Genomic DNA, 57,671 nt, shown 5'->3' with positions numbered 1-57,671 from the left:
GACCAGGCTGACGGTCGGTCGCCTGGTGCAACAGCGTCGAGGTGTATCCCATTTCGCGCGTTCCCTCGATCAGAGTGATGTCAGCATTCCCGGGATTGTCCGAACGTTCGAACCAGTCGACAGGATGCTGCAGAAAATTCATCTCGAAGGCTCGGTTGGTGACACCATGGCCGACGATCACCACGTTGTCGTGGCCGTGTCGGGCCTCGTGCATGATCGTCTGCAGGAACAACCGCATGCGCTGTGCAACATCGGCGCGGCTTTCACCATCTGGCGGCCGGGCGTAGAATTTACCGCTGTTGCTACGCAGTCTCGCCCACTTCTCGAATTCGTCGGGAAACTTTTGCTTCCGCTCGGCGTGGTCATAGATTTCAGTAAAGAGGCCGAAATCCTGCTCCCGCAACAGATAGTCCTCGCGCACCTTGCCAATGCGTTCGACAGGCAAGGCTTCAAGGAGCGCGTCCTTGCTTTGCCGTGTCCGCAGGAACGGTGAGTACCATACGCGCAGCGTTTGCACCCCCCGCCCGGTCAGGCCGGACATATAGGCCGCGATCACAGCCCCGGCTTCGGCGGCCTGGCGATGTCCCCACTGCGTCAGCGGTACGTTGTGATCTCCAAACTGGCTGTAAGCCCGTTCGTCGAGGTTACCGAGGGATTCGCCGTGGCGAACAAGAAAAACGCGCATCAGCCATCCCGCTGCATAGGTTTAGATCCGACGGCTACCATGGGCGCGCGCCTGACGATCAGCAACCCAGTCGGCAATAGCAAAGCTTGCCTGTTATCCCTTGATGTCAGATCGGTCGCGACAACAAGTCGACTGAGCGAACAAGCATACGCCATATATTACATCTCGATCTGCGAAACGTGGTTGAGGGCGATCAGCCACCTTCCTTCGCGCTTGCGCATCAGCCGCGTATTAACTCCCGTCTGATTTCCCGCTGGGCGGATCAGCTGGTAGTTGCTGATGAGCTGGGCTGCGTCGTCGCACAGGATTTCGATGCGGATATTGGATAAGGTCAGCTGACCTTGCGAGCCCTCGGACCCGCCATAATCGCTGATGTAATGGTCGAGCGTCGCCTGCCAATCCTTCTGGACGCGGCCGCGGGAAACAAAGACGACATCCGGGTTGGCAAAGCCAGCCATGTAGCCATGAAAGTTGCCGGTATTCCACGCTTGCTGCATGACGCCAATGACGTCGCGGATGGCCTGTTTTTCATCATCCTGCGTCATCATGAGCCTCCTTATTATCCAGCGGATCATTGTCCTGGATGGTCTTTACCTTCTGCTGCTGACGCCTGACCAAAACCTCTTGCGCGGCCGAGACCAGATGCCGCCTCAGCGCGTTTTCGGCGGCTTTCGCATCCTGCTCGAGAACCGCGTCAACGATTTGCTGATGCTCGTCACACGATCGTTTCAGACGCCCCACGTCCTTCAGCTGATATTTCCGGAAGGGAGCAAGCTTCAACCGCAGCGTTTGCGCTGCACTGATCAGATCCCTGTTGTGGCAACCCTGAAACAGCAGGCTGTGAAACTCCGTGTTAACGGCGTTGTAGCCAACGTGGTCTCCATCCTGTGCGAGGCCGTTCATCTCACGATGCATGGCTTCCAACTCAGCCCGTTCGCGCATCGTCATGCGCTGGGACGACAGCCTGCCGCATGTCGCTTCCAGTTCCGCCATGGCCTCGAACATTTCGTCGATGCGCTCCGTGGAAATCTGGGTGACAATGACGCCCTTGAATGCTTCCCGCTCGGCCAGTCCCCGGCCGCACAGGATGCGAAGAGCCTCACGGACGGGCGTGCGAGACACCTGGAACTGGACCGCGAGAGAGTTCTCGTCGAGCCGCGATCCAGCAGCAATTTCCCCTGTGATCACAGCTTCTTCCAGCTGGTCGGCGATAACATCGCTACGAGCTTTTTTCAGTGGCGTCCGTCCATCCAGCATAGGTTTCCTTCCCCACAAGGTCACACACCATCCTATCGCGACGAAAGTAAATTACACAACTGACTTGCCATGTGCCCGAATAATATACAATGTGTCCACAGAGGACGGGATTGTATCCCAAAGGGACGTTGGAGGCAATTTGCGTGGAGATAGACAATGGTCCTGTCTCCGCTGCCGCCTTCCCACGAGGAGTGAGTGAAGCAAATGACATTTACCACCCGACCGGAACTGCGCGGCACCTTTGGGGCAGTTTCGTCGACGCACTGGCTGGCTTCGACCGTTGGTATGTCTATTCTCGAAAAAGGGCACACGGCGTTCGATGCGGCCGTGGCAGCTGGTTTCGTACTGCAGGTGGTGGAGCCGCACCTGAACGGCCCCGGCGGCGAAGTTCCCATTATCGTCACCCCAGCGGGCGCCGATGCTCCTGTTGTCATTTCCGGTCAGGGCCCATCTCCTGCGAAGGCGACCATTCAGTATTTCAAGGAACTTGGTCTGGACATCATTCCCGGGACAGGGCTTCTCGCAGCCTGTATCCCGGGCGCTTTTGGCGCATGGCTCACGCTTTTGCGAGACTACGGACAGGCTGAACTCGAGGAAGTTCTTGCCCCGGCGATCTACTATGCAAGGACTGGTCACCCGCTGGTGCCGCGCATCGCAAACACGATCGCATCGATGCAGGAGCTGTTTCAGACGCACTGGCCAACATCGGCCGCCGTCTATCTGCCAGGCGGTGCCCTGCCCCAGTCGGGCAAGCTCTTTCGCAACCCGCACATTGCCGACATGTACCAACTGATCCTCGATCAGACGAAATCGGCCGGCAGCCGCGAGGCGCGGATCAATGCCGCCCTGGATTTCTGGTATCGCGGACCGATTGCCGAGCAGATCGAGCAGTTCTGCGAAACGCAGGACGTATGGGATGTCTCAGGCCGACGACACAAGGGCCTGATCACAGCGCAGGACATGGCAGACTATACGCCATCGATCGAGAAGCCGGTGTCGGTAACTTACGGCGATTGTGAAGTGTTCAAATGCGGACCTTGGTCTCAAGGGCCGGTCCTCTTGCAGATGTTGCAGATCCTCAAGGGAACCGACATCGCGGACCTTGACCCGATGGGCGCAGAGTTCGTGCATCTCGTTGTTGAAACCGCAAAGCTTGCCATGGCTGATCGCGAGGCCTGGTACGGCGATAGCGTCGACGTGCCGATGGCGACACTCCTGTCTGCAGATTACGCCGACATCCGTCGCGCTCTGATTGGTCGCTCTGCTTCCCTCGAAGTACGCCCGGGCGCACCGGACGGGCGCAACCCCAACCTGCCCCCCCTGCGCGCTGTGGGTACAATTATGCAGCCGGGGCTTGGCGGCGGCGAGCCGACGGTCGCGCGCGAGCAGCCGTTGCCCAACGACCGGCAGGGCGAACCGGCGCTGACCCGCGAGGGTGCTCAGCGCGGCGATACCGTGCAAGTCAGCACGATCGACCGATGGGGCAACATGGTTTCTGCCACGCCGTCCGGCGGGTGGTTCCAATCGAGCCCCGTCATTCCAGGTCTCGGCTTCAGCCTCACGACCCGCGGCCAGATGTTCTGGTTGGAGGAGGGTCTCAACTCGTCGCTGATGCCATCGACAAGACCCCGCACGACCTTAACGCCCACCACCGTCTTCCGCGATGGCAAGCCCTACATGGCGTTGGGAACTCCGGGCGGAGATCAGCAGGACCAGTGGCAGTTGATCATGCTGCTGCGCCACTTGCACAAGGGAATGAACCTGCAGGAGGCGATCGACGCTCCGTCATTCCATACCGATCACCTGCCGAGCTCCTTCTGGCCGCGAGAAATCAGCCTCGGTGCGGTGACGCTTGAATCGCGCTTCTCCAAAACGGTCTGCGAGGATCTGGCAGCCCGCGGACACAAGATCACAGTGGGCGACGCATGGTCGGAAGGGCGTCTGTCGGCAGTTGCCCGCGAAATGGACGGTGACGTGCAACTCGTAAAGGCCGGCGCCAATCCGCGGGGCGTACAGGGCTACGCCGTTGCACGATGAATGAGACTTTTCGAATAAGAGAGGGAATAGCGATGAAACCACACTATCTCGCACTGGCCGCCACACTGGCGCTTGCAGGCATTCAGGCAACGGCCGCCCCGGCGGCTGCTCAATCGACGCTCAATATCGGCCTGCAGGACGATCCGGATACGCTTGATCCCGCAACCAACTGGAGCTTCGTTGGCCGCCACGTTCTTCAGTCGCTGTGTGACAAGATCGTCGATATCGATGAGAAGGGTGAGATCATCCCGATGCTGGCTGCCAGCTGGAAATGGGGTGACGACAGCAAGACACTGACGCTGAAACTGCGCGACGATGCCGTCTTTCACGACGGAACCAAGGTCGACGCCGCCGCAATCAAGTACAATCTCGAGCGGGCTCTCAATGCCAAGTTCTCGCGCCGCAAACCCGAAATCAGCTCCATCAGCACCGTCGACGTAGTCGATCCGACAACCGTCCAGATCAACCTGAAACAGCCATCGGTACCACTGCTGGCAGCGCTCAGCGACCGCGCGGGCATGATCGTTAGCCCGACTGCAGCTGAAAAGCTCGGTGAGAAGTTCACCGATGCTCCGGTCTGTTCAGGCCCCTACACCTTCGCCGAACGCGTCATCCAGGACCGCATTGTCCTTGCGAAATTCCCAAAATACTACAACGCCGACAAATACCACTTCGATCGGCTCGTTTATCGCGGCATGCCCGACTCGAACGTGCGGCTGCTCAACCTTCGTTCCGGCCAGCTCGATCTGATCGAACGGCTCGCTGCCACCGAAGTCGAAGCCGTGAAGGCGGATTCATCGTTGGCCGTGGAGCCAGTCGTCGGACTTGGATATTACGGCGTGACATTCAGCATCGGCGGCGAGGGGGCTAACCTCGATGCCGGCAAAAAGGCAGCAATCCGCGAGGCATTCAGCCTTGCAATTGACCGTCAGGCCATCAGCGATGTCGTATTCGACGGTCAGGCGAGCATCGGCAACCAGCCGTTCCCGCCTTCCAATCAGTACTACGATAAGAACTTCCCAATTCCGCAGCGGGATCTGGACGCTGCCAAAAAGAAGATGCAGGAAGCCGGCGTCGAATCCGTCGATCTTGAACTTCTGGTGCCCACTGACGCCGAACGTCAGCAGGTTGCCCAGCTTATCCAGGCGATGGTTGCCGAAGTCGGAATTAACGTCTCGATCAAGCCGACAGAGCTGATGACCCTGCTCGACGTTGCTCGCCAGGGCAAGTTCCAATCGCATCTCGTCGGCTGGAGCGGACGCGTCGATCCAGACCTCAACATCACGCCGATGCTGTCTTGCGGTGCTCCGACCAATGACGCGCATTACTGCAACGAGGAACTCGACGCGATCCTGGCGAAAGCCCGCGCATCGGGAGACGTCGAGACCCGCAAGGCAGAATACAGCAAGGCAATCGCGATCCTCCAGAAGGACCTTCCGATCGTCTACATGTATCATTCGCAGTGGATCTTCGCGCACAATTCCAACATCACCGGCCTTGCGCCCGCTCCGGATGGCATCATCCGCCTGAGTGGTGTGAGCCGGAAGAATTGATGGCTTAAGGCTGTAATGAGCACCTCATCTGATCTCATCCAAGACAAGTCAGCCCGATCGGATCGGGCTGACGACCACGCGGCCTTGGTGCTGCGGGTCGATGATCTGCGTGTCGTCTTTGAAGACGACACGCGTACCGTCACTGCCGTCGACGGCGTTAGTTTTGACGTTCGAAAAGGGCGCACGCTCGCGATCGTGGGCGAGTCCGGCAGCGGCAAGAGCGTGACCTCCCTGGCCGTCATGCGCCTCCTCCCCGAACACACAGCACGCGTGTCTGGCAGCATCAATTTCGCCGGTCGCGAGTTGCTCGAGGAAACGACGAGCGGTATGCGCAGCCTGCGCGGCAACCGGATGGGAATGATCTTCCAGGAGCCGATGACCTCTCTCAATCCCTCCTATACGGTCGGCGAGCAAATCAACGAAGTCATCCTGCGTCACCGACAGATTTCGAAGAAAGAGGCGACAGAGCGCGGCATCGCCATGCTGAAGCTGGTTCGTATTCCGTCACCGGAAACGCGTTACCGCCAGTATCCGCACAATCTCTCCGGTGGCATGCGCCAGCGCGTGATGATTGCCATGGCGCTTGCCTGCGAGCCGGAACTGTTGATCGCGGACGAGCCGACGACGGCGCTGGACGTGACAATCCAGGCCCAGGTCCTCGAACTGATGGGGGAACTGCGGCAGAAGACCGGAACTGCCATCGTTCTCATCACCCATGATCTTGGCGTTGTCGCGGAATCCTGCGATGACGTGATCGTCATGTACGCGGGTCAGGTTGTCGAGCAATGCTCGGTCGAAGACCTCTTCACCTTTCCCCAGCATCCTTACACCGTTGGTCTTCTCGGTTCGTTGCCGCGCCTGGACGAGAAGCGAGAACAGCTTGTCGCCATCACCGGCACGGTCCCGGACATGGCCAACCCACCGTCCGGCTGCCGGTTTCGGGCGCGATGTCCGTTCAGCATCGACAAATGCGCCGAGATGCCCACCCTGATGGAAATATCCCCAGGTCACCTCAGCCGCTGCTGGCGTGCGCCATTGCAGGACCTCGTCCCATGAGTGAAGCCCTCTTGAAAGCCAAGACGCCGATCATCGAGGCGCGTCACCTTGGCAAGAATTTCGTCGTCAAACGCAGCGTCTTCGGCCGGCCCTTGGCGTCCGTCGGCGCTGTCGACGACGTGTCATTGTCACTGATGCCCGGCGAGACGCTGGCAATCGTCGGCGAATCCGGTTGCGGGAAGTCGACGCTCGGCCGGTTGTTGATGCGCCTCATCCAGCCGACCGGCGGTCAGGTCCTGATCGATGGTCAGGATATCACCAACATCAGCCATGCGGCGATGCGCCGTCAGCGCCGGCATGTGCAGTTGATCTTCCAGGACCCTTACGCTTCGCTCAATCCGCGCATGACGATTGCCCAGACAATCGGCGAACCGCTGATGCTGCACAATATCGTGCCGCCAAACGAGCGCGCTCGACGCGTTGCGGAACTGCTCGAAATGGTCGGCCTTCGTCCAGAGCAGGCCAGCCGATATCCGCATGAATTCTCCGGCGGCCAGCGTCAGCGCGTGGTGATTGCGCGTGCGCTTGCATCCGAACCGAAGGCAATCATCTGCGACGAGGCCGTGTCTGCCCTCGACGTGTCGATCCAGGCGCAGGTCCTGAACCTTCTGAAGAGCCTGCAGAACCGATTGGGTCTGGCGTTCATCTTCATTTCGCACGATCTGAGCGTCGTGAAACACATCGCCGACCTCGTTGCGGTCATGTATCTCGGCAAGATCGTCGAGATCGGGACGTCGGACGAAATCTTCGCGACCCCGCGCCATCCCTATACCCGGGCGTTGCTGTCTGCCATTCCGGTCGCCGCCCCGCCCAGCCAGCAGCGTTCGAAGGAAGCGCGCCTGCATGGCGATCTGCCAAGCCCGATGTCGCCTCCGCAAGGTTGCAGGCTGCATACGCGATGTCCCCACGCGCGACCCGAATGCACGGCGGTCAGCATGGCGCTCGATGTTGAGGCAAGCGGCCATGCGAATGCCTGTGCGTTCTGGCGAGAGCTACCCGAACTCGATACGGCCGAGATCACCCGCGAACCTCGCGATCCGAAGCTGGAAAAGCTGTTTGCGGCCTTCGAAGCGATGGCGGCAGCCCGGATGACGCCCACGCCCTCCTCAACCGTGACCGGAGGCTAATTCCTTGACCTCGCTTCTTGCACGTCGTCTGCTGCAGCTCATTCCGACCATCGTCTTGCTGTCGCTGATCATCTTCTCGCTCCAGCATCTGCTTCCTGGTGACCCGGCGCTTGTGCTTGCGGGTGAAAGTCCGGACGAAGCGACGCTAGCCGCAATCCGCGCCCAGTATCATCTCGATCAGCCCTTGCTCGTGCAATATCTCTACTGGGTGAAGGGCGTCCTGACCGGCGACCTTGGGCAATCCATGCGCCACAATCGCCCGGTTCTCGAACTTATCCTTTTGAAGCTGCCCGTGACACTGCAGCTCGCCGTGATGGGAATTGTCCTTGCTTTGGTGTTTGGCATTACCGGAGGTGTAATTTCGGCGCTGCGCCAGAACACTCCGGTCGATTACGCCACCAATGTCGTCTCGCTGGCCGGCATCTCGCTGCCGAATTTCTGGCTTGGCATCATGCTGATCATGTTCTTCTCGGTGTACCTTGGCTGGCTTCCCGCCTCCGGCTTCGTCAGCCCGTGGGAAGACCTGAAGATGAACCTTATGACGACGATCATGCCCGCCTTCGTTCTGGGCACCGGGATTGCCGGCGTCATCATGCGCCATACCCGCGGCGCCATGCTGCAGGCGCTGGAAAGCGACTATGTCCGCACCGCCCGGGCCAAAGGTCTAAGCGAGTGGGTCGTCGTATTTAAGCACGCAATGCGTAACGCGCTGACGCCTATCATCACGCTCGGTGCGCTGGAGTTCGGCGCCCTGCTATCCGGCGCCGTGCTGACGGAACAGATCTTTACGATCCCCGGCTTCGGGAAGCTGATCGTCGATGCGGTCTTCACGCGCGATTATCCTGTGGTCCAAGGCGTGGTGCTTGTCACCTCGCTGTTCTACATCACCCTCAACCTGCTGGCCGACATCGGGTATATCCTTGTTAACCCGAGACTGAGAGGCTGACCGTGCCAACGATCGCAACGACCAAACCTGCTGTCTCCCCCAAGATCAGCCCCGTCACGAACTTTTTCCATGGTCGCCTGTGGCGACGCCTGTCGAAGCGCAAGAGTGCGCTCGTCGGCCTTTTCGTGGTGCTGTTCGTGGTGGCCGTCGCCATTCTTGCCCCCCTGCTTGCACCCTACGACCCGGCAGCCCAGAGCTGGACGGCGGTTCGCAAGGCACCGTCAATGGCGCATCTGTTCGGCACGGACGAAGCTGGCCGCGACATACTTTCCCGCATCATCTGGGGCACCCGCGCTTCGTTGCTGGCAGGCCTTACATCGGTCGGGATCGCGATGGCAATCGGCGTGCCCCTCGGGCTTGCGGCAGGTTTTCTCGGCGGCGTGGTCGATGGCTTTATCAGCCGGTTTACGGATGCCATGCTCGCCTGTCCGTTCCTGATCCTTGCAATCGCGCTGGCCGCTTTTCTCGGTCCAAGCCTGACGAATGCGATGCTCGCAATCGGCATCACCGCCATGCCGCTCTTTATCCGACTGACCCGGGGTCAGGTTCTTTCGATCCGGGCCGAAGAGTATATCGAAGCGGCAAGTGCCGTGGGCAATCCACGTTGGCGGATCGCGGTTCGCCATATCCTGCCGAATATTCTTCCCCAGTTGATGGTACAGGCGACCCTGACGATCGCATCCGCGATTATCGCCGAAGCCAGCATGTCCTTCCTCGGCCTCGGCTTGCAGCCGCCGGCACCATCCTGGGGCTCCATGCTGAATTCCGCCCAACGGTTTATGAGCAACGCTCCCTGGATGGCGCTATGGCCGGGCATGGCAATCTTCATGACCGTACTGTCGTTCAACCTGCTCGGCGACGGTCTGCGCGACGCGCTTGATCCACGCTCCCGGTAGGACGGCATGGGCAGCGTCGTCTGGCCGGCCCATGCGCCCTAGCGGGATCATACCGGAGAAGCTCATCCCGGACCTCTTGCGGGGCTGCGGCCATCAAGGCCGTATCGTTTGGGCCACAGCTTACGACGTTGACACGGATGCCTTTCGGAGCAAACCCGTTGGCCCAGGTGCGGGTGAAGGAGCGCACATCAGTCGTTGTGGCTCCGTAAACGCCATATCCTTTGGTCCCGATGTCGCCCGCGCTGGAGCCGATCAACACGATCGTCCCGCTGACTTGCCCGAGATCGTTAGAACCTGCGCCGCGAACTTCGGCCGTTCACCGGCTGAATTGAAAAGCATGAGACCGTCGGAAACCTCAATAATCCGGACCTCATCACACCCGCAGCGCGCCGGGGGTGAGGCCGTCTTCCCGGCGCATGATGGCCGTCAGGTGGCTTTGGCTGGAGAAGCCGCAGGTAAGTGCGATCTCTGCCAGGGGCAGCGGTCCGTTGACGATCAGTGCACGGGCCTCGTCGAGGCGAAGTCGGGTGAAGTACTGGTGCGGGCTGGTGCCCGTCCGACGCCTGAAGGAGCGCAGCAGTTGGCTTGACGAAAGCCCGACCAGTCCGGCCAGGTCATCGAGCCTCACGCCCTCTGTGAGATGTGCCTGCATGTGGTCGCGCACCTGCCGGAACTGCCGATCAGACAGCCCACCCAGATCCTTCTGGGGCCGGGCTACGCCATATTGCCGGATGAGGTGGATGCCAAGCAGGTTGAGGAGCGAATCGAGCTCGAGGCCGGCCATCGTGCCATGCGTGCCTGAACGCAGTTCGTCGCGCAGCATGCCACCGATCAACCCGACACGCCGGTCGACGACTGGCAAGGCATCCGCGACGACGGTTGCTGCCGGCAGGTCGAGGTCGGACTGGGCGAGACCGTCGAGCCATGGTTGCGACAGCGAGAATGCCGCCACTTCCTTGGGCTCATGCCAGCGCGCCCAGTAGTCTGCGCCTGCCGGAACGATTTCACAGCATCCGCTCGCAGCCGAGGCGGTGCGGATCCGCGTCCCGCCAAGGCGTGACTCGCGGTTGCTGAAGGGCTTGAACGACAAAAGCACGAGATGATGGGGGATCGACTGGCTGATCTCGCCTGCGTTCCGCCGGTTCCACGCCGCCGTCCCGAAATCGGACCGGACGAGCCGACCCCAGTTCGGCACCGGCGTGTCGGCAGTGGCGACATGCGGTGCTTCGGGCGGAATGGCATCTGACATGGCTGTTTCCCGTCCAGCGTGCGGATTTACTAACAACGATGCGCGTATCCTGAAAGCCGCACCCCCTCCATGTCGCCTATTCTTTGATCATCAACAAGGAGAAAGACAATGACGACCAGCGACATGATCAAAAATAACGACGGCCAGGTTGCAGTGGTGATGGGTGCAACGCGCAACCAGGGTCGGGCCTATGCCGTCATGCTGGCGCGCAACGGCTGCCGCGGCGTGGCCGTCCACTATCACGGCGAGGCCTCCCGCGGCGAAGCGGAAGAAACTGCCGCCGAGATCAAGCATCACGGTGCCGAACCCCTCCTGTTCAGCGCCGACCTGACCCAGGTCGCCGATGTCGCGAGATTGTTCGACGCGGTCGACAAGTCGTTCGGCCAGCTCGACATCGTGGTGAACACGGTCGGCAAGGTGGTCAAGAAGCCATTTGTCGAGATCACCGAGGCCGACTTCGACCAGAGCTTCGCAATCAACAGCAAGGCGGCGTTCTTCTGCATGCAGGAAGCCGCAAAAAGGATCGCCGACAACGGCCGTATCATCAACATCGGCACGACGCTGCAGGCGGCAACGACCGGGCTATACGCGATCTATGCGGGCTCCAAGGCGCCGCTCGAACACTTCACGCGCGCGCTTGCCAAGGAGATCGGCCACCGGGGCGTCACCGTCAACACCGTAGCACCCGGCCCGCTCAACACCTCCTTCTTCTACCCGGTGGAAAGCGCGGAATCGAAGGCCTTCCTCTCCGGCATGAGCCCGCAGAACCGGCTCGGCGAAATCGACGAGATCACCCCGCTGATCGAGTTCCTGGTCAGCCCGGGCGGCAGTTGGGTCACCGCGCAGACCCTCTTCATCAACGGCGGCTTCATCGCCCGCTGATCCCTCGACTGCACGCAACAAGGCTGATGGCCCATCGATCGGACCGTCAGCCGGCATCCAACCCGCCTGAGGCACCGCGAACTTGATCAGGTGTGGCCCGCTATCGCGACCCATCCTATCTTTTGGTCTGCATGCCCGCGACGAACCACATGGTCGGTTCATCAGCAGCGTTGGGATCAGGCGGCCGTTCTTGCTATGTCGCAAATGCTCAGAGTAACTGCCTTAAGCAGCTGTTCGAATACCTAAGGGTGCAGGAGCAGCAATGCACATCCATTGATCTGTTAGACACCGTAAATTTTGGGCGACTGGCCCTATACTCTGGAGGTATGCCGCCATCAGAGAGATTGGCACCTTGGGGAGAGAGAGATGCATCCGGCCGAAACGTTCGAACTGGTTTTCACCCTGCTTCTCGCGATCCTCGCCCTGCACTGGTTTGCCGAACGCGCCAAGCTTCCGCCGTCTGTCGCCCTTCTCGTCGGCGGCGGGGCCCTGGCCTTCCTTCCCGGACTGCCGGTGATCGAGCTGGATCCCGAGCTGGTTCTCGTGCTTTTCCTGCCGCCGCTCCTGATGGACGGGGCCTATTATACCGCGCTTGCCGCCTTCCGCCGCCACAGCGCCGGCATTCTGTCGCTGGCCATCGGCGCGGTCGTCTTCACCACCCTGGTGGTGGGACTTGTTGTCCACTGGCTGGTCCCGGCGCTGCCCTGGGCCGCCTGTTTCGCCCTTGGCGCCATTGTTTCGCCACCGGATGCCGTCTCGGCACGGGCGGTTCTGCAGCGCGTTAAGCTTCCCCGCCGGCTGACAACGCTTCTCGAGGGTGAAAGCCTCCTGAACGACGCCAGCGGCTTGGTGCTTTTCCGCTTCGCTGTCGCGGCAGCCTTGACGGGGAGTTTTGATGCCGTGGATGCGAGCCTCGAGTTCGGCTTCCTGGCGATTGGCGGCGTCGTAGTCGGCGCCGTCGTGGGTGGGGCCTGGACCTTCCTCCTCCGGCGGCTGGGCGACGAGACCCTGATGATCCTCGCCTCCCTGATCCTCGGCTGGGCTGCCTATCTGGCTGGCGAAGCGGTCCACGTCTCGGGCGTCATCTCCACAGTCACCGCGGGCCTGGTTTTCGGCTGGTACCAGCACGTCGTCTTTACCGCGAGCGTTCGCATCCGCGCCGGCGCCTTCTGGCACGTCATGGTGTTCCTGATGGAGGCCATGATCTTCATCCTCATCGGTCTTTCGCTGCGCGGCGTGCTGGAGCGCGTCGGGGGATTCGAGACTGTCCTTGCCACCATGGCGGTTCCGGTCGTGGGCGTGATCGTCGCGATGACGCTGGCGCGTTTCGTCTGGATCTTCGCCTGTGACGCCGTTCTGGCGCTGCTCAACCGGATCGGATTTCCCATCGACGACCCGCTCGGCCCGAGGGCCGCGACGGTGATGAGTTGGGCGGGCATGCGTGGCGTGGTCACCCTCGCTGTTGCCCTGACCGTCCCCGAAACAATGCCAGGTCGCGACCTCATGCTGGTCGCAGCTTTCGCCGCCATTCTCGTCACTGTTCTTCTCCAGGGGACGACGCTGGGGCTGGTCATCCGCGCGGCGAACCTGTCTGATCGGGGCGTGCGCCCGGCATTGAGCCTTGCACAGGCGGAAGCGGCGGTCGCAGCAGCCCAGCTCGTCGCCGTCCGGTCGCAGGCCTATACCGACGACGGAACGCTTGCCCACCCGCGATTGCTCGAGGGCTTCCAGCGGCGCGCCGACCAGGCATTCCAGAACGCGGACGATGAAGACACTTTCGTAGACGAGATCACGGCCCACTACGACCTCGTCCTCGAGGCGGTAAGGGCCGGCCGGGCCGAACTCGTGCGCCTTCATCGTGCCCACCAGATCAGTGACGAAACGCTGCATGACCTGGAGCGGGACCTCGATCTGGAAGAGCTATCGGCGACAGCCGCGAAATCCCTCTGACATGGCGCTTGCGGCGTTTACCTCTGTCCAACGTGCTGGACTTAGCGTCCTGCTCGTGTCCCTTCTGATGCCGGAGCCCATGACTTAAAACGAGCGCATCACCGGCGATCGACTGCAAATGAAGGAACTATGGTTTTGGAAATTGGAATTGACAGTTTTGCGGCAACCGTCAAGGGTGTCAGCGCCATGGACCGCATGGGTTTCCTGCTCGACGAGATCGAGATGGCCGATACGTCCGGCCTCGACGTGTTCGGCATTGGGGAGCACCACCGCGGCGACTATCTCGACAGCGCACCGGCCGTCATCCTTGCCGCCGCCGCCGCGCGGACGAAGTCGATCCGGCTGACTAGCGCGGTAACGGTGCTTGGCGCCGCAGATCCCGTCCGCGTCTTCCAGGAGTTCGCGACGCTGGACCTCATCTCACGGGGACGGGCTGAAATCGTCGTCGGTCGGGGATCCTCGATCGAGGCCTATCCGCTGTTCGGTCTCGACCTCAACGACTACGATGCCCTGTCGGAGGAAAAGCTGGAACTGCTGCTTGCCCTGCGCGACGAGACCAATGTGACATGGTCCGGCCGGTTTCGTGCGCCACTTGACGGCCAGGGTGTCTACCCACGTCCTGCCCAGCCAAAGATGCCCATATGGCTTGGGGTTGGCGGCACGCCGCAATCCTTCGCCCGTGCCGGTATCCTTGGTCTTCCGCTGATGGTGGCAATCATTGGCGGGGAATTCCGGCGGTTTCGATCGCTGGTCAATCTTTACCGGGAGGCCGGAGCACGCGCCGGGCACGCGCCCGAAGCACTGCGCGTCGGCATTCATGCGCTCGGCTTCGTGGCCGAGACGGACCGCGAGGCGGAGGATCGCTTCTTCCCCGGCTGGCAGGCGATGTTCACCAAGATCGGCCTCGAGCGTGGCTGGGCACCGTCGACGCGCGCGCAGTTCGACAACCTGGTTCGGCCCGGCGGCGCGTTCCTCGTCGGTGATCCCGATACGGTGGCGGCAAAGATCCGGCAGACGTCCGAGGACCTCGGCGGCATCGACCGGCTGACGTTCCAGATGAGCTCCGCGGCAAGCGACCAGCCGGCGATGCTGCGGTCGATCGAAATGCTCGGCCGCGAGGTGAAGCCACGCCTCTCGGCCTGAGCAAAAGGTCGTTTCTCAAAGCGACGGTTGCCGAGGCGGCCTTTCCGTATCCGCCGGAGGACAAGGCGACGAAAATGCGGGTTCCGACCTACTGAGCCAAAAGGCGCCTGGTCCGTCGGTTATCCGCACGCGTTGCAGGCGGCGTTCAGCCTGAGACTCGGTACCTTTGCGCAAAGTGCGCGAAGGCCGAAACCTGTTTTTCCAGGAAGTGACGGGTTTCGGCATCGGTCAGTTCCAGCGTTTCGCTGTGCACCTTGGCCGCGACATGCCCGATCATGACCTCCGGCTTGTTGAGAACGGCGGCATCCAGATAAACGAGGATCTGTCGGAGATGGTACTGAGCCCGGGCGCCGCCGAGCATGCCGGCTGACGCCGTCTGGATGGCCACCGGCTTGCCGGCAAACGGCTGGTTCGGCAGCCGTGAAAGCCAGTCCAGCGCGTTCTTGATGCCACCCGGGACCGAGTAGTTGTACTCGGGCGTGACGATGATCACGCCGTCGGCGAGACGGATCGCCTCACCCATCGCCGTCACCTCCGCGGGGAACCCTGCCGCCTGCACATCCTCGTCGTAGAGCGGGAACGTGCCGACCGAGCCGAGTGCCGTGATGGTCACGCCCTCGGGGGCGAGAGACGGCAGGGCGCGAGCGATTGCAGCATTGTAGGATTTATGACGCAGGCTTCCGAGAAGGGTCACGAAGTGCAGCGGCTTAGGTTCAAACATGAAGGCTCCAAATGAGAATGCTGACGAAAAGGCGGATCAAACGGGATCAGAATCCGGATTGACCACTTTCGGCAGCTCGATGATGAGATAGTCGAGAAACGCGCGCACCGATGGCAGTACGTAATCCCGGAACGGCAGGACGGCGGTGATCTCCGCCTTGCCGGCCAGCCATTCCGGCATGACCCTTTGCAATCTGCCCTCAGCCACGTCTTCCCGGCAGATGTAACCGGGAAGCGCCGCGATCCCGATGCCGTCTGCCGCAGCCTGTTTCAGCATGATCAGGTCGTTGCCCGCCATTCGTGGCTGGACGGAAAGCACCCGGTCGCCGATCACGGGATGGCTGAGCTTCCACACGGTTGCCTGCCCGGGACGGTGCATCGCCAGAAGGTCATGCTCCGATAGGTCGTCCGGTGTCTTTGGCTCGCCGCGACGCTCAACATAGCCCGGTGCTGCGAAAATGAACCAGGGCGCCGGAGAAAGCGTCCGCTGCACCAGGGCCGAATCGGTCATCTGCCCCTCGTGAGCCCGGATCGCGAGATCGAAGGCGCCGCCGATGATGTCCGTCTGCTCGTCGCCCGTGTGCTGGACGAGCTGGATTTTCGGGTGGTCGATTGCGAACTGCGGTATGATCTGCCGCAGGACATAGACTGAGGTCGCGATCGCCGTCGTGAACTTGATGGCCCCCGTCGGCTCCTCCAGCCTCTGGCGCACCGAGTTCTCGGCGATCTCGGCGTTTTGAAGCATAACAAGCGCGTGGCGATAGAAGAGAGTGCCCGCTTCGGTCAGCGTCTGCACCCGTGACGTTCGATTGATCAGCCGGACGCCGAGGGCAGCTTCAAGCTGCTGCAGCCGATGGCTGAGGGTCGACTTTGCAACGCCTGTGCTGCGGCTTGCAGCTGTCAGGCCGCCGCTGTCGACGACCTGGACGAAGGTACGGAAATCATTGAGGTCGAGCACGGGTTCAGTCCCTTTACGAGATCGGCGCAAAGACCGCCAAAGGCCGTTTTTGATGGGCCAATTCCAAGGAGACCACGACCAGCATTAGAGAGACGCCCTGACAAGCGCAACCCCGAGATAATCGGCCAGCCCTCTAGATGCCGCCGCAAACGCCGAGAGGTTGATCCCCATCACCACCTCCGAATCGATCCCATCCACCGGGACGAACGACGCCTCGAAGCGGATGCTGGCTTCATCTGCGCTCTCGCCGGGACGAACCAGGATCTGGTTCGTCTGGGCGCTGACCGGGATCGGAAACGTCACCATCTGGTAGGTGAGATGACGCGCCCCGTCATCACTGGATATCAGCAGCTCGCGGACGGTCGTCCCGTCGGTCGTGACCAGCTCCCGTTCTCCGTCGGCGACCTGACGGCTTTCACGGGCAATCGGGTTCCACGAGGCGACCGCTGCGAAATCGCGAACGACGGACCAGATCCGTTCCGGGCTTGCGGCAAGGGTCGCGGTATAGACGGCGAAATAGCTCTTGCTCATACCCGTGCTCCACCGTCGGCCAGAACATGCTGCCCTGTCAGCCAGCGTGCCTGGTCGGAAGCAAGGAAGGCGACGACATCGGCGATCTCGTCGGGTTCGCCAAGGCGTCCGAGTGGCGACCCGGCCGCAATCCGGTCACGCTCTTCCTGCGGCGCATCCTTGATGAATTCGGTGTTTGTGGCGCCCGGCATGACCGAGTTGACGGTAATGCCGCGGTGGCCGAGTTCGATCGCCAGGACCTCGACGATCAGCTTCGACCCGGCCTTCGAGGCCGCGTGCAGGCCCATGCCCTGTGCCGTGAACGCGGTGGTCGAGGTCGAGATGTCGATAATCCTTCCGCCGTCCCGCACCCGCTTGGCCGCCTCCTGGAGCACGAAGAACGAGCCCTTGGCATTGAGACCAAAAATTCGGTCAAAATCCACTTCCCGGACGTCGACGACCGGCACGCCAATGAACGGCAGCCCGGCATTGGCAACGACGATGTCGAGGCTGCCGAAGGCCGTATCGACCTCGTCAAACAGCCGGCGGATGTCCGCCATAACGGCCACATCGGCCTGGAAGGGATGCGCCACGCCGCCGGCCTCCTCGACGGCCCGCACCGCTTCCGCCGCTTCCTCCGGACGGCTGCGATAATTGATCGCGACCGTTGCGCCCTCGCGGCCGAGCCGTTCACCGATCGCCCGGCCGATGCCGCGCGATGCTCCGGTGATCAGCGCCACCTTGCCTATAAGAGATGTCATGAGAATGCTCCTTCGTATGTGGGCGATGATGGGCGAGACCGTCGGCTTGACCGTTCGGTCCGATCGATTAGGCGAGGATGCGCGCGGCGATCCGCTCGGCGACCATGATGGTGGTGACGTTGGTCGGAACCGATGGGATGTCTGGCAGGATGGAGGCGTCGACGACGCGGAGGTTCTCGGTGCCGCGCACGCGCCCGAAGGCATCGACGACGGCGGTCTCGTCGGTGTCTGTCCCCATCGGAACCGTCGAGGTCGGATGCTGGTAAGCCGCGATGTTGGCGATGATATTGGCGCGCAGGTCCGCGTCGCTGTGCACGCCGTCCCCCGGGGCCATCTCGTGATCGACCATGCCCACGAAAGGCTCGGTTCTGCCGATTTCGCGGGACAGCTTGACCGCCTCCACCATCCTGTCGAGATCGCTCGGGTCGTCGAAGAAATTGTAGTGGATGCGGGGCGCAACGCGCGGGTCTCGCGAGGCCAGGCGGAAGCTGCCGACCGACTTTGGCAGCGTCACCGCAGCCGCGAGAACGATCGCGCCGCCCGTCGGGCTCGCCTTCGGGTCGATGAAGTGGGTCGCGGATACCTGGAGGTCGAGATCGCCGCCGGTTGCGGACGATGAGCCAGTCCAGACAAGCGCACCGGCTGCGGGGCTCATGGCCCTGTCGGAGGCCTTCAGTGCGTAGACGTTGTAAAAGAACGGATGGTCCTGGAGACGGGATCCGACCGGCAGATCCGCCAGAACAGGGATCTCCAGCGCGCGGAGATCGCCGGCAGGCCCGATGCCGGAGCGCAGCAGCATGGCCGGGCTTCCGAACGCCCCGCCCGACAGGATGATCTCGCCGCCGGTCAAAACCTCTCCCGTCACCAGCCGGACGCCGGTGGCCCGATTGCCGCTGAAGACAACGTGATCCACTTCTGTCTCGCCGCGGATGGTGAGGTTCGGGCGGGCGCGAACCTCCTCGGTGAGATAGACGATGCCGGTATTCATCCTCCTCTCGTCGACGACGTTGAGCGGATAGGCCCCTGCCCCGTCCGCAGCCGCGCTGTTAAAATCCGAAACGTCAGCCAGACCCAAGGCCCACGCGGCGTGAACGAAGCCGCGAGAGGACGCGGTCAGTTCCTCGAGGGTTCGCTGCCGGACCGGAAAGGGGCCGGATCGACCATGCAGGGTATCGTCGCCGGTCGGGGTGTTTTCCAAAGCCTTGTAAGCGGCCGACACATCGTTCCAGGACCAACCTTCGATCCCGCGCGCCGCCCAGCGTGCGAAGTCGGACGGCCGTGCCCGCATGGCGACCGTGCCATTGACGGCGGAACTGCCACCGACGACCCTGCCCCGCGGCAATGGAATGTCATGGCCGAGCTTTGTCGTGTCGTCGCTGTGATAGTGCCAATCGAAATCCGGAGTCCCCACAGTGCCGGCATCGGTCAGGCTCTGCGGATAGGCGCTCGGCGCGAAATCAGGCCCCGCTTCCAGCAACAGTATGGTGCGATGAGGATCGGCGCTGAGGCGCGTCGCAAGCACCGCTCCGGCGGACCCGCCTCCTACGATGATCACGTCGACCGGTGGCGCTTCGGCATGAGCGTGCGCCAGGCCGATCAGGACAGCACCCGTTGCTTTGCCGCTTCCAGCCATGAAACGTCTCCTCGTCATTGCCACTTGCGTGGAATTTGTCCCTGATGGAGCGCTATGACCGCTTCAGACGACGCTCCACTCCTATTTCAGGGAAGTAGCGAATACGGGATTGTGCGAACAGCGGGCCCATCCCGGAAGCTGCGTTCAACAGGATGGACGACGCACACCGACGACGTGACGACACCACGAAGCTAGGCCCGCTGAATGAACTGAGCGATGCAGTGCTTGACGACCGAATTTGACGCGCAAGGCGGAGGCATTTCCGCTGTCGGTCAGGAGCGGTAGATTCTTACCCGGTGCGACAGGCAGGCGCTGTTCGCCTCCATTTCAGTTGGAGCGTCCTCGGGATCGCTTAGGTCTACGCGACCTCAAATGTAACCTTGGCGTATGCGCCACCGTCAGGATTGTTTCCGACCTCCAAGCTGGCATTGTGGCCTTCCGCAATCGCTTTGACGATCGTCAGACCAAGCCCTGAGCCGCTCGTGCCACGACCGCTGAGCCTCTCGCTTCTCCAGAACATGTCGAAAGAGGAGTGCTGCGCATAGTCTGGTAGTCCTGGACCCTTGTCCTGGACAGAAATGAACGACCGCCCCGTGTCATCCACCCCAGTGTGAACATCGATCGGCCCGAAATCGCCCGCGTATCGCCGTGCGTTTTCCAGAAGAGCGAGGATAGCCTGGCGGAAACGGTCCGGATCGATCATTGCCGGTGCGGGCGCAAGGTAGGTTCGGAAATTGACATCACCGCCTGCGGAGATCTGGAACAGGGTCACCGTCTCCGAAGCATGCAAGGCCAGGTCGGTCGCCGTGGTCGCGGTCACAAAGTCGATCGTGCCTGCCAGTGAGAGCGTGTTCAGCTGGTCCACCAGCCGCGACATGCCCCGTGTCTGCGCCAAGAGCGCACGCAACTGGTCTTCGCTGGCGGGAATGACGCCGTCAGTCATGCCTTGCAGATTGCCCTGCAGCACCGTCAGTGGTGTGCGCAGTTCGTGGGCCACCGCGCGCGTGTTGAATTTCAGGCGGGTCTCCAATGCAAGCAACTCGCTCGCCATGCGATTGATGGTGATCGCAAGCGTTTCGACTTCCTTGGTTGCGCCCGGTTCGACCGTGACCTGAAAATCGCCCTGCCGGATCTTTTCGGCTGCGGCCGTCAGGCGGGTGAGCGGCGCGACGAGCCGGTAGGCCAGGACGACGCCAATGCCGCTGGTAAACACGATCAGCAGAAATCCGAAACCTAAAACACCCTCGACAGGGGACGCCTCGGTCGCCTCTTCCAGTGTCGGATAGAGCGGCGCGAGTGCCGCGAGATCGCTCGGTGCGGGGATCTCGCCATTGTTGATGCTGACCCAGGCACGTTTCGCATCGGGGGGCAGCGCGTCCAGTGCCGATAATTCGGCATGATCGATATACCAGTCGGTCAGGATATAGAGGAGCGCGATGGTCATGAGTTGAATGACGGAAACCAGAGCCGCCGTCAGTGTTGATAGAGCCGGTCTAGACACCTGTCGACCTCGCGAAACGATAGCCTATCCCGCGCACGGCAACGATAAAGCCGTCCAGGCCGCAACTCGCCAGCTTTCGCCTGAGGTTGGCGATATGCGTATCGACGGTTCGATCGAGCGCATCGCTTTCGGGCATGCACGCATCCAGCAAGGATGCTCTTTCGAAGGTCTTGAACGGCGACCGGACGAAACATACGAGAAGGCGAAACTCCGTTGCGGTCAGCGGCAGTTCGACCCGGCCTTTGTCCGTCGATGCAATCGCGATGTGGGACTCCAGCTGAACCTCGACCCCGTCGTGCCGGACAACCTCATGAGCGCCAACGCCTCTGGTGCGCTTGAGGACAGCGCCCACCCGCGCCACGACTTCCTGCGGGTTGAACGGTTTGGTGACATAGTCATCGGCGCCGAGCTTCAGGCCGAGCAACTTGTCGGTACTGTCATCCATCGCCGACAGGAAGATGACCGGCACGCTCGAATTTGCCCGGACCCTCGCCAGAAGATCGAAGCCATCGATGTCAGGCAGGCCGATATCGAGCAGGATCAGGTCGGGCTGCAATCTCTGGACATGGGTGAGAGCCGTAAGGCCTGTCGAAGCCTTTACCGTCCTGTAGCCGGCTCTTGCGAGATATTTTTCAATAAGGGAAGCAATCTCTTGGTCGTCCTCGACGACCAGCACGAGCGATGAGATCATCGTCAAACTCTCTGACTTTGACATGCTCTTCTCCGGTTCTCGGTCAAATCTTGATAATCCGGCGAGAGAACGTGGTCCTCACAGAGGAACCACCCATGGACGTAACTGATCTCAACCACGCTCAGAAAGCAAATCCGAAGACCGTTGAAGACGAAGCACACCGTTTGTTTCCAGAGGCGCTTATGCTTCTGGGTTTTGTATCGCTGATTTTTGCGACTGTGCCGGAAATCGACCTGATCGTCAGTCGTTATTTCTGGGATCCCATCGCGGGCTTCGCTTTCGAGGAAAACAGTTTCCTCATTGCGTTTCGTGACCTCAACAGGCTTCTGCCTTGGGTCGTGATCGGGTTTGCAATCGTGCTTTTGCTTGCAAGTCCTTTCCTCAGGAACCCGAAATACTCAGCCGCACCGCATAAGTTGTTATTCGTGCTGACGTTCTTTGCAGCAGGTCCGGGGCTGGGCGTTCAAGTCATCAAGATGCTGGTCGGGAGAGCGCGTCCAAGAGCACTCGACGAATTCGGCGGCAGTGCGATCTTTACCCCTCCGTGGCAGCTCACCGACCAATGCGTCAGGAATTGCTCCTTCATCTCGGGAGAGGCCGCAAGCGCCTTTGCGCTGCTCACACTTGTCGTGTTCGTCACCCTCAGACACCGGACAACTTATCTCGCAGCGGTCGGCATTGTCGCGGCAGCCTTCTCATTCAACCGAGTGATGTTCGGAGGCCACTTCCTCTCGGACGTGGTGATTGCCTGGAATGTGATGTTCGTTCTGGCCGTGCTCCTCTGGCAATCGTTTTCTCAAAACGCGCCTCAGATCGACGCACTATTTAAGAGAGATCCGTGCCGAACGTAAGTCTTCGTCGAGATCGCATCAGAGCGCGGAGCTAGGTCAAGCCAAATCCGATCGTGCGTCAGTTTTCACACACTGCGTTGGTTGCAAGGACGAACGACACCGGCCGGCGTCGCGGCAGGCCATTGAAGTTACTGCCACGTGGCGCACGGAAGTAGAATGTAGCAACTTTTGCAAGTCTCGGCGCATTCAGGGCCTATCCTTTGTTTGCCGCTCCCTCCCAGCGACGTCGCTCAGCATCGCTCAAACGCTTCCAACCCGATGCTCCTGCCTTCCTGGTCGAAACTTTGACCGTGTTCTCCGGCGACCGCGCCGAACACATCTCCGACCCCGATCAGCACAGGCTCCTCGACGCCGATCGTGCGCATGGCATCGCCGAGGCTTGCGAGCGGGCCAGACCAGCGCTGTTCGTGCGGGCGGCTGACGGAGGAGACAACGACGACGGGCGTGTCAGCTGTCATGCCATTGTCCATCAGGCGCTGCTCGATCTGGCCTGCCATGCGTCCGCCCATGTAGAACACGGAGGTCTGGTTGGGTTTGGCGAGCGAGGCCCAGTCGACGGTCTGGGGCAGTTCATGATCCCGCGAATGGGCCGTGACGAAGCGGACCTGCTGGGCGTGGTCGCGGTTGGTGAGCGATGTCTTCAGCGACGCAGCCATGGCCGACGCTGCGGTGATGCCCGGTACCACGTCCACGGCGATGCCCTCGCTTTGCAGACGGGCGATTTCTTCGCCTGCCCGCCCGAAGATCATCGGATCCCCGGATTTAAGCCGGACAACGCGTTTGCCGTCCTTTGCGAACCGCACCATCATGTCGTTGATGTCATCCTGGCGACAGCTCTCCCGTCCGCCTCTCTTGCCGACGAGGAACCGCTTTGCCTCACGCCTCGCCAGTTCCAGCACCTCCGGCGAGACAAGATCATCGAACAGGATGACATCGGCGGCCTGCAGCGCCCGCATGGCCTTGAGCGTGAGCAGTTCGGCATCTCCCGGCCCCGCACCGACCAGGGTCACCGATCCCAAACTCGGAACCGAAGCGATCTGCTCGGCGGTGGCGAGCAACCGGTCCGCAGTATCTTGCGCTGGTGGCTCGTTGGTCGAGAGGCTTCGGGCAACGAAACGCTCCCAGAAAAGGCGTCTTGCCGGACCTGGCGAAAGCCGGCGGTTGACCGCCTCCCGCACCGACTGGGCAAGGCCTGCCCATTGCTTCAGCGCCGGCGGCAGCAGTGTTTCGATCCGCTGGCGGATTGCCTGGGCCAGGATCGGTGCCGCTCCATCCGTCGAGATCGACACGATCACTGGCGACCGGTTGACGATCGAGCCGAACTGGAACTGGCAATAGGCAGGCTTGTCGATCACATTGACGGGGATGCCAGCCGCGCGCGCCGCACAGTAGAAGGCCTGCGCCTCGGCTTCGGTCTCGCAGTCGGCGAGCGCCAGCGATGCCCTGGCGAAAATACCGCAATGCCAGGGATGGTCATGATGCGTCAGCCCGGTCCGCTCGACCAGCGCCTTCATCGTGTCGCCAAGCTCGGCGGTTTCGCAGTAAAGCTCCACCTCAGCACCGCAGGCTTGCAGAAGCTCTGCCTTCCAGGCGGCGCCGTCCGATCCGCCCGCCATGACCGCCCGCTTGCCCGTAAGGCTCCAGAAGACCGGCAGCTTCGCGAGTGCTGCGATGCGTTCGTTTCCGTCACTCTGCTGCAAGGGTTTGCGTCGCATCCAGGATCCTCCTGATTTCGGGGCGGCAGGAGCCGCAATTGGTTCCGGCATTCAAGACTAGGCCGACGGCTTCCACAGAACGGCAACCGCGATGGGCGGCGGCACTAATCTCATTGATACCGACCGAAAAACAAGAGCAGACGATCGCGCCCTTGTCCGGTCGCCCCGCTGCCGGACGGCCGGCTATGAGCATGGAACGGGTGCGGCTGTCCAGATGCCGCTCCTTCAGCTGCTCGACCGCCCATTGCCGCGACACGCTGACTGGTTCACGTGACACGAACAAGGCTGCCAGGAGATGCTCTCCGTCAAAGCCGAGCAGGCGGTGATCCCCGGCCTGCCGGTCGAGGTAGCCGGAGAAGTCCTGGCGCTCGTCGAGCCGCAAACTGTGCCGCAACCATTCCTCCCAGCCATCGGCGGGCGGGTCGCCTGCAAATTCCAGTCGGTAACCACCTTCGGTTCTCGCGATCGCCCAATAGGCAAACGGGAGATCGAGCGGACGCTTCGCCGTCACCAGGAAGCCATGCGCCTGCGCCTCGTGGCGGGCAACGGAAACGCGCGCCATCTTCAAGGCAGGCTGGCCGGACACCGGATCGACGCGGGAGGGGACAAGCGTATCGACGCGGGCACTCGGCGCCGTCTCGCCGGTCCAGTGCATGGGAACGAAGACTGAACCCCGCATCTGCCGTTCGGTCAACAGGGCGCGCACGATGATCGACCTGCCGTTTTCGCCTTCGACATGCACGAGGTCGGCATCGCCGATACTGACGTTCGCCGCGTCCGCCGGATGGATCTCGCAGAAGGGCTCCGCGATATGGGCGGAGAGCCGGGCACTCTTTCCCGTCCGCGTCATCGTATGCCAGTGATCGCGGATCCGGCCCGTATTGAGGGTGAAGGGAAAGCGGCCGTCCGTCTTTTCCAGCGCAGGCGTCGCGACCGGCACAAAGCGGGCCCTTCGATCGGCGGTGAAGAAACCACCATCGCCGAAGAAACGAGCAAGAGTTGATCCGTCACCGCGCGACGGCCACTGGAACGGATGGAGGTCGTCATAGGCGCTGTGGCTGATCGCGGCATGGGCGCCAATATCAAAATCGCGCTCGCCCTCGTTCTCGAAGGCGGACAGGGCTGCATGCTCGGCGAAGATCTCGCCCGGAGCGCCGTAATCGAAAGCCGGGCCGAACCCCATACGCTTAGCCACCTCAGCCATCTGCCACCAGTCGGCGCGGGCCTCGCCCGGCTCAGATAGGAACGGTCTCTGCCGGGAGATCCGACGCTCAGAATTCGTCACCGTGCCGGATTTTTCGCCCCAGCCGGTGGCCGGAAGCAGGACATGGGCGAGACGGGCCGTATCGGTATCCTGCTGGATGTCCGAGACCACCACGAAGGGGCATGCCTTGAGGGCCGCCTTGACCGCATCGGCCTCGGGCATGGAGACAACCGGGTTGGTCGACATGATCCAGATCGCCTTGATCCGTCCGTCCGCCACCGCCTCGAACATGTCGACGGCCTTCAGGCCGGGTGTGTCGGCGATGGTGGGTGAATTCCAGAAGCGTTGCACCCGATCCCGGTGCACCGGGTTCTCGATCGCCATATGGGCTGCGAGCATGTTGGCGAGACCGCCGACTTCGCGCCCGCCCATGGCGTTCGGCTGGCCTGTCAGTGAAAAGGGTCCCATTCCGGGCCGACCGATCCGGCCGGTCGCGAGATGGCAGTTGACGATGGCGTTCACCTTGTCCGTGCCGACGGCAGACTGGTTGACGCCCTGGCTGTAGCAGGTGACGACCTTCTCGGTTTGTCCGAAGAGACGGTAGAACTGACGGATGAGCATGCCGGACACGCCGGTCGCCTCGGATAGGTCTGGCATGCTTGTCTGCGATGCCGCCATCAACGCTTCGGGGAACCCGGATGTGTGCCTCGACACGTAGTTTTCGTCCACCGCTCCGGTCTCGGACAGATAGGTGAGAAGGCCGTTGAACAGGGCTATATCGCCATCGGCGGCCACGGTCAGATGCAGATCGGCGATGTCGCTGGTCGCGGTTTTGCGCGGGTCGATCACCACCACCTTCATGGAAGGCCGGGCAGCCTTGGCCGCCGCCAGACGCTGGTAAAGGACAGGATGGCACCAGGCCATGTTCGAGCCGACCAGGACCACCAGATCCGCCAGCTCCAGGTCCTCATAGCAGGCCGGGACGGTATCGGCGCCGAAGGCGCGGCGATGACCGGCAACGGACGAAGCCATGCACAGGCGTGAGTTGGTGTCTATGTTGGCGGAGCCGATAAACCCCTTCATCAGCTTGTTAGCGACATAATAGTCTTCGGTCAGCATCTGCCCGGAAACATAGAAGGCGACGGCATCCGGCCCGTGCTCGGAAATTGTCCGCTGGAAGTTTGCGGCAACGAGATGGAGCGCTTCGTCCCAGCCGGCTCTTTCGCCATGCACTTGAGGGTAAAGTGCGCGACCGTCCATATCCAGCGTTTCGGCCAGCGCCGAGCCTTTCGAACAAAGCCTTCCGTAATTGGCGGGATGGTCAGGATCGCCCGCCACGCTGATCTTGCCCTCGTCGTCGACTGCGGCGATCACGCCGCAGCCGACACCGCAATAGGGGCAGGTCGTCTTGGTTACACCGGACATGGTGGCTTCCCGCATCTCACCAACTATTGTAACCGAGATATTTTCCGCTCATGCGAATCTCAATGCGGTCGCCCTTCGGATTGGCAACCTTCTCCACCACCATGTCAAAATCGATGGCGCTCATGATGCCGTTACCGCATTTCTCCTGGATGAGCTCTTTCAGGGTCTCGCCGTAAACTCCAACGATCTCGTAGAGCCGGTAGATGCAGGGATCGGTGGGGATATCGCGACCCCAGACCTTGGTCGGGAACTCCGCCAGGACGACAGCACATTCCTGGGGCAGACCGAGATCGCGCACCAGAAGATCGGCCTTCACGCGTGGCAGCGCATTCATTCCAAGGCAGGCCGAGGTAACAAATACCTCGCTCATGCCGATCCCTTCGGCGATCGAGGCCCAGCTCAGGCCGGCCTGCCGCTTCTTCTCGTAGATCATCTCGGTCACGTCTGATTTTGACAGCATCATTGCCTCCTTGGGAATATGCGGGATGGGGGTGTTCACTCGGCCGCTTCCAGCCGTCTCTCCAGGAGGATGGACAATTCGCCGTCCGTGTTGCGCAGCGGCAGTGTCGCGACGGAGCCTTCGTCGGCGCCGAGTGCGCGGCCGCTCTCAAGCGAGATCACCCAGTTGTGCAAGGGGCAGGTCACGGCCTTGCCATGGACGATGCCCTGGGAGAGCGGACCGCCCTTGTGCGGGCAACGGTCCTCGATTGCAAAGACCTCGTTTTCGGCCGTGCGAAACACGGCAACCTTGCCCTGCGGCGTCTTTACGCAACGCGCCCCGCGCAGCGGAATGTCGTCGATTCGACCGATCGTCATCCAGTTGCTGTTCATGGCCTCACTCCGCTGCCTGGTTGTAGCTGATGGTCGCCATGGGCTTGAACTCGTGCTTGTCCTTGCCCGAGACACGCTCCGACCAGGGGTCGACCTGGGCGAATGTCTGGGAGAAGACGAAGCGGTCGTAGTAGGCACGGCGTTTTTCGGGATCGCCCATGATCTGGCGGCGGATCTCGTCATGGCCAATGCGTTTGGCCCATTTGTAGATGCGCTCAAGGTAACGGCCCTGCTCGCGATACATCTGGGTGAGCGCCACGATATGCTCCAGCGCCTCATCCTCGGTTTTCACCAAACCCAAAACATCCGTGCCCTTGATATCGAGACCGGCGGCACCGGCGAAATGGATCTCGAAACCGCTGTCCACGCAGATCACGCCGATATCCTTGCAGGTGGCCTCGGCGCAGTTGCGCGGACAGCCGGAGACGGCAAGCTTCAGTTTGGCCGGCGTCCACGAGCCCCACATGAACTTCTCGACGCGAATGCCGAACCCCGTCGAATCCTGCGTGCCGAAGCGGCACCAGTCGGAACCGACGCAGGTTTTTACCGTGCGCAAGCCTTTGGCATAGGCCTGACCCGAGATGAATCCGGCCTTGCCGAGGTCGGCCCAGACGGCCGGCAGATCTTCCTTCTCGATGCCGAGCAAATCGATGCGCTGGCCGCCGGTCACCTTCACCATCGGTATTTCGAACTTGTCGACGACATCGGCGATGGCGCGAAGTTCCGCCGCATTGGTGACGCCGCCCCACATGCGCGGCACGACCGAATAGGTGCCATCCTTCTGGATGTTGGCATGCACACGCTCGTTGATATAGCGCGACTGGTAGTCGTCGGCATATTCGTCCGGCCAGTCGCAGACGAGGTAGTAGTTGAGGGCCGGACGGCACTTGGCGCAGCCGCAGGAGGTCTTCCATTGCAGTTCCTGCATCACAGCGCGAATGGTCTTCAGACCCTTGGCCTTGATTAGGCGGCGGACGTCGTCGTGGCCAAGCTCGGTGCAGGTGCACATCGGCGTGACGGCGGCCGGGTTGTAAGCATCGCCCAGCGTCAGCGCCATCAGCTGCTCGACGAGGCCGGTGCAGGAACCGCAGGATGCGGATGCCTTCGTATGGGCGCGGACGTCATCCAGCGAGGTCAGACCCTTGCCGGTGATGGTCGTGGTGATCTTGCCCTTGCAAACGCCGTTGCAGCCGCAGATTTCCGCATCATCCGGCAAGGCTGCAACGGCCGCCATAGGGTCCGGCGGAGACGCTCCCTGGTAGGACTGGCCGAATATCAGGGTGTCGCGCATTTGCGAGATATCGGTCCCGCGTTTCATCAGGTCGAAGAACCAAGAGCCATCCGCCGTCTCGCCGTAGAGTACCGCGCCGATGATGCGATTGTCCTTCAGGACCAGCCGCTTGTAGATGCCGGCGGACGCATCGCGCAGCACGATTTCCTCGCGGTCCGGCGCTTCGGCAAAATCGCCTGCCGAAAACAGGTTGATGCCGGTGACCTTGAGCTTCGTGTTGACTACAGAGCCATGATATTCGCTGGTACCGCCGATGAGGCGATCAGCAAGAACCCTTGCGGCCTCATAAAGGGGCGCAACGAGCCCGTAGCAGATCCCGCGGTGTTCGGCGCATTCGCCAAGCGAAAAGACATTGGGGTCAGAGGTCATCATCCCGTCGTCGACGACGATGCCGCGGTTGACGGCGATGCCGGCATCCTTGGCAAGGCTCGAGGCCGGGCGGATGCCGACGGCCATGATCACCATAGCGCCGGTGATGACGCGGCCGTCGTCCAGTTCGATACCCTCCACCTTGTCGGTGCCGAGGATCCGCTTGGTATTGGCCTTGGTGATGATGTCGATGCCGCGTTCGGTCAGTGCCTTTTCGAGCAGATAGGCGGCCGGCGGATCGAGCTGACGGTCCATGATGGTCGGGTTGAGGTGAATGACGGTCACCTCCATGCCCTGCCGCTTCAGCCCGTAAGCAGCCTCCAAGCCCAGCAGCCCGGCGCCGATGACGATGGCGCGGCCCTTGGCGCCCGCAATCTCGACCATCTTCTCGACATCGGCGAGATCGCGGTAGGCGAGAACGCCGGGCAATTGGTGACCCGGAACCGGGATGATGAACGGGAGAGAACCGGTGGCGATGACAAGCTTGTCATAGGCTGCGGTGATGCCGTTGGCCGAGGTGACCGTCTTCGCCTGGCGGTCGATCTCAGTGACCCTTGCACCCTTGTGCAGTGTCACGCCATGGCTGGCGTACCAATGGTCATTGTGGATGACGATGTCGTCGTAGCACTTCTCGCCCGAAAGCACCGGCGAGAGCATGATGCGGTCATAGTTGACGCGCGGTTCGGCGTTAAAGATGGTCACGTCGAAACGACCGGGGGCCCTTTCGAACAGTTCTTCCAGCATGCGACCGGGCGCCATGCCGTTGCCGATGATAACGAGCTTTTCCGTCATGTCGGTTACTCCGCAGCTTCGACGAAGCGGTGACGTTCGTAGAGGAACTTCAGTACAGCTTCGCGGGACTTGAGGTAGGTTCGGTCGGCCGCGAGCGCGATGCGGTCGCGTACCCGCGGGATTGGCACGTCAAGCACTTCACCGATGCGGGCGGCCGGGCCGTTGGTCATCATGACAATGCGGTCGGAGAGCAGCACGGCCTCGTCGACGTCATGGGTGATCATGATCATCGTGTTGCCAAGGCGGGAATGGATCTCCATCACCGCATCCTGCAGATGGGCGCGGGTAAGCGCATCGAGCGCACCGAAAGGTTCGTCGAGCAGGAGGATCTTCGGTTCCATGGCGAGCGCGCGAGCAATCCCGACGCGCTGCTTCATACCGCCGGAAATTTCGGAAGGGCGCTTGTCCTTGGCATGCGCCATCTGGACGAGGTCCAGGTTGCGCATCACCCAGTCATGCTTTTCGGCCCGCGTCTTCCTGCCGGCAAAGACCTTGGAGACCGCAAGATTGACGTTTTCGTAGACGGTCAGCCACGGCAGCAGCGAATGGTTCTGGAAAACGACGGCGCGTTCCGGGCCCGGCGCATTGACCTCTACGTTTTCGAGCAGGACGGCACCGGCGGAAACCCGCGTCAAGCCGGCGATCAGGTTCAGCAGGGTCGACTTGCCACAACCGGAGTGACCGATGATGGAGACGAACTCGCCCTTGTCGATGGTGAGCGAGATGTCCTTCAGCACCTCTGTTTTTGTGCCGGCGCGTTCGAAGTTCTTGTCGACGTGATCGATTTTCAGGTAGGCGCTCATGGCCGTCTCCTCAATTCCTGGCGGTGCCGCGGGTGACGATCGAGCCGAGCAGGCCCACCAGCTTGTCGAGGACGAAGCCGGTCACGCCGATATAGGCGAGCGCCACGATGATATCGGTGAGGCGCGAGGAATTCCACGCATCCCAGATGAAGAAGCCGATGCCGACGCCGCCGGTCAGCATTTCCGCGGCAACGATGGCAAGCCACGACAAGCCGATGCCGATGCGAAGGCCGGTGAAGATGTAAGGGGCTGCCGCCGGCACCATGATGCGGATGAAGAACTCGAGCTGATTGAGGCGCAGCACCCGGGCGATGTTGCGATAGTCATCCGGAATGTTGCGCACGCCGACGGCGGTGTTGATGATGACAGGCCAGATCGAGGTGATGAAGATCACGAAGATCGCCGATGGATTGGAATTCTGGAAGGCGGCGAGCGAGAGCGGCAGCCAAGCAAGCGGTGGCACCGTCCGCAGGATCTGGAAGATCGGGTCGAGACCCCGCATGGCCCAGACCGACTGCCCGACAAGGGCGCCGAGGAAGACGCCGACCACCGCTGCAAGCCCGAAGCCGATCGCGACACGCTGAAGCGAGATCAGCACGCGCCAGGCAAGACCTATGTCCTGCGGCCCGAAATCGAAGAACGGATGGGCGATCAGGTCATAGCTGTCGATCCAGACCTGCGATGGCGGTGGCAAAGTAGCGCCAGCACCGGAGCAGGCGATCTGCCAGATGGCGAGGAGCGCGATCAGCACCACCAGCGGCGGCAGTACGTTGCGACAGACGGCAGTGGCGGCATGCCGGATGTTGAGCTTGCGGGCTGGGGGCTGGACCATCATGACAACGGTCGCGCTTTTCTCCGACGCCGCCGGCGTTTCTGGCGTTGTCGCCTGGTCTGACTTGCGGGCTGTTGCAGTCATGGTGATCCCTTCAAGTGATGTTCGTTCTGGACAAGACAGGCCCCTCATCCGCTGCCGCGTGAGGGGCCGCTGCTTCAGGCACTTGCCTTGATCGTCAGGCTCTCGAGATAGGCCTTCGGGTTTTCCGGATCGAAGACCTTGCCGTCGAAGAAGGTCTCTTTTCCACGCGAGCTCGACGCCGGAACGTCGGCGGCAGCGATGCCCAGATCTGCTGCTGCCGCGCGCCAGATGTCTTCGCGGTTGACCTTGTCGACCAGCGCCTTGATGTCGGTGTCGGGTGCGAACTTGCCCCAGCGGACGTTCTCGGTGAGGAACCAGGCGTCGTGGCTCTTGAACGGATAGGAGGCATGGTCCTTCCAGAACTTCATCTCCAGCCCGGTGTTCTCGACGAGGCGCCCGTTGCCGTAGTTGATGGTGCCCTTGAGGCGTCCGGCGACATCCTTCGGCGGCACGTTGAACCACTGGCGCTTACCAAGAATGGCGGCCATCTCTTCCTTGTTGTCCATGCTGTCGGCCCACATCTGGGCTTCCATGACGGCCATCATCAGCGCACGCGCGGCATTCGGGTTCTTCTCGATCCAGTCGGAGCGAAGCCCGAGCGCCTTTTCCGGATGACCTTTCCACATCTCGCCGGTGGTGCAGGCAGTGAAGCCGATACCCTGGTTGACGAGCTGCTCGTTCCAAGGCTCGCCGACGCAGAAGGCGTCCATGTTGCCGACCTTCATGTTCGCCACCATCTGCGGCGGCGGCACCACGATCGTCGACACGTCCTTGTCCGGATCGATGCCGCCGGCGGCAAGCCAGTAGCGGATCCAGAGATCATGGGTGCCTCCGGGAAATGTCATGGCGACCTTGATCTCGCTGCCGGCAGCCTTCTTGGCGGCAAACGCCTCCCGCAGCTTGGAAGCATCGAGCTGGACCCCGGTCCCGGCATATTCCTTGGCAACCGAAATGCCTTGGCTGTCGAGGTTGAGGCGGGCAACGATCGACATTGGCACCGGTACGTTGTTCTGGGTCACCTTGCCGGTGGACATGAGATAGGGCAACGGGGTGAGGATATGCGCACCGTCGATGCCGTTGGCGGCACCGCCGAGCACGAGATTGTCGCGCGTCGCGCCCCAGGATGCCTGTTTGAGCACTTCCACATCCGGCAGGCCATGCTTGGCAAACAGGCCCTTTTCCTGTGCAATGATCAGCGGCGCGGCGTCGGTCAGCGCGATGTAGCCGATCTTGAGGCCGCTGACTTCCGGACCTGCCGAGGCGGCGAAGGCGCCGGACGGAAATGCGGCGCGCACAGCACTTGCCAGAGCAACGGCAGAACTGATCTTCAGGATCTGCCGGCGGTTGATGTTCATTCCTGTAGTCTTCGTCATAGCGTTGTGCCCCTCTGGTGTGACGGAGATCCGGAAACAAAAAAACGCCGCGTGCCCGTCTGCCGGGTCCGGGCGATAAGCGCCGGACGGCAAGGGAGCATGCGACGTCGGTGTCGGATGGGTATTTGCGCCTGATCGGGCGCTCATCTGTCCTGCGATCGCCATTGACCGCGGACAGTTAGATACAAGCAAACATCGTGCCAGATCGAAATAAGGCCATCAACGGGAACGATTAGTTTGCATTTACGGACAGTTGCCGAACGCGTAGCCGATTGCAGGGCAAGCGGCGCTGCACGTTATGAAGCCTGACTTTCGATGCAGATGCCTCAGCTTTGCGCACCGCGCGCGATTACGCTTCGGTCACGTCGTCGCCTGATGACGTCGAGCGAACCGCAAAATGCTCCGCATAGGCCTGCACATCACGAGGGTCGAAAATCTCCCCGTCCATGAAGCCATCATATCCCGATGCACTTCGTTCGCCCGGCTCATCCGGGGTGGCCGCGTTTGCACCCAGCGCCATCTCGTAGAGGTCGGGCCGGAAGGCGCTCGTGACCCGTGCCATGCCTTCTTCGCTGAAATCAGCCTGCCCCCAGCGGATCATCTGGCTGTAGATCCAGCTTGCCTGGTCCGGCCGCGGATAGTTTGCCGCCTTGCCGTGGTAGAGAAAGTAGTCGGGAACGACCCGCGTCGTGCCCTGCGCATCCAGACTGAATTCGCCGCTGAGGACACTGCGGATAATGCTCGTCGGCGCCGCGATATAATCGGGGGCGCTGAGGATCTCTGCGAGTTCGTTGTGATTCTGGGCGTCGTCGCACCACCGCGCTGCCCTGTCGAGCGCAACGATGAGGCGCGACACCGTATCGGCATTGGTCTCAGCCCATTCCGGCCGCATGCCCAACACTTTCTCCGGCGCCAGAGGCCATATGTCCTGCTTGGCCGCGACGATCCTGCCAGTCCCGCGTTCAGAGGCGATCATGTTCCAGGGCGCACCGACGCAAAATCCATCGATCGCGCCTGCCGAAAGCGCATCGGATGTCAGCGGCGGCGGCACTACGACCAGCTTGACGTCGCGGTCCGGATTGATGCCGCCAGCTGCCAGCCAGTAGCGGAACTCGTAATTGTGCGAGGAAAACGGATAGGTCATGCCAAGCGTCGGCATGGCTTCGCCGCGGGCGCGCATGTCGGCGAGTAGAGCCGCGAGAGCCTTCGCATTGGCAAGCGCGCCCGCATCATCAGCAAGCCCCGTCAACGACTTCATCCGCTCGAAGATCCGCGCCGACAGCGTGATGGCATTGCCGCCGAGGCCAAGCGAAAAGGGTGTGATCGTCGGCGAAGGATTGGATCCCAGCCCCAGCATGGAGGCGACCGGCATCGGCGACAGCATATGGGCAATGTCGAACTGACGAAACGCCAGCCGGTCCCGCAGATTGGCCCAGGTGACATCCCGTACCAGTTCTAGACGCAGTCCCTCTTTCTCCGCAAAGCCGAGCTCGGCTGCAACGATCAGGATCGCGGCATCCATCAAAGGGATGTATCCCGCGCGCAGAAGCCTCTGCTCCTTGCCGCGGACACGTGACGGCGCTTTGACGGCGCTGTCGCCAGATTGCGTGGAAACACGATCACTCACCAGCATTCTCCAATCGATGCCGCGCTCAAAGCAGCATTCCTGCAGCCGTGACGACGCTTTGCGCGATGTCTGCCAGCTTCTTCTTCTCGTTCATCGCCGTCTGGCGTAAGAGCGCGTATGCCTGTTCTTCGCTCATCCCCCGCATCTTCATCAAAATGCCCTTGGCCCGCTCGATGACCTTGCGCTCTTCAAGCGCACTGCGTGCCTCGGCGAGTTCGCGCTGCAACCGGCTGAAGGCATTGAAGCGGCTCACCGCCATATCGAGGATCGGCTTGATCCTCTCCTTCTTCAGCCCGTCGACCACATAGGCGGAAACCCCGGCATCAACAGCAGCCTCGATCGCCGCCGTATCGGATCTGTCCACGAACATGGCAATTGGCCGCGAAATCATGCGGGTGAGCTGGAACATGTGCTCCATCATGTCACGATTTGGATTTTCGATATCAATGATGATGACATCCGGATCCATCGTCTCGATCAGCCGCGCCACGCCCTGCATCTCATGGATGACCCTGACATTCAGGTGCCCCGCCTCGTTCAAACCCTCTTCGATGATCGAACCCCGGATGGCGTTCTCGTCGATGACCAGGATCGTCAGGTCGGTGGTGATTTTTGATCTGCTCATGCCGGGGCAACAGAGCAATGGCATGCGAGATGCAAGCGACCCACGCTTGACGCAGCCCCCCTTCCCCGGTGCAAAGACGCACTCGTGTTGCTCACGACGATCAGGGTTTGCCTTACTTCGAGATCGCGTACGGCAGTGACCGGCAACACAAGTGCTTTGGTCCTATCATGGCGCGAAAATGCGCTGATCGCTCTCATTCCGATGCAGCTCAGCGCAATCACGATGCATTGGATGGGCGCGTAAACTGCCAATGACGTCTCCCGGCTCACTATCTCCCGGTCACACGCAATTCTTAGGCCATGTGTCTAGTTGGAGTGTTGGGACATCGGGCAAGGACCAAGCTTTTCGGCGCTATCTCCTCTTAGACACTAGGAAGATGCTTTGGAGGGAAGCCCGGTTGATCGCGCGCGGCTTGGTGACCCTGCTCCGGACAGGAGCCTCCATCGAAAATTTAGTCTGCTTTCCCTCGGCGCAGGCTAACAGACTGGAGCTTATCCATATGCAAGTCCCTAAAAGCGAACTTAGAAACTCTCGTAGGCTTGCAGTCTAACAGATTGAGTTCATACCAAAATCTGCATCAATCCCATGACCGCGATGGATACAAAAAACGCGGCAATCGGTTTGAGGAAAAAGCGCTTCTGAATACCTAAATAAATACGCGCAGGACGTGTTATTCTGGATAAAAGAGAGAGTACTGGGTTTTCGTTGTATTGCCGCCTGACGCGGTTGGAAACAAAACAACCCATCGGTGCCGTCTCGGAACGAAACGTATTCGGCTGGTCTTGAATATACCGGTTTGAGGCAAGTGCGGCCGGCGGAGTCGCCGAGCTGCTCAAGCAAACGAAAACCCGTGACGCGCGGCAAGTCTTGCCTTGGTGGCGCGAAGTTCCACCGCAAGACGCTCCGGGTTCCAGTCTTTCTGCGCCGCCATGCGATCTGCCATGGCATCTAGATCGCGTCCGCTGAGGCGGCCGGTGATGGCAAGCGCCGTGCGGCGCAGCACAAGATCGTCCAGATGCGCCACCTGCTCATGGCCCGTAATCCAGGCCAATTCATCAAATGAATAATCCGGTGCATCCGCCAGCATGGTGGGCGTATTCCCTTCGGCTTCCAGAATGGCAAGCGCCGTCGTGCCATAACGCGATAGCAGCGTGTCGGCGCGAGCCTGATCCACGCCGGTCCTTGAGCAGGCCATGTCCAGCCACTTGACCCGCTCGTTCTCGCGCGGAAAACCGCGTCCTCCTCCAATCGCCAAGCTTTGCGTGCTGATGCGGCGCGTCTGCTGAAGCCGGACCAGAACCATGTCGGTCACTTCCTCGGCAAAGCCGCGAAATGTCGTCCACTTGCCGCCGACGAGCGAGACAATCGGCCACGGTCTCTCCCCCTCCGGCTCGATGACCGGTGCCGAATGATCGCGGCTGATGAGGCCGGGGGCCGTGCTATCGGAGGCCGGGAGCGGGCGGATGCCGGCATAGGTATAGACGATCTGTCTGCGGTCGAAGGAAAGACCCGGCAACAGGCCGCTGAGGCTCTGCAGCAGGTAATCGATCTCGGCATCGCTGCAGGTGACCTGATCCGGGTCGTCGTCGCGAATATCTGTCGAGCCGACCAGCGCCTTACCGAGATAATCGAACACGAGGCAGATGCGCCCATCATCCGCCTCGAAATAGATCATCCGCCCGCCGAGCGTTTCGATAAGATCCGGATGATCGAGAAGAATGTGGGACCCCTTGGTGCCGCCGATCAGGCGGGAGGTTACACCCAGATCTTCATTGACCCGGTCGATCCAGGGGCCGGCGGCATTGATGACGAGGCGTGGGCGAATACGCTGCTCGTTCCCGTCCTCATCGACCAACACAACGGCCTGCCCGTCCCTGCCCCCGATCCGCGTATAATTGAGGGCACGCGACGAAGCACTTGCTCGCAGGCCATCCTCGACGAGTTCCAGCACCAGCCGTTCCGGATGACTGATCTTGGCGTCGTAATAGAGGCCGGCCGCCACAATGCGCGGCGTGAGCGCCGGAATGGTGGCGAGTGCCCGCGCCTTGCTCCACAGCGAATGGCGCGGCATCATGCGATGACGCGAGCCATAGAAATCGTAAAGCGCGAGACCAATCTTCATTAGCACCGCGCCACGGCTTCGCGGCGCCGTTGTAGAGCCGAAGAGCGTGCGAAGTGCTGCCGGAATTCCTTTGAGCCAGGAGAAGATGGGGATCACCGTCGGCAGGCGGCTGACGCAATGCGGCGCGTTCTTGAGGAGAAGATTGCGCTCCAGCGTCGACTGCGCGACAAGGCGAAACTCGCCCGTCTCAAGATATTTGATGCCGCCATGGATGAGGCGCGAAGGGGCCGCCGAGGTGCCGGAACCGAAATCGGCCTTGTCGGAGATGACGCAGGTCAGCCCCTGCTCGCAGAGATCGCGAAACACCCCGGCTCCATTGATGCCAGCGCCAAGGATCAGAACGTCCACGTCTTCAATATCAGTCATTTTCCGTCACCAGCTTGAGGCTAACACCGGCCGCCCGTAGGGCATCGGCTGTTTTTACGGGAAGGCGATCATCGACGTAAACCACGTCGAACTCTTTGAGATCGGCAAAAAGGTGCAGCGCCACCCGGTCGAATTTCTCCGAATCCACCATCAGAACCTTGCGCACGGCGGAAGCCATCATCGCCTGCTTGACGCGCACGACGAGCGGATCCTGGATCATTGCAGAGGTGCCGCTGATCGCCGACGCCGAGCAGATCAAGAGATTGACGCGCAGGCGCGACAAGGCGCTTTCGCAGAGATGGCCGATAAAGGCGTGATAGGTCGGGTGATATTCGCCACCGAGACAAATCAGCTTCACCTCATCAACCCCGCTCAGCCGTTCCGAAAGATCAAGGCTGTTTGTGACGACGGTGAGCGGCCTCACCTCCGTGATATGTTGCGCGAGCGCGTTGACGGTGGTGGAATCATCGATGAGGATCACGCTCCCCGGCTCGATCTCGCCAACCGCAGCCCTGGCCAGCGCCGCCTTGGCGGCAAGCGAGCGGGTCTTGCGGAAGCTGAACAGGCTTTCATAGACGCCTGACGGCTGGGCGCTGACGGCACCATGCAGCTTGCGCAACACGCCCTGCCTTGCCAAGTCCTCCACGTGCCGATGGATCGTCATGCGCGAGACGCCGAATTCGGTCACGAGATCGTCGATACGGGCTTCGCCGCGCTCAATCACATAAGCGGCGATGGCCTCGCGGCGGGTATCAGCGGTCATTCCGCGCCCTCCGAACTGAAGGCTTCGATACGGGGCCAGAGCGGCGCAAGCGCCTTCGCCAGATCGCTATGCAGGCCATACCGCTCGTCGAGCGCCTTTTGCCGTACAGGGTCGGGATGGTAGTCGTGGCCGATGGAGGCCAGATCGCGCGGATCATCCGTCGGGGAGGAAAAAAGCCCGATACCGGAGCCAGCACAGAGTGCGGCTCCCCAGGCTGCGGCCTCTTCGGTGTCCGTGACGGTCACCGTCATCCCAAGCACATCGGCAAACAACTGCGCGAAAAGCGGATTGCGGGAGATGCCGCCCGTCAGCTTTGCCGTCTTCATCTCAAAACCCTGGCGTAGGTCGCCCACATGAACCCGATGGTTGAAGGCAATACCCTCGATCACCGCCCGCAGCATGTCGGCCCGGCCGTGCCAACCGCGCAGGCCGAGGAATCCGGCGCTGGCCGTCGATCCATGCGGAGAGCCGAACAGGTAGGGGTGAAACAGCACCGTCGAGGGACGCTCGATTGCTTCACCGATTTCGCGGCCGAGACGCTCATGGATGGAAGCACCCTCGACCTCTGCCGCCTTCTGGTCGGATTTACACAGGCGGTCGAGGAACCAGTCATAGTTTGCCGCAGACGCCGGCGAAATCGCCATATTGTTCCACTCGCCGAACCTCAACCCGTTTCGGCAGAACCAGCGGGCATCGACCACGGGGCGCGTCGAGACAGTCTCGTTGATGGAATAGGTGCCGGCCACCACTGCCACCTGACCCACGCCATAACCGCCGATGCCGAGCGACGAGGCCGTGACATCATGCAGGCCGGCGACAACAGGCGTTCCGGCGACAAGCCCGGTCAAAGCCGCTGCCTGCGGTGTCACGCCACCGATCACCGCATCCGGCAGCGCCACTTCCGGCAGAGCGCCGGAAAGCGCGCCGAGGCCGTAGAGCTCGAGGATGTCAGGCGCGTAGGCCTGCGACGCTACTTCGGTGAAGGAAGTGCTGGCTTCCGTCAGGTCCGTGCCGATCGTGCCGGTCAGGCAGTAACGCAGCCAGTCCTTGCAGGCAAACGCCGTTCCGATGGCACCAAACCGCTCAGGTTCATGCTCTCGGATATGGGCCAGAAGTGATGCCGGCGCGGATGCATGCGGCCGCTGGCCGCTCAAGGCCAGCGCCGCCTCTGCCGTGCCATCGCCATCCCAGTGGGCAACGATGTCGCCGGCGCGGCTGTCGAGAGACAGGATGCCGTGGCCGAGCGGATTGCCGTCGCGGTCCAGAAGGTAGAGCCCGTCGCCATGAGCGGTTGCGGCCACCGCTGCGATCTCGGATGCCGGCCGGCCGCTTTCGGCAATCGCGTCCGAAATGGCCTCGGCGGTTGCCGCCCAGAGGCCTGCCATATCGCGCTCGACATGGCGGGCTTTTGTCATGATCTGGGGAATACGTCGCCGCGCCACCGACAGGACGGCACCCGTCTCATCGAAGACAACCGCCTTGGTGACGGTGAGGCCATTGTCGATCCCAAGCAGACAGGGCATCGGAAGCTCCGAAAAAATGCATCGCGTGGTCGAAGATCCGCTTGTCTGGCCGGCGCAATGCGTGAGATGTCAGGCGCCCGGCCCGCACGGGCAGACGGCCCGCTTCGTTAGAACGAGCACACAACTGTTAACTTCACAAGATGTACGGTTACAAATCACTCTTTGTATCATCCGCATTGCCGTTTGGTGCGGCAACGACGAGATTGATGCCCCGCGCGCGCAGCCGCTCGATGGTGCGCGGAGGCGTGGCGCTGTCGACGATGACCACGTCGAATTCATCCAGCGATCCCATGGCATGCAGCGCGCGCCGCTCGAATTTGGTATGGTCGACCAGCAGGATGCGGCGCGAGGCGCATTCGAACATGGCCCGCTTGATGTCCACCATATCCGGAGACTGGTGAAACAGCATGTCTTCACTGATGGCGGATACGGAGAGAAACACCTGATCGGGGCGCAGGCGGCGGATCTCGTTGGTGGTCACGGGTCCCATGAAGGCATTGCACCAGTTCTGGAACTGCCCGCCAAGACAGAGCAGCGTCAGGTCGCTTACCTCACGCAGGGCATTGATCATCGTGATGGAATTGGTAATCGCCGTGAGCGGCACGCGCGCTGAAAGATGCGGCACCATTTGCAAAACGGTCGTGGAATCATCAAAGAAGATCGCCTGCCCCGGCTGGATAAACTCGGCAGCAGCAGCAGCAATGGCGCGCTTTTCGGATGCCTGCCGAGTGGATCGATAGACGTCACTGGATTCGATGAGGCTTGTCGGTGCCGCTGAGACAATGCCGCGTGTCTTGCGGAGCAGGCCGCGGCTCACCAACTCATCCAGATCGCGGTGAGCGGTCATCAGACTGATGCCAAACCGCTCGGTCAGATCCTCGATGCGCATCGTGCCCTCAGCCATCACGGCCTCGGCCACCAGCTGCCTTCGAGCGATCTGGCGGGCTTGGCGGCTATCGCTGGAAATCTCCTCGCCCATCAGGCGCTCGAGAGGACGTTCCTGTTGGTCGCGCATGCTTATTGCCCACATCTCCCGGAGAACCGCGCGAACTGGTGAACGCACATCTCCATGGCTCCGGTCTGTCGCACCGCTGCTCGCTCACAGGGAACATCCGCACGCCATACGCGCCTCTGGTGCAATCGACATCTAGCACGTCTTCAGCGGGGCGCCACCGGTTGGAATGATCTTCCGCGCAAAGAAGAGCTGAAATCGCAAGAGGTCGGGGCCGCAGCGAGTGCGGCCCCGGATAGATCGTATCCGTTTACTGCGAGAGCGTGAACGGGCCGGTATACTTGTCGACGTTGTCCTTGGTGATCAGCAGGCAATCGAAGAGCTGCTTTTCGGTGGCAGCGCCGGTCTTGCCCGTCTTGATGAAAGAATCGGCCTGCTTCACGGCTTCGGCCGAGAAGACGGCAACCGGCTGGAGCACCGTATACTGCATCTCGCCAGACTTGATGGCGGCAACCGCATCCGGCGAACCGTCGAAGCCGCCGACCTTGACCTTGTCGAGCTTGCCGGCTTCCTTCAGCGCTGCAATCGCACCCAGCGCCATTTCGTCATTGCCGGCGATAACGCCGTTGATGTTCGGGTTGGCCTGAAGCAGGGACTGCATCTTCTGGTAGCCCTGGGTGCGATCCCAGTTGGCCACTTCCCTGCCGACCTTCTTCATGTCCGGATACTGGGTAATGACGGTTTCGTAGCCGTTAGAGCGGGTCGCGGCATTGTTGTCTGCGGGGTTGCCGAACAGCTCCACATAGGTGCCCTTTTCGCCGACCATCGAGATCCAGGTTTCGGCACCAAGCGCTGCCCCTTGCGCGTTGTTGGAAACGAGCTGCGCCTTGGCAAGACCTTCCTGGTTGATCTCGGCATTGACGAGAATGACCGGGATACCCGCGGCAACAGCCTTCTTCACCGCGCCGACCGAACCATCGGCATTGGCTGGATCGAGGATGATGGCGGCCGACTTGTTGGTGATCGCCGTATCGATGAGGGTCGATTCGGTGTTGGTGTCGCCCTTGTGGGCGGCGACATTCGCCTTGTAGCCAAGGCCTTCCGCCGTCTTCTTGGCAACTTCACCTTCGGTGCGCCAGTAGGGGTTGGCCGGATCCGTGACGATGATCGAGATCAGGCCGTCTGCCATGGCAGCTGTCGTCATGAGGCCTGTCGCGACGGCGGCAAGCATGAATTTCTGAAAGGATTTCAACATTTTCTACTCCCATTGGAATGTTGCAGTCTTCGCCTCTTCAGGCATCCTTTCCGCGGTACCCTCCCAACAGGCCTTTGCGGACAAGTTCTTGGACGTCAGCCCTTGCGTGCGCCGGAGCCGTACTGAATTGTGTTCATGAGGACGGCCAGCACGATAACCGAGCCGGTGAAAACGGTCTGCCAGTAGGACGAGACGCCGATGATGACCAGGCCATCGGAAAGGAAACCGATGACGAAAGCGCCAAGCATCGTGCCGCGTACCGTGCCGCGACCACCGGTCAGTGCCGCACCGCCGACAACCACAGCGGCAATTGCCGTCAGTTCATAGGTGCTGCCGGCTGTCGGGCCAGCAGATGTCAGCTGTGATGACAGCACCAGCCCGGCAATGGCCGAAAGGATGCCGGAGAGCGTATAGACGGTGATCTTGACGCGCTTGACCGGCACGCCGGAGAGATCTGCCGCCCGCTCGTTGCCACCAGATGCATACAGCCAGCGGCCAAAAGCCGAGCGGGCAAGCATCAGGCCGGCCAAGAGGGCGATCACGGTCAGAACGATGACGGAGATGGGGACGCCAGCCAGACGGTTGAAGCCAAGCCAGTCGAAGCCGGTATTGCCAAGTTCGGGACGGCCCGACAGGTTGTTGTAGGTGAGGCCATTGGTCTGCAACAGCGCGATACCGCGGGCAACATACATGACGCCGAGCGTCGCAACGAAGGCCGGTACGCGGAACCAGGCGACCAGGATGCCGTTGATGGCGCCAACAAAAGCGCCGAACAGGCAGGTCAGCACCACTACCGCCCAGACCGGCGGGTAAAGGATGACGCCGAAGGCCGAAAGCTCGACGCCCTGCATCATGGCGCCGGCAACGACCCCGCAGAGTGCAAGGATCGAGCCGACCGACAGGTCAATGCCGCCGTTCAGGATCACTAGCAGCATGCCGATGGCAAGGATACCGTAAATGGCGACATGCGAAGCCATGATGAGAAAATTGGCGACGGTGAAATAGTTCGGCGACAGGTAGGAAAACACGGCAATGATGAGGATCAGGGCGAAGAAGGCGCGCCCCTCCAAAAGGAGTTGGCCAATGCTCATGCCGCCAGCTTTGTCGACTTTGGCAGTTTCGGCTTTCGGTGCGATGGCTTGGTTCATGGTCTAGAATTCCCCAATTGACGGCATCAGGCAGCCACAGACTCGCCGGAGGCAGCCATGATCTTTTCCTTGGTGACGCTCGAATCGAACTCGGCCGAGATGCGACCCTTGTGCATGACGATGATGCGATGTGCGACCGACAGGCACTCGCTGACTTCCGACGTGGAAAATACCACCGCCAGACCGGTGCGCGCGCGCTCTGCCAGAAGCTTAAACACTTCTGCCTTGGCGCCGATATCGATGCCGCGCGATGGCTCGTCGAGCAGGAGCACGGTCGGATCGGTCGCCAGCATCTTGCCGATGACCACCTTCTGCTGGTTGCCCCCCGAAAGAGAGCCGATGGGGGCGCCACCGCCAGACGTCTTCACGGTGACCTTACGGATGGTATCGGCAATCAGCGACTGCTCGATCCGCCGGCTGGTAAAGAGGCCGCGGGTGAAATTCATGATCGATGCGAGCGACATGTTTTCACCGACGCTCATGGTCTGCACCAGGCCATCGCGCTGGCGGTCTTCCGGCACGAGCGCTAGACCACAGGCAATGCGATCGGCAATCGACAGAGACGAGATTTCCTCGCCCTCCAGAAAGATACTGCCGGATTTCGGCTTGAGGCGGCCGGCCAGCGTTTCCAGCAACTCGGTGCGCCCTGCCCCCATCAGCCCGTAGATGCAGACGATTTCGCCGGCCTTCACATCGAGCGACAGGCGGTCCACTAGGTTGAAGCCGGCATTGGGATCGGCAACCGTCAGATCGACCACCGAAAGCGCCGTTTCTCCAAAAGCATAACCTGACGGCGGGGATCCGAGATCATAATGTTCGCCCACCATGTTGCGCACGATCCATTCCAGATCGATCTCGGCGCGCGGCGCATAAGCGGTCATGGTACCATCGCGCAGCACGACGGCGTGATCGGTGATTTCCAGCGCTTCTTCGAGATGGTGCGAGATATAAACGATCGATACGCCCTTGGCTGTGAGATCCCGAATAACCTTGAACAGCACCTCGACTTCGGCCGCCGAAAGCGCCGAGGTTGGCTCGTCCATGATCAGGATGCGGCTGTCGATTGACAGCGCGCGAGCGATTTCCACGATCTGCTGCTGGCCGAGACGCAGGTCTTCTACAGGCGTCAGCGGGTCGATGTCTTCTTCCAACTCTTCGAGCAAAAGCCGCACCTGACGCTCTTCCTCGGCAAAATCTACGCCCGTGGCGCCCTGGATCTCGCGGCCCATGAACACGTTGTCGCGCACCGAAAGATTGGGTGCCAGGCTGAGTTCTTGGTGGATGATCGAGATGCCGTGGTCACGCGCCTCGGTCGACGAGGTAAAGTTCACCCCCTCGCCATCCAGCACGATTTCACCCGATGTCGGCTGAACGACGCCAGACAGGATCTTCATCAGCGTCGACTTGCCGGCACCATTTTCGCCGAACAGCGTGGTGACCTGGCCATAACGGATATCAAAATTCACGCCCTTGAGAGCATGGATGTTGCCATAAGACTTGGCGATGTTGCGCGCCGATAGCACGACATCGCCGCGGCGGGGGCCTTTCGTCTCTGGCTCGCTCATTTCACATCCACCTTCACCGGCGTGATCAACCAGTTTTTCGGGTTGACGAGGCGAAAGGCGCCGACGACGTCGACTGTCTTGCCCGTCAGCGCCGACGTATCGATCGGATCGAGCACCGAGGCCTTCATGGCACGGTTAATGGCCGAACCGGCGTCCTGGTATTCGATCTGGTTCTTGAACGAGCCGAAAGCGATATCGCCCGGCGCATCGCGCAGGTCCGTGCCGTTGATGGCGGGTCCGGTCTGCATGCGCAGCTTGATATCGGCCGGCATTCCGGCGACAGCCACCTCATAGATGCCGGACTTGCCTTCCCCCACGACACCGGAAAATTTGACCATCATCACCGTACCGGTCGTAGACGCGGTGCCGTATTTCTTGCCGGCAGCTGCCTTGTCGGCAAGCACTTCCGGCGCGATCGTCACGGCGTCGGCAGCCTTTTCCACCACCACCGACTGAACACGCGGAAATTCCTTTGTGCCGAACGTATCGGGCGAAAACGCCTGCTGGCGAACATCGGCTTCCGACCCGACATGGACAACCGTCGTGTCGAGCGCGATGGCAGACAGAACAAGCAGGCCGGCACCCACAAGGACGACACCCGTGCGCTTCGACGATTGCTTGGCTTTACGCGCACGCAATGCGGCGACTGAAGATTGGAGGGTGCTCATGAGCCGGCCTCGCCTTTCGCCCGATGTTGAAAGAGTATGGAAAGAAGCAGGAAGGCAGCCCGAAGCCGGGCCTTCCTGATCGGCGGCAAACGCGTGCAGCGCGCGGCGTAAAGCAGCATGGCCTCCTCCCATTCTTGATAGCCGCAGCGCCTCCTCCAGGCCCCACGATCGCTTCATCCCTCTACGCTATATTCACGTTATATAGGCCGTCAAGTATGTTATGTTGAAGACAGGTCCTTTTTGAGAGATCGCTCACGCAGAGGTGAGATCTTGCACGGGATCGACGGCACATTCGCCAGATCCGAAGGCCTTCCAGGCGCGCCGGCCGCCGATTGTGCAAGCCGCCCGACGCTCTTTGAGGGCAGAGCACTCTTGCGGACCGACACAACGCACTTGCAGCAATGTCTTGAACTTAAACAAAAATCCGCAAACCACGATGCGACCACGCTAAAGTCTGCCGGTGGCCGAGGCGAGCGTACCAGCGCAAAAGACTGTCGGATGTAGCGAGACAGCGCCGGCCGCACGCAAGCAACGAAAAAACCTTATAGCTTTCTAACATAACTGAAAAAAACTTCCGCGTCTGCAAAAAAAATCATGTACCTTGTTATCATTGTGATATGTATTATCAACGTGCGAGCGATCCGGGGCGCGGGGTGAGGAATGCCTTCGACAGGACGCAACGGTATCGCGCGGAGGAGGATGAAACTGCATGAAGACTATCTCCAAAGCGCCTTTGTGCGTCCCTGTCCATGCGACGATCCGCGGTATGCGCCATGCGTGATGTGATCATCGGCATTGATGCCGGCACCTCGGTTATCAAGGCGGTGGCCTTTGATCTTGCAGGCCGGCAAATCTCGTCCTCCAGCGTGCCCAACAGCTACCTGTCCGGGTCCGATGGATCTGCGACGCAGCCGCTCGACAGAACCTGGGCCGATTGCACGCGGGCGCTACGCGGTCTTGGAGAGCAGGTCACCGATCTTTCCCGTCGTACGGCAGCGGTTGCCGTGACTGCGCAGGGCGACGGCACTTGGCTTGTCGACCGCGACAACCGGCCCGTTGGCGATGCCTGGTTGTGGCTTGACGCCCGCGCGGCCCCGACCGTTGATGTGCTTGCCGCAAAGACTGAGAACCGGGCGCGTTTCGAACTGACGGGTACAGGGCTAAACACCTGCCAGCAGGGTGCGCAAATGGCGCATATGGACCGGTTTTTTCCAGAACTTCTCGATTCTGCCGACGTTGCCCTCCATTGCAAGGACTGGCTTTATCTCAACCTCACAGACGTGCGCGCCACCGATCCGTCGGAAGCAAATTTTACCTTCGGGAATTTCCGCACGCGCGGTTATGAGGAACAGGTTTTTGACGCGCTGGGTCTTGGCCACCGCCGCCATCTGCTGCCTGAAATCATCGAGGGCACGCAGACCCTCAATCCGCTGACAGCGACGGCGGCAAAACAGACGGGTTTGCTGGAGGGCACGCCCGTTTGCCTCGGTTACGTGGACATGGTGATGACGGCGCTGGGTGCCGGCGTTTATGGTGGTACCGGCGATACCGCCTGCTCCATCGTCGGCTCGACCGGCGTCCACATGCGGGCAACCAATATCGCTGGCGTACATCTCAACGCCGAAGGCACCGGATATGTCATGGCGCTCCCCGTACCGAATACGGTCGTGCAGGCCCAAACCAATATGGCCGCCACCCTCAATCTCGACTGGGTCTTAAGCCTTGGCACAGACCTGCTGCGCGAGATGGGACAGGAGATCACACCACGCGACCTGATGGGCCGTATCGAGGGCTGGCTTGAAAAATCCACTCCCGGCCAGATCGCCTACCATCCCTATATTTCCGAAGCTGGCGAGCGTGGGCCTTTCGTTAACGCGCAGGCCCGTGCCGGTTTCATCGGCCTTTCGGCCAGTCATCGTTACCCGGATCTGGTGCGCGCCGTCGTTGAAGGTCTCGGCATGGCGATGCGCGATTGTTATGCGGCGATGGGCGGCCTTCCCTCGGAACTACGCCTCAGCGGCGGCGCGGCGCGCTCGCGCGGTCTGCGCGCGGTTCTCTCAGCTGCGATCAATGCGCCGGTCCGCGTCTCCGATCGTGAAGAGGCAGGCGCTGCGGGCGCCGCAATGATGGCAGCCGTTGCCATCGGCGCCTATCCCGACATGAACGCCTGCGTTGGCGAATGGGTGACGCCGCTGCTTGCTGCACCGGAGACCCCGAACGCAGAACTTGCCGCCACCTATGAGCGGCTGTTTCCCGCTTTCCAATCCGCGCGTCACGCGCTTGTTCCCGCCTGGACGAAGCTGGCGGCGGCCCGCGATGCGACACTTCAGAGGAAAAAGACATGAGCACGCAAACACAGATGATCGATCTGTTCGTGATTGGCGGTGGCATCAATGGCGCCGGGATGGCGCGCGACGCTGCCGGCCGCGGCCTCAAAGTGGTCTTGTGCGAGAAGGACGATCTGGCCGAAGGCACGTCCTCCCGCTCCGGCAAGCTGGTGCATGGCGGTTTGCGTTATCTCGAATACTACGAATTCCGTCTGGTGCGCGAGGCGCTGATCGAACGCGAGGTGCTGCTGAAGGCCGCCCCGCACATCATCTGGCCGATGCGGTTCGTTCTGCCGCATAGCCCGCAGGATCGCCCCGCCTGGCTGGTACGGCTCGGCCTCTTTCTCTACGATCACCTCGGCGGCCGCAAGAAACTGCCGGGTACCCGTACGCTGGATCTCACCCGCGATCCCGAAGGCGCACCGATCCTCGACGACTACACCAAGGGGTTTGAATACTCCGACTGCTGGGTGGACGATGCGCGCCTGGTCGTACTGAACGCAGTGGATGCCGCAGAAAAGGGCTGCGAGGTTCTGACCCGCACAGCCGCCGTCACCGCACGGCGCGAAGACAGCGCCTGGTCCATTACCACGAAGAATGTTCTGACCGGCGAAACTCGCCAATTCCGCGCCCGCTGCATTGCCAATTGCGCCGGCCCGTGGGTATCGGACATTATCGGCCGGGTGGCCGGCTCCAACTCGGCGCGCAATGTGCGCCTCGTCAAGGGCAGCCATATCATCGTGCCCAAATGGTGGGCAGGGCCGCAGGCCTATCTGGTGCAGAACCACGACAAGCGGGTGATCTTCATCAACCCTTACGAGGGAGACAAGGCTCTGATCGGCACCACCGATATTGCCTATGAAGGCCGTGCCGAAGAGGTGAGTGCCGACGAGCGGGAGATCGAGTATCTCCTGTCTGCCGTGAACCGGTATTTCAAGGAAAAGCTCCGGCGCCAGGATGTGCTGCACACGTTTTCCGGCGTGCGGCCCCTGTTTGACGATGGGAAGGGCAATCCGTCGGCCGTCACGCGCGACTATGTCTTTGATCTCGACGAAACGGGCGGCGCGCCGCTCCTCAATGTGTTCGGCGGCAAGATCACCACGTTCCGCGAGCTTGCCGAGCGCGGGATGCAGAAGCTGACCCAGGTCTTTCCCACAATGGGGGGCAACTGGACGGAAGCGGCGCCGCTTCCTGGCGGCGACATGCCCAATGCTGACTACGAGAGTTTTGCCAATACCTTACGTGATCTTTATCCATGGATGCCGCGTGCGCTTCTGCAGCATTACGGCCGCCTTTACGGCACGCGCACGCGCCAGATTGCCGGCACGGCAGATAGTCTTGCAGATCTAGGCCGGCATTTCGGTGGCCAGCTTTACGAGGCGGAGGTGCGCTACCTCGTGAAAAGCGAATGGGCACGCACAGCCAAGGACGTGCTCTACCGCCGCACGAAACATTACCTGCACTTGACTGAGGCAGAACAGGCTGCCTTTACCGCCTGGTTTGACGAAGCAAATCTCGCCAGTGCCGCCTGAGACCGGAGACCGCCCATGCCGCTGACGCTTTCCCTCAACACCAACCCGCTGGTGAACCGTTTTGCCGAGCCGGCCGATCTCATCGAAACGGTGGCGCGCGACCTGAAAGTCCGCGACCTGCAGCTGACCCATGAGTTCATCAACCCGAGCTGGCCGGCGCCCGTCATCCGCCGCCTGACGCGGGAGATGGGCACTGCCCTTAACCGCACCGGCGTTCGCGTGACCAGCGGCATGACCGGACCCTATGGCCGCCTCAACCATTTCGGCCATCCGGATGCCGATGTGCGGCGCTATTATATCGACTGGTTCAAGACCTTTGCCGATATCACCGCCGATCTCGGCGGCACCTCCGTCGGCACGCAGTTTGCGATCTTCACCTATAAGGATTTCGATGATCCGGCCCGTCGCGAAGAGCTGATCAAGATCGCCATCGACTGCTGGGCCGAGGTGGCGGAACATGCCAAGGGTGCCGGCCTCTCCTTCCTGTTCTGGGAACCGATGAGCGTCGGGCGCGAATTCGGCGAAACGATCGCAGGCTGTCTTCACCTTCAGGATCGGCTGACATCAGCGAATATGGCGATCCCGATGTGGATGATGGCCGATATCGACCACGGCGATGTCACCTCCGCCAATCCGGACGATTTCGACCCTTATGCCTGGGCCCGCGCCGTGCCAAGTGTGTCGCCGATCATCCACATCAAGCAGAGCCTGATGGACAAGGGCGGTCACCGGCCGTTCATCGCCGAATTCAACGCCAAGGGCCGCATCCATCCCGAGCCGCTGCTCGAAGCCTTTGCGCAAGGCGGCGCGGAGAACAACGAGATCTGCCTAGAACTGTCCTTCAAGGAGCGCGATCCGAACGACCGTCAGGTGATTTCCCAGATCGCCGAAAGCATTGCCTTCTGGGCACCCCATATCGAGAGCGGCATCAAGGACCTGCATATCTGATCCGATCTCATCAGACAGCGGCTCTTGCAGGAAACGGCGCAGAGGGCGAATTGCAGGAGATCCTTGTCTTGACCAGCCTGACGACAGACAGCAGCAGAAGGAAGAGCAATGGCCCGCCGCAGTGACAGCGATCCCGAAGAAAGCCTGGCGATCCGCGCGGCCTGGCTGCATTACGCTGGCGGACTGACGCAGGCTGCGGTGGCAAAACGGCTCGGCGTGCCCTCTGTTAAGGCGCATCGACTCATTGCACGCGCGGTGGCCGACGGTGCCGTCAAGGTCTCGATCGATGGCGCCATCGTCGAATGCGCCGAACTGGAAGCTCAGCTTTGCGATCGCTATGGGCTCGCTACCTGCGAGGTGGCGCCGGATCTGGGAGAGGACGGCCTGCCGCTTCGCGCGCTCGGCCTTGCCGGCTCCAGCTTCCTGCGCCGCACGATCGAGGGTGGCGATTACAAAGTCATCGGCCTTGGCCATGGCCGCACACTGGCTGCTGCGGTGCGCCAAATGCCGCGCTTTGAAGCGACCGGCGTGTGCTTCGTATCACTTCTTGGTGGGCTCACCCGCAATTACGCCGCAAATCCGCATGACGTGATGTATAATCTGGCGGAAAAGACCGGGTCGCAATCCTATGTGATGCCAGTACCCTTTTTTGCCAACTCTGCAGAAGATCGCGAAATCCTGCTGGCCCAGCGCGGCGTGCGGGAAATCTTTAACATGTCGAACAGTGCCGGCCTCAAATTCGTCGGCATCGGAACGGCAGACGCCAGCGCACAGCTTGTTGCCTCCGGTATGATCGAACGGCGCGAAATCACGGAAATCGCCGCCGTCGGCGCTGTCGGGGAAATGCTCGGCCACTTCTTCGATGGTGATGGCCGCGTCCTCGAAACGACGCTCAGTGCCCGCGCGCTCTCGGTCGATCTCGAAACGCCTGAACAGACCCGCATCGTGGCAATCGCGGGCGGGTTGCAAAAGCTTGCCTCGATCCGCGCCGTGCTGCGCAGCCGCCGCCTCAAAGGGCTGATCACCGACGAACCGACCGCCCGCGCGCTTGTGAGCTGACAAGAGGATGTACCGGCACATCTGACGATTGCAGCCGAACAACTGGAAGAAAAACAGCCAAAGCCGCGTGCGCGGATCGGCATCAGTTGGAAGATGAACAAGGCAATGGCAGAGGCGAAACCTTTGTCGAGGGCCGATAGCCGCTGACGCGATGCGTGATCCCCCATTCAGCGTTTCGTCATTTCGCCTTTCAACTCCATGCGCGAGGCGACGGCCTCGCACGGGGAGACCTCCGGGAAGATTGGAGCGGAGAACATTGCACTGGGCCAACGAGCGGCTTGGACCGGCGAGTTCTCAACCCGGTGTTGAAGGAGTGCAACCTCCACATCGTGGAACTGGATTATTCCGGACGGCGCGCGCCTGCGGGTTTCCCAAAAGTATACCGGCATTGTATCCCTCCGGTGCGCGGCGGCGTTGTGCTTCACGGCATTTCCAGTGGGCAGGAATCAGTTGTTGTTGACCGTGGTTCCGACCAACATACTGCTTTTGCGGATTATGTCGGAGGGGTCTTGCCGACGCTGCGGTAGGCGTTGCAATCTTCGCCTCCCGTTCAACGGCTGGCTTCAGCCGAATCTTCCGCGCGGCTCGTTTGGGCGGTGGCAACTCTTAGGTTTTGGCAATTTTACAGGCGCCGTGTTGGCCGTCGGCGTAGCCGCGGCCTGGCTGGGGGAGAGGGCATCAACACGCGAACCGCTGGCGTGACCGATGATGTGGCAAGCGCTCTTTCCTCTATGTTGTTAGGCAAGATCACGAGCAGTAGCCACTTTCCGTTGCATTGCTGACTCATGCTCGCAGGTTAGATCCTGCGCTCGATGGGCGGCATGACCACATGAAAAGGCTGGTAAACTGAACCGCTGGATGCAAATTAGACAGATCGGATGACGCCTTTTGTGAAAATGAAACATCCAAATGGTCGATCGTCCGTAGTCGCGACAACAGCAAATGCACCAGCCGCCACATCGTAGAATCTCGTCCTCTCAACGGGCTGGAAGCCAACCTCCCGCTGCTCTATTTCGTTTACTATTTTTTCGACATCGTCATGAACCGACGTGCCGTAGCCGAGGTCGCCGTCAGGGACCATCTTTACAACGGGCTTTTCGAGGAAATCGTCGACCGGCATCAGCTTCAATACATCGGTGATGATTGAAACGAGAGGGACACCCGCAATCGGCAAGACGCGTTGATGACGGGAATATGCTGGATAATTGGCATCCACCACTACGAGACAATCACCATGCCCCATTGCTGCGAGTGCCCAAAGCACGTCTGGACTCAGATGCTTCGGGATATTTTTCAACATTGTCATACTATTTCAGTCATCCCTGTAAAGTTGCTTCGATCATGTCGTGGCCGAGATTATCCAGGAAACAGACTGGCAAAAAATCGAGTCAGTGGCAATGAAATCCACCTCTCGTCTACAGATATGGCATCTTTTGCGAACTTCAGCCAGGGACCGAAACAGGATGCTGGGAGCGTTGGCCGGAGCGCTTTCCGTATCTCCGACATTGCCAAAACGACGAGGGTTCAGTCCATTCGATTGACCGCCTTTCACGCCAAACACACAGAGCGCCGGCCGCGCCTTGCCATCCTAGACGCTCAGCACGATGAACTCGAAGCACGCGTTAGAAGGTGGTCTCGGCTCGCCTGCAGCGACGTGCTGGCGGACGATTATCTGTAATAAATCGCCGGACTGAAGTAGCAGTCCAATCCCCAATGTCGAGGTTGCCATTCGCGTCCTGATCCAGACGGTGGTAATTTGCGAACACCCGGCGATAAGCCATCATCCCTGCAGGTGCATAGTTCAATTGCCAACATCATTGGCTTTGATGGGCGGTCCTCGATGTTATGGAGCAACATTTAATGGCGACCGCTGGCAACGTTCTCATGGCGCGGCTTGTGGCTGCCGAGATTGATAAGCGGAGAAAACGCAAAAAAATCCTCGACCGTTATGGTGAGGAGCTCCAGAGAAATATTTGAAGTGCTCGAATTTACAAGTTTTGTTGGTTGCGGGGGCAGGATTTGAACCTGCGGCCTTCAGGTTATGAGCCTGACGAGCTACCGGGCTGCTCCACCCCGCGCCAAGCGAATTTGGCTTTGCCAAATTTCGCGTCTGCGTAAACCGCGTTGCGGTTTACGTGTAGTGCCGGAGCAAATCCGAAGGATTTGTCTCCTGTGAGGGACGCACCGGCTACAGACCGAACGTCCCATTATTTCGTTAAACCCCAGCAACGACAAAAGGCCGCTTTGGGAGCGGCCCTTGGTTTGGCCAGGGGCCGATTGTTTTCGTGTATGAGAAGATTGTTTGATCCATCCTTATGGATGGCATTGCCTTTAATAGACCTGGCAGCGACCTACTCTCCCGCGTCTTAAGACGGAGTACCATTGGCGCAGGGGTGTTTCACGGCCGTGTTCGGAAAGGGAACGGGTGCAGCCACCCCGCAATGACCACCAGGTCGATTAAGGGCAATGTATGCGTGGCAATGGGCGACCATTGCAACGCTTTATCGAGAAGCTGGCGGAGGCGAACCCCCTTTTGTCTTAGTTGAACACGTCTTTTGTTTGCCGGCTGGTTTGTCGGAGCAAAGCTCCGCAAGGCCAGAGGCCGTCGCGCCTGTTGGCGCGGCCCGTCCGGAGCGTTTTTTCGCGCGTCAGGACAAAACAGATGTCATCATCAAGGTGCGCAGCACCTTGATGAGCATAGTCAATGAGAACGATGAAGCCAATCGGGCTATTAGTAAGGCTAAGCTTCATGCATTACTGCACGTCCACACGCCTCCTATCAACGTGGTCGTCTTCCACGGCCCTGATAGGGAATACTCGTTTTCAGGTGGGTTTCCCGCTTAGATGCCTTCAGCGGTTATCCCTTCCATATATAGCTACCCTGCTATGCCGTTGGCACGACAACAGGTCCACCAGAGATATGTCCATCCCGGTCCTCTCGTACTAGGGACAGATCCTGTCAATATTCCTACACCCACGGCAGATAGGGACCGAACTGTCTCACGACGTTCTGAACCCAGCTCACGTACCGCTTTAATTGGCGAACAGCCAAACCCTTGGGACCTGCTCCAGCCCCAGGATGCGATGAGCCGACATCGAGGTGCCAAACAACCCCGTCGATATGGACTCTTGGGGGTCATCAGCCTGTTATCCCCGGCGTACCTTTTATCCGTTGAGCGATGGCCCTTCCACGCGGGACCACCGGATCACTATGACCGACTTTCGTCTCTGCTCGACTTGTCAGTCTCGCAGTCAGGCGGGCTTATGCCATTGCACTCGACGACCGATTTCCGACCGGTCTGAGCCCACCATCGCGCGCCTCCGTTACTCTTTCGGAGGCGACCGCCCCAGTCAAACTACCCACCATACACTGTCCCGGATCCGGATAACGGACCGCGGTTAGACATCCATGACGATAAGGGTGGTATTTCAAGGATGGCTCCACGAGAACTGGCGTCCCCGCTTCAAAGCCTACCACCTATCCTACACATGCCGACACGAATGCCAGTGTAAAGCTATAGTAAAGGTGCACGGGGTCTTTCCGTCTAACCGCAGGAACCCCGCATCTTCACGGGGAATTCAATTTCACTGAGTCTATGTTGGAGACAGCGGGGAAGTCGTTACGCCATTCGTGCAGGTCGGAACTTACCCGACAAGGAATTTCGCTACCTTAGGACCGTTATAGTTACGGCCGCCGTTTACTGGGGCTTCAGTTCAAAGCTTGCACCTCTCCCTTTAACCTTCCAGCACCGGGCAGGCGTCAGGCCCTATACGTCGTCTTTCGACTTCGCAGAGCCCTGTGTTTTTGATAAACAGTCGCTACCCCCTGGTCTGTGCCACCCCTTTCCACTTGCGTAAAAAGGGGTCACGCTTCTTCCGAAGTTACGCGTGCAATTTGCCGAGTTCCTTCAACATAGTTCTCTCAAGCGCCTTGGTATGCTCTACCTGACCACCTGTGTCGGTTTCGGGTACGGTCTATACGGTGGAGCTATTTCCTGGAACCGCCCCGCTGCACATCCAATCCAATAAGGAGGTACAACTTACGCGATCCGTCACTACCACCAGGCCCACGAATATTAACGTGGTTCCCATCGACTACGCATTTCTGCCTCGCCTTAGGGGCCGGCTAACCCTGCTCAGATTAACTTTAAGCAGGAACCCTTGGTCTTTCGGCGAGGGGGTCTCTCACCCCCTTTATCGTTACTCATGTCAACATTCGCACTTCCGATATCTCCAGAGGCCCTCACGGGTCCTCCTTCACAGACTTACGGAACGCTCCGCTACCACATACACTTGCGTGCATATCCTCAGCTTCGGTGCATGGCTTTAGCCCCGTTACATTTTCGGCGCAAAGACCCTTATTTAGACCAGTGAGCTGTTACGCTTTCTTTAAATGATGGCTGCTTCTAAGCCAACATCCTGGTTGTTTTGGGATCCTCACATCCTTTCCCACTTAGCCATGACTTGGGGACCTTAGCTGGAGGTCAGGGTTGTTGCCCTCTTCACGACGGACGTTAGCACCCGCCGTGTGTCTGCCGACTAGTACTCCTCGGTATTCGGAGTTTGGTTAGGATCAGTAAGACGGTGAGTCCCCATAGCCCATCCAGTGCTCTACCCCCGAGGGTATTCGGTCGACGCTCTACCTAAATAGATTTCGCGGAGAACCAGCTATCTCCGAGTTTGATTGGCCTTTCACCCCTAGCCACAAGTCATCCCAATCTATTGCAACAGATGCGGGTTCGGCCCTCCAGTTGGTGTTACCCAACCTTCAGCCTGCTCATGGCTAGATCACTCGGTTTCGGGTCTAATGCATCTAACTAAATCGCCCTATTCAGACTCGCTTTCGCTGCGCCTACACCTACCGGCTTAAGCTTGCTAGATACACTAAGTCGTTGACCCATTATACAAAAGGTACGCCGTCAGGCCCCTTACTAAAAAGAGCGCCCTCCGACTGCTTGTAGGCATCCGGTTTCAGGTTCTATTTCACTCCCCTTGTCGGGGTGCTTTTCACCTTTCCCTCACGGTACTTGTTCGCTATCGGTCATGCACGAGTACTTAGGCTTGGAGAGTGGTCTCCCCATGTTCAGACAGGATTTCACGTGTCCCGCCCTACTCAAGGACAATGTCTGTTCTACGCTTACGGGGCTATCACCCACTCTAGCCAGGCTTTCCAACCTGTTCAGCTTTATTCAACATTGCCACTGGCCTGGTCCGCGTTCGCTCGCCACTACTTACGGAGTCTCGGTTGATGTCCTTTCCTTCAGGTACTTAGATGTTTCAGTTCCCTGAGTTCGCTTCTTACACCCTATGTATTCAGGTGTAGATACCTTATTAACAATACCTAGAAATCTAAACCGTCCCGAAAGACGACTTAAACTTTCTAGGTATTTAAGGTGGGTTGCCCCATTCGGAGATCCATGGATCAAAGCTTATTCGCAGCTCCCCACGGCTTTTCGCAGCGTATCACGTCCTTCTTCGCCTGTGCATGCCAAGGCATCCACCAAATGCCCTTAAAACACTTCATCGTTCTCATTGCCAATGCTCATCAATATAGCCCGCTCCAGAGGAGCAAGCGGAAGGGCTACCTTTTACAACCCAACCTTCTCATGATGCCATCAACGTGTTCGATCAGACCACTTTATTGGAACCACGCCGAGCGGTTCACTTGTGTCCTGATCTTTAAGACCAGCTTCTCGAGATTAAATCCGGGTCCGCGCGGTTAGCAAACGGACATCAATAAGTCGTCAGAGGTGGTTTAGGGCCAAGCCCCAAAACACCAACAACGACCGACCAGAGTGACATGCTTCCTACCTACTCCAGTTCTTCCTCCAGATCCGACCGGCTAGGTCATCCTTGGTATCATTAGAACCGGGCTCGGACATCTTTGGGTCAAAACCCAAAAATACCTGGAAGCATCCAGATCAATCTTCTCTTCACAATTTTGCAGAACAGGCACAAACGCAGATGCGTCGTGCAAACCTTTATTTCTTCAGAAGACAATACGACAGGGGAACCATCAAGTGGCTCACCCCGTAGGCCAGAGGCCGTCGCCGATCGTTCGGCGCG

General features: G+C 60.6%; 45 protein-coding genes, 1 tRNA gene and 2 rRNA genes (1 of these 48 running past the window's edge). 14 read left to right on the top strand and 34 right to left on the bottom strand.

What is annotated here, in order from left to right:
- From J3A65_RS02245 to J3A65_RS02235, 3 genes are all read right to left on the bottom strand, one after another.
- Positions 1–685 carry the 5' portion of a phosphoglycerate mutase family protein gene (locus tag J3A65_RS02245; RefSeq protein ID WP_092663313.1) on the bottom strand. Its footprint begins 62 nt before the window's first position, so the window shows 685 of its 747 coding nt (coding positions 1–685); its start codon is at positions 683–685; its stop codon lies beyond the left edge, outside the window.
- A 158-nt stretch (positions 686–843) separates the two neighbouring features.
- The gene (locus tag J3A65_RS02240; protein ID WP_209899051.1) at positions 844–1,233 is read right to left on the bottom strand and encodes an SgcJ/EcaC family oxidoreductase; all 390 of its coding nucleotides are present in this window, start codon (positions 1,231–1,233) and stop codon (positions 844–846) included.
- Positions 1,217–1,942 carry a GntR family transcriptional regulator gene (locus J3A65_RS02235; protein ID WP_062459260.1) on the bottom strand — a complete coding sequence of 242 codons (726 nt, stop codon included), beginning with the start codon at positions 1,940–1,942 and terminating at the stop codon, positions 1,217–1,219. Before J3A65_RS02235 ends, J3A65_RS02240 begins: the two co-directional genes overlap by 17 nt.
- 204 nt (positions 1,943–2,146) lie before the next feature.
- Here J3A65_RS02235 and J3A65_RS02230 point away from each other — a divergent pair, with 204 nt between their 5' ends.
- Genes J3A65_RS02230 through J3A65_RS02205 form a run of 6 tightly spaced genes read left to right on the top strand, consistent with a single transcriptional unit; the run spans position 2,147 to position 9,557 of the window.
- Positions 2,147–3,979, top strand: coding sequence for a gamma-glutamyltransferase family protein (locus J3A65_RS02230; protein ID WP_209899047.1), 1,833 nt, complete (start codon positions 2,147–2,149; stop codon positions 3,977–3,979).
- Between the two features lie 32 nt (positions 3,980–4,011).
- Positions 4,012–5,532 carry an ABC transporter substrate-binding protein gene (locus J3A65_RS02225; RefSeq protein WP_092663319.1) on the top strand — a complete coding sequence of 507 codons (1,521 nt, stop codon included), beginning with the start codon at positions 4,012–4,014 and terminating at the stop codon, positions 5,530–5,532.
- Between the two features lie 15 nt (positions 5,533–5,547).
- Positions 5,548–6,588 carry an ABC transporter ATP-binding protein gene (locus tag J3A65_RS02220; protein WP_082476361.1) on the top strand — a complete coding sequence of 347 codons (1,041 nt, stop codon included), beginning with the start codon at positions 5,548–5,550 and terminating at the stop codon, positions 6,586–6,588.
- Positions 6,585–7,715, top strand: a complete 1,131-nt coding sequence (locus tag J3A65_RS02215) for a dipeptide ABC transporter ATP-binding protein (protein ID WP_209899044.1) — start codon at positions 6,585–6,587, stop codon at positions 7,713–7,715. Before J3A65_RS02220 ends, J3A65_RS02215 begins: the two co-directional genes overlap by 4 nt.
- 4 nt (positions 7,716–7,719) lie before the next feature.
- Positions 7,720–8,661 carry an ABC transporter permease gene (locus tag J3A65_RS02210; protein WP_062459249.1) on the top strand — a complete coding sequence of 314 codons (942 nt, stop codon included), beginning with the start codon at positions 7,720–7,722 and terminating at the stop codon, positions 8,659–8,661.
- Between the two features lie 44 nt (positions 8,662–8,705).
- Positions 8,706–9,557, top strand: a complete 852-nt coding sequence (locus J3A65_RS02205) for an ABC transporter permease (protein WP_062578453.1) — start codon at positions 8,706–8,708, stop codon at positions 9,555–9,557.
- Here the strand turns inward: J3A65_RS02205 and J3A65_RS02200 are convergent.
- Positions 9,505–9,816, bottom strand: a complete 312-nt coding sequence (locus tag J3A65_RS02200) for an SDR family oxidoreductase (RefSeq protein WP_244508853.1) — start codon at positions 9,814–9,816, stop codon at positions 9,505–9,507. The two genes, J3A65_RS02205 and J3A65_RS02200, sit on opposite strands and share 53 nt — an antisense overlap.
- Before the next feature lie 114 nt (positions 9,817–9,930).
- On the bottom strand, positions 9,931–10,806 hold the full coding sequence (locus tag J3A65_RS02195; RefSeq protein ID WP_209899041.1) for an AraC family transcriptional regulator: 876 nt from the start codon (positions 10,804–10,806) through the stop codon (positions 9,931–9,933).
- Between the two features lie 108 nt (positions 10,807–10,914).
- Between J3A65_RS02195 and J3A65_RS02190 the strand changes: the two genes are divergently transcribed.
- The 3 genes from J3A65_RS02190 to J3A65_RS02180 all read left to right on the top strand — a co-directional run bounded on the left by J3A65_RS02190 (position 10,915) and on the right by J3A65_RS02180 (position 14,781).
- Positions 10,915–11,688: an SDR family oxidoreductase gene (locus J3A65_RS02190; RefSeq protein WP_197978113.1), complete on the top strand. Its 774-nt coding sequence runs from the start codon at positions 10,915–10,917 to the stop codon at positions 11,686–11,688.
- Positions 11,689–12,054: 366 nt separating this feature from the next.
- Complete coding sequence (locus J3A65_RS02185) at positions 12,055–13,638, top strand: Na+/H+ antiporter (RefSeq protein WP_209899038.1); 1,584 nt, start codon at positions 12,055–12,057, stop codon at positions 13,636–13,638.
- A gap of 135 nt (positions 13,639–13,773) precedes the next feature.
- The gene (locus tag J3A65_RS02180) at positions 13,774–14,781 is read left to right on the top strand and encodes an Atu2307/SP_0267 family LLM class monooxygenase (protein WP_092663498.1); all 1,008 of its coding nucleotides are present in this window, start codon (positions 13,774–13,776) and stop codon (positions 14,779–14,781) included.
- A gap of 145 nt (positions 14,782–14,926) precedes the next feature.
- On the opposite strand, the gene J3A65_RS02175 is transcribed toward J3A65_RS02180, so the two are convergent.
- The 7 genes from J3A65_RS02175 to J3A65_RS02145 all read right to left on the bottom strand — a co-directional run bounded on the left by J3A65_RS02175 (position 14,927) and on the right by J3A65_RS02145 (position 21,555).
- Positions 14,927–15,502 (bottom strand): NADPH-dependent FMN reductase, encoded by a 576-nt coding sequence (locus J3A65_RS02175; protein WP_209899034.1) that lies wholly within the window; start codon positions 15,500–15,502, stop codon positions 14,927–14,929.
- Positions 15,503–15,538: 36 nt separating this feature from the next.
- On the bottom strand, positions 15,539–16,459 hold the full coding sequence (locus J3A65_RS02170; protein ID WP_184655490.1) for a LysR substrate-binding domain-containing protein: 921 nt from the start codon (positions 16,457–16,459) through the stop codon (positions 15,539–15,541).
- A gap of 84 nt (positions 16,460–16,543) precedes the next feature.
- Entirely contained in the window at positions 16,544–16,990 is a 447-nt protein-coding gene (locus tag J3A65_RS02165) for an SRPBCC family protein (RefSeq protein ID WP_209899031.1), read from the bottom strand.
- Positions 16,987–17,730, bottom strand: a complete 744-nt coding sequence (locus tag J3A65_RS02160; RefSeq protein WP_209899028.1) for an SDR family oxidoreductase — start codon at positions 17,728–17,730, stop codon at positions 16,987–16,989. Before J3A65_RS02160 ends, J3A65_RS02165 begins: the two co-directional genes overlap by 4 nt.
- A 67-nt stretch (positions 17,731–17,797) precedes the next feature.
- The gene (locus tag J3A65_RS02155; RefSeq protein ID WP_209899025.1) at positions 17,798–19,363 is read right to left on the bottom strand and encodes a GMC oxidoreductase; all 1,566 of its coding nucleotides are present in this window, start codon (positions 19,361–19,363) and stop codon (positions 17,798–17,800) included.
- A gap of 358 nt (positions 19,364–19,721) precedes the next feature.
- Complete coding sequence (locus J3A65_RS02150; RefSeq protein WP_209899022.1) at positions 19,722–20,807, bottom strand: HAMP domain-containing sensor histidine kinase; 1,086 nt, start codon at positions 20,805–20,807, stop codon at positions 19,722–19,724.
- 49 nt (positions 20,808–20,856) lie between these two features.
- Positions 20,857–21,555, bottom strand: coding sequence for a response regulator transcription factor (locus J3A65_RS02145; RefSeq protein ID WP_062578313.1), 699 nt, complete (start codon positions 21,553–21,555; stop codon positions 20,857–20,859).
- 95 nt (positions 21,556–21,650) lie between these two features.
- Between J3A65_RS02145 and J3A65_RS02140 the strand changes: the two genes are divergently transcribed.
- Positions 21,651–22,406 (top strand): phosphatase PAP2 family protein, encoded by a 756-nt coding sequence (locus J3A65_RS02140; protein ID WP_209899020.1) that lies wholly within the window; start codon positions 21,651–21,653, stop codon positions 22,404–22,406.
- A 230-nt stretch (positions 22,407–22,636) separates the two neighbouring features.
- On the opposite strand, the gene cysG is transcribed toward J3A65_RS02140, so the two are convergent.
- The 18 genes from cysG to J3A65_RS02050 all read right to left on the bottom strand — a co-directional run bounded on the left by cysG (position 22,637) and on the right by J3A65_RS02050 (position 45,739).
- Complete coding sequence (cysG, locus tag J3A65_RS02135; RefSeq protein WP_209899017.1) at positions 22,637–24,121, bottom strand: siroheme synthase CysG; 1,485 nt, start codon at positions 24,119–24,121, stop codon at positions 22,637–22,639.
- Positions 24,093–26,750, bottom strand: a complete 2,658-nt coding sequence (locus J3A65_RS02130) for a nitrate reductase (protein WP_209899014.1) — start codon at positions 26,748–26,750, stop codon at positions 24,093–24,095. Before J3A65_RS02130 ends, cysG begins: the two co-directional genes overlap by 29 nt.
- Positions 26,751–26,766: 16 nt before the next feature.
- Complete coding sequence (cynS, locus tag J3A65_RS02125) at positions 26,767–27,249, bottom strand: cyanase (protein ID WP_348635233.1); 483 nt, start codon at positions 27,247–27,249, stop codon at positions 26,767–26,769.
- A complete protein-coding gene (nirD, locus tag J3A65_RS02120) occupies positions 27,246–27,581 on the bottom strand; it encodes a nitrite reductase small subunit NirD (protein WP_062463257.1) in 336 nt (111 codons plus the stop codon). The genes cynS and nirD overlap by 4 nt, the downstream gene beginning before the upstream one ends.
- A gap of 4 nt (positions 27,582–27,585) precedes the next feature.
- Positions 27,586–30,033, bottom strand: coding sequence for a nitrite reductase large subunit NirB (gene nirB / locus J3A65_RS02115; protein WP_209899011.1), 2,448 nt, complete (start codon positions 30,031–30,033; stop codon positions 27,586–27,588).
- A gap of 5 nt (positions 30,034–30,038) precedes the next feature.
- Positions 30,039–30,836: an ABC transporter ATP-binding protein gene (locus tag J3A65_RS02110; RefSeq protein WP_209899008.1), complete on the bottom strand. Its 798-nt coding sequence runs from the start codon at positions 30,834–30,836 to the stop codon at positions 30,039–30,041.
- A gap of 10 nt (positions 30,837–30,846) precedes the next feature.
- Positions 30,847–31,752 (bottom strand): nitrate ABC transporter permease, encoded by a 906-nt coding sequence (ntrB, locus tag J3A65_RS02105; protein WP_192079055.1) that lies wholly within the window; start codon positions 31,750–31,752, stop codon positions 30,847–30,849.
- Positions 31,753–31,826: 74 nt separating this feature from the next.
- The gene (locus tag J3A65_RS02100) at positions 31,827–33,125 is read right to left on the bottom strand and encodes a CmpA/NrtA family ABC transporter substrate-binding protein (protein ID WP_209899004.1); all 1,299 of its coding nucleotides are present in this window, start codon (positions 33,123–33,125) and stop codon (positions 31,827–31,829) included.
- Positions 33,126–33,474: 349 nt separating this feature from the next.
- On the bottom strand, positions 33,475–34,752 hold the full coding sequence (locus J3A65_RS02095) for a CmpA/NrtA family ABC transporter substrate-binding protein (protein ID WP_348635232.1): 1,278 nt from the start codon (positions 34,750–34,752) through the stop codon (positions 33,475–33,477).
- Between the two features lie 25 nt (positions 34,753–34,777).
- A complete protein-coding gene (locus J3A65_RS02090; protein ID WP_092663353.1) occupies positions 34,778–35,377 on the bottom strand; it encodes an ANTAR domain-containing response regulator in 600 nt (199 codons plus the stop codon).
- Positions 35,378–36,209: 832 nt separating this feature from the next.
- Positions 36,210–37,865 (bottom strand): glycerol-3-phosphate dehydrogenase/oxidase, encoded by a 1,656-nt coding sequence (locus tag J3A65_RS02085; RefSeq protein ID WP_209898998.1) that lies wholly within the window; start codon positions 37,863–37,865, stop codon positions 36,210–36,212.
- Positions 37,858–38,628: a DeoR/GlpR family DNA-binding transcription regulator gene (locus J3A65_RS02080; RefSeq protein ID WP_209898995.1), complete on the bottom strand. Its 771-nt coding sequence runs from the start codon at positions 38,626–38,628 to the stop codon at positions 37,858–37,860. The genes J3A65_RS02085 and J3A65_RS02080 overlap by 8 nt, the downstream gene beginning before the upstream one ends.
- Complete coding sequence (locus J3A65_RS02075; protein ID WP_209898992.1) at positions 38,625–40,151, bottom strand: FGGY-family carbohydrate kinase; 1,527 nt, start codon at positions 40,149–40,151, stop codon at positions 38,625–38,627. The genes J3A65_RS02080 and J3A65_RS02075 overlap by 4 nt, the downstream gene beginning before the upstream one ends.
- Positions 40,152–40,299: 148 nt before the next feature.
- Positions 40,300–41,166 (bottom strand): DeoR/GlpR family DNA-binding transcription regulator, encoded by an 867-nt coding sequence (locus tag J3A65_RS02070; protein ID WP_062578335.1) that lies wholly within the window; start codon positions 41,164–41,166, stop codon positions 40,300–40,302.
- A gap of 247 nt (positions 41,167–41,413) precedes the next feature.
- Positions 41,414–42,358, bottom strand: coding sequence for a D-ribose ABC transporter substrate-binding protein (locus J3A65_RS02065; RefSeq protein ID WP_062578338.1), 945 nt, complete (start codon positions 42,356–42,358; stop codon positions 41,414–41,416).
- A 95-nt stretch (positions 42,359–42,453) separates the two neighbouring features.
- A complete protein-coding gene (locus J3A65_RS02060; protein ID WP_244473986.1) occupies positions 42,454–43,449 on the bottom strand; it encodes an ABC transporter permease in 996 nt (331 codons plus the stop codon).
- A gap of 83 nt (positions 43,450–43,532) precedes the next feature.
- Entirely contained in the window at positions 43,533–45,071 is a 1,539-nt protein-coding gene (locus J3A65_RS02055; protein WP_209898989.1) for a sugar ABC transporter ATP-binding protein, read from the bottom strand.
- Positions 45,068–45,739, bottom strand: coding sequence for a DUF2291 domain-containing protein (locus J3A65_RS02050; RefSeq protein ID WP_209898985.1), 672 nt, complete (start codon positions 45,737–45,739; stop codon positions 45,068–45,070). Before J3A65_RS02050 ends, J3A65_RS02055 begins: the two co-directional genes overlap by 4 nt.
- 773 nt (positions 45,740–46,512) lie before the next feature.
- Here J3A65_RS02050 and J3A65_RS02045 point away from each other — a divergent pair.
- The 4 genes from J3A65_RS02045 to J3A65_RS02030 all read left to right on the top strand — a co-directional run bounded on the left by J3A65_RS02045 (position 46,513) and on the right by J3A65_RS02030 (position 51,605).
- Complete coding sequence (locus J3A65_RS02045; RefSeq protein WP_348635231.1) at positions 46,513–48,084, top strand: FGGY-family carbohydrate kinase; 1,572 nt, start codon at positions 46,513–46,515, stop codon at positions 48,082–48,084.
- Positions 48,081–49,598: a glycerol-3-phosphate dehydrogenase gene (locus tag J3A65_RS02040; protein ID WP_062578346.1), complete on the top strand. Its 1,518-nt coding sequence runs from the start codon at positions 48,081–48,083 to the stop codon at positions 49,596–49,598. Before J3A65_RS02045 ends, J3A65_RS02040 begins: the two co-directional genes overlap by 4 nt.
- Before the next feature lie 15 nt (positions 49,599–49,613).
- A complete protein-coding gene (locus tag J3A65_RS02035; RefSeq protein WP_209898979.1) occupies positions 49,614–50,546 on the top strand; it encodes a TIM barrel protein in 933 nt (310 codons plus the stop codon).
- A gap of 108 nt (positions 50,547–50,654) precedes the next feature.
- Positions 50,655–51,605, top strand: a complete 951-nt coding sequence (locus J3A65_RS02030; RefSeq protein WP_209898976.1) for a sugar-binding transcriptional regulator — start codon at positions 50,655–50,657, stop codon at positions 51,603–51,605.
- An 865-nt stretch (positions 51,606–52,470) separates the two neighbouring features.
- On the opposite strand, the gene J3A65_RS02025 is transcribed toward J3A65_RS02030, so the two are convergent.
- The 4 genes from J3A65_RS02025 to J3A65_RS02010 form a co-directional block, all read right to left on the bottom strand.
- Positions 52,471–52,911: an RbsD/FucU domain-containing protein gene (locus J3A65_RS02025; protein WP_209898973.1), complete on the bottom strand. Its 441-nt coding sequence runs from the start codon at positions 52,909–52,911 to the stop codon at positions 52,471–52,473.
- A 695-nt stretch (positions 52,912–53,606) separates the two neighbouring features.
- Positions 53,607–53,683: transfer RNA gene (locus J3A65_RS02020), tRNA-Met, on the bottom strand.
- Positions 53,684–53,943: 260 nt separating this feature from the next.
- Positions 53,944–54,058, bottom strand: a 5S ribosomal RNA gene (gene rrf, locus J3A65_RS02015).
- A gap of 257 nt (positions 54,059–54,315) precedes the next feature.
- A 23S ribosomal RNA gene (locus tag J3A65_RS02010) occupies positions 54,316–57,130 on the bottom strand.
- Positions 57,131–57,671 lie beyond the last annotated feature (541 nt).

This window comes from Rhizobium sp. PvP014 (assembly GCF_017876855.1).
GTDB lineage: Bacteria > Pseudomonadota > Alphaproteobacteria > Rhizobiales > Rhizobiaceae > Neorhizobium > Neorhizobium soli.
This window is presented reverse-complemented; position numbering and strand designations above follow the sequence as displayed.

What these genes read in the sequence shown, in the direction of transcription:
- J3A65_RS02240 (WP_209899051.1), bottom strand. Translation starts at nt 1,233, where the DNA reads ATGATGACGCAGGATGATGAAAAACAGGCCATCCGCGACGTCATTGGC.
- J3A65_RS02235 (WP_062459260.1), bottom strand. Translation starts at nt 1,942, where the DNA reads ATGCTGGATGGACGGACGCCACTGAAAAAAGCTCGTAGCGATGTTATC.
- J3A65_RS02230 (WP_209899047.1), top strand. Translation starts at nt 2,147, where the DNA reads ATGACATTTACCACCCGACCGGAACTGCGCGGCACCTTTGGGGCAGTT.
- J3A65_RS02225 (WP_092663319.1), top strand. Translation starts at nt 4,012, where the DNA reads ATGAAACCACACTATCTCGCACTGGCCGCCACACTGGCGCTTGCAGGC.
- J3A65_RS02220 (WP_082476361.1), top strand. Translation starts at nt 5,548, where the DNA reads ATGAGCACCTCATCTGATCTCATCCAAGACAAGTCAGCCCGATCGGAT.
- J3A65_RS02215 (WP_209899044.1), top strand. Translation starts at nt 6,585, where the DNA reads ATGAGTGAAGCCCTCTTGAAAGCCAAGACGCCGATCATCGAGGCGCGT.
- J3A65_RS02195 (WP_209899041.1), bottom strand. Translation starts at nt 10,806, where the DNA reads ATGTCAGATGCCATTCCGCCCGAAGCACCGCATGTCGCCACTGCCGAC.
- J3A65_RS02190 (WP_197978113.1), top strand. Translation starts at nt 10,915, where the DNA reads ATGACGACCAGCGACATGATCAAAAATAACGACGGCCAGGTTGCAGTG.
- J3A65_RS02185 (WP_209899038.1), top strand. Translation starts at nt 12,055, where the DNA reads ATGCATCCGGCCGAAACGTTCGAACTGGTTTTCACCCTGCTTCTCGCG.
- J3A65_RS02175 (WP_209899034.1), bottom strand. Translation starts at nt 15,502, where the DNA reads ATGTTTGAACCTAAGCCGCTGCACTTCGTGACCCTTCTCGGAAGCCTG.
- J3A65_RS02165 (WP_209899031.1), bottom strand. Translation starts at nt 16,990, where the DNA reads ATGAGCAAGAGCTATTTCGCCGTCTATACCGCGACCCTTGCCGCAAGC.
- J3A65_RS02160 (WP_209899028.1), bottom strand. Translation starts at nt 17,730, where the DNA reads ATGACATCTCTTATAGGCAAGGTGGCGCTGATCACCGGAGCATCGCGC.
- J3A65_RS02155 (WP_209899025.1), bottom strand. Translation starts at nt 19,363, where the DNA reads ATGGCTGGAAGCGGCAAAGCAACGGGTGCTGTCCTGATCGGCCTGGCG.
- J3A65_RS02150 (WP_209899022.1), bottom strand. Translation starts at nt 20,807, where the DNA reads ATGACCATCGCGCTCCTCTATATCCTGACCGACTGGTATATCGATCAT.
- J3A65_RS02145 (WP_062578313.1), bottom strand. Translation starts at nt 21,555, where the DNA reads ATGATCTCATCGCTCGTGCTGGTCGTCGAGGACGACCAAGAGATTGCT.
- J3A65_RS02140 (WP_209899020.1), top strand. Translation starts at nt 21,651, where the DNA reads ATGGACGTAACTGATCTCAACCACGCTCAGAAAGCAAATCCGAAGACC.
- cysG (WP_209899017.1), bottom strand. Translation starts at nt 24,121, where the DNA reads ATGCGACGCAAACCCTTGCAGCAGAGTGACGGAAACGAACGCATCGCA.
- J3A65_RS02130 (WP_209899014.1), bottom strand. Translation starts at nt 26,750, where the DNA reads ATGTCCGGTGTAACCAAGACGACCTGCCCCTATTGCGGTGTCGGCTGC.
- nirD (WP_062463257.1), bottom strand. Translation starts at nt 27,581, where the DNA reads ATGAACAGCAACTGGATGACGATCGGTCGAATCGACGACATTCCGCTG.
- nirB (WP_209899011.1), bottom strand. Translation starts at nt 30,033, where the DNA reads ATGACGGAAAAGCTCGTTATCATCGGCAACGGCATGGCGCCCGGTCGC.
- J3A65_RS02110 (WP_209899008.1), bottom strand. Translation starts at nt 30,836, where the DNA reads ATGAGCGCCTACCTGAAAATCGATCACGTCGACAAGAACTTCGAACGC.
- ntrB (WP_192079055.1), bottom strand. Translation starts at nt 31,752, where the DNA reads ATGACTGCAACAGCCCGCAAGTCAGACCAGGCGACAACGCCAGAAACG.
- J3A65_RS02100 (WP_209899004.1), bottom strand. Translation starts at nt 33,125, where the DNA reads ATGACGAAGACTACAGGAATGAACATCAACCGCCGGCAGATCCTGAAG.
- J3A65_RS02090 (WP_092663353.1), bottom strand. Translation starts at nt 35,377, where the DNA reads ATGAGCAGATCAAAAATCACCACCGACCTGACGATCCTGGTCATCGAC.
- J3A65_RS02085 (WP_209898998.1), bottom strand. Translation starts at nt 37,865, where the DNA reads ATGACTGATATTGAAGACGTGGACGTTCTGATCCTTGGCGCTGGCATC.
- J3A65_RS02080 (WP_209898995.1), bottom strand. Translation starts at nt 38,628, where the DNA reads ATGACCGCTGATACCCGCCGCGAGGCCATCGCCGCTTATGTGATTGAG.
- J3A65_RS02075 (WP_209898992.1), bottom strand. Translation starts at nt 40,151, where the DNA reads ATGCCCTGTCTGCTTGGGATCGACAATGGCCTCACCGTCACCAAGGCG.
- J3A65_RS02070 (WP_062578335.1), bottom strand. Translation starts at nt 41,166, where the DNA reads ATGCGCGACCAACAGGAACGTCCTCTCGAGCGCCTGATGGGCGAGGAG.
- J3A65_RS02065 (WP_062578338.1), bottom strand. Translation starts at nt 42,358, where the DNA reads ATGTTGAAATCCTTTCAGAAATTCATGCTTGCCGCCGTCGCGACAGGC.
- J3A65_RS02060 (WP_244473986.1), bottom strand. Translation starts at nt 43,449, where the DNA reads ATGAGCATTGGCCAACTCCTTTTGGAGGGGCGCGCCTTCTTCGCCCTG.
- J3A65_RS02055 (WP_209898989.1), bottom strand. Translation starts at nt 45,071, where the DNA reads ATGAGCGAGCCAGAGACGAAAGGCCCCCGCCGCGGCGATGTCGTGCTA.
- J3A65_RS02050 (WP_209898985.1), bottom strand. Translation starts at nt 45,739, where the DNA reads ATGAGCACCCTCCAATCTTCAGTCGCCGCATTGCGTGCGCGTAAAGCC.
- J3A65_RS02045 (WP_348635231.1), top strand. Translation starts at nt 46,513, where the DNA reads ATGCGTGATGTGATCATCGGCATTGATGCCGGCACCTCGGTTATCAAG.
- J3A65_RS02040 (WP_062578346.1), top strand. Translation starts at nt 48,081, where the DNA reads ATGAGCACGCAAACACAGATGATCGATCTGTTCGTGATTGGCGGTGGC.
- J3A65_RS02035 (WP_209898979.1), top strand. Translation starts at nt 49,614, where the DNA reads ATGCCGCTGACGCTTTCCCTCAACACCAACCCGCTGGTGAACCGTTTT.
- J3A65_RS02030 (WP_209898976.1), top strand. Translation starts at nt 50,655, where the DNA reads ATGGCCCGCCGCAGTGACAGCGATCCCGAAGAAAGCCTGGCGATCCGC.
- J3A65_RS02025 (WP_209898973.1), bottom strand. Translation starts at nt 52,911, where the DNA reads ATGACAATGTTGAAAAATATCCCGAAGCATCTGAGTCCAGACGTGCTT.